The sequence below is a fragment of the Brucella sp. NBRC 12953 genome, from assembly GCF_040369775.1.
Taxonomy (GTDB): Bacteria; Pseudomonadota; Alphaproteobacteria; order Rhizobiales; family Rhizobiaceae; genus Brucella; species Brucella pseudogrignonensis.
Genome location: NZ_BAABSV010000005.1, coordinates 401,733 through 448,167 on the forward strand (window position 1 = coordinate 401,733; position 46,435 = coordinate 448,167).

Below are 46,435 nucleotides of genomic sequence, written 5' to 3' on the forward strand. Positions count from 1 at the left end.
CGCATTCTTCAAACAGACGACCAAAACTGCGCGCCGTACTGTTTGCGGTCAAACGCGCTTGAATAACCTCTGTCGCAGTCAAGCCATCGCCGTAAGCGGCCAATCCCAGATTCGAAGGCTCAAAATAGAGATCATTGGCAGGCTTTGCCATTGTCGCGGCAACATCTGCCACTTCAATTGCGGTGTAAACGGCGATCAGTTTTTGTACGGCATCTGCAAGCTCAACGCCGTCAAAATCAGGCCTCACCCTAACAACGTTATGTCCGAGCCGTTCGCACAACGCAATCGTCGCCTCAAGTGCTGCGACTGTCTCTTCATCCAGATCATGACGCAGATCAGACTCCTGCCAGACACCAATACGAAGTTTCCGCGGCGCCATTCTGACACTGTTGACGAACAAGTCCGTCTTGGCCGGGGCTGCGTAAAGCGAACCCGGTTCAAGCGCATCTGTCAGATCAAGCATCATTGCGGAATCGCGAACCGAGCGCGTCAACACATGATGGCTGACCATTCCGCCCCAGTTTTCTGTCGAAACCGGACCGCATGGGACACGCCCGCGCGACGGACGCAGCCCGAAAAGCCCGCCACAAGATGCGGGGATACGGATCGAGCCTGCTCCGTCATTGCCATAGGCCACAGGCACCATACGCGCGGCAACGGCCGCTGCCGCACCGCCGGAAGAACCGCCAATGCTGCGTGTCACATCCCAGGGATTGAGTGCCGAACCATGAAGCGAGGATTCCGTTGCGATATTGCAGGAAAACTCCGGCAAATTGGTTTTACCCACCACCACCAGACCAGCGGACTTATAGCGTTTGACGAGTTCATGATCACGCTGCGAGATATTTCCCTCTGCCGCACGACATCCAAAGGACATTGCTGCACCGGCATAGGAAGGGCAATCATCCTTCAACAAAACCGGAACACCGCTAAGCGGACCCTCTGGCAGCGATTTAAGCTGTTCTTCCGCCTGATCGCGCATCTCGTAGATCACAGCATTCAGCTTAGGATTGCACCGATCAATCGCTGCAAATGCCTCATGAACAGCCTCACGCGGCGACAGAATTTTTGCGCGAATGGCCTCTCCCAGACCGACAGCGTCGGCCCGGGTGTAGTCAAAGGATGTAGACGTCATGGGGTTATCCCAATGCTAAGCTCGTGAAGCGGAGCGTTTTACTGTGCCTTGCTGATCGTCCAGAAGCGAAGCGTATCACCAGCCCAGCCCTTGAAATCGTTCACTTTTGGACCGGCAGCTGTGATCGATGGCAAGTTTACCAGACCAAGGATCGGAACCTGCTCACCCATCAGCGTGTTGAGTTCGTTGAAGAGCTTCTTGCGTTCTTCGACGTCGCTTTTCGCAGAAACTTGGCTGAGAAGGTCTTCCGCCTTGGCATCGTCCCACTGGCGTGCGGCATCAACCTTCTTGTCACCGATCATCGACTGGAAAGACAACAGCGGATCAAGGCGGGCTGAATAAGCGAAAACAGCAAGTTCATAGGCGCCACGACGATACTGATCGAGCTGGGTCGCCCAGTCGCGCACTTCGAGCTGCGCATTGATGCCTGAGGCTGCAAGGAATGCCTGAACAATCGTGGCAACCTGCACGCGGTTCTGGCGGTTGGCGACCAGAAGGCTGATCGGTTCACCCTTATATCCTGCCTTGGTCAGCAGCTCCTGCGCTTTGGCTGGATCGTATGCAGGCCAGGCAGCCGCCTGATTATCCGAATAGATGGTGTTTGGTGCAATGATCGACGGGTTTGGCGCATAAATGCCCTCACCGATCGCCGTTGCCAGCTGGTTAAGATCGATGGCGTGAGCAATTGCCTGACGCATCTGTGGATCTTTCAGCTTATCGGAAGTGGACTGAATTTGAAGCACCATCCAGGAAGGCGTCTGCTGCACATTGACCTTCATGCCCTTCGCTTCCAGATCCTTGACACCAGTTGGCTCCACTTCATCGATGAAGTCGATCTCACCGGAAAGCAGACCATTCGTGCGCGTGCTGGAATCTGGAACAGTCATGAACTGAATGGTCTTTACATGACCTTTCTTGTTCCCTCCCAGACCGTCGAGATCGCCGGACAGAGCCGAATAATCATCGAAACGGGTCAGGTCCAGATAACGGCCACGCTCCCATTTGGAAAAAGCATAGGGACCTGTACCAATCGGCTTTACAAACTTGCCATCTGCATCAACGGATTCCGGGCTCAATATCCAAGGCGTACACTGGATGGTAGCCATGGTGATGACAAAGTTTGGCGCAGGAGCTGCGAAGCTGAAGCGCACCGTGTTGTCATCAACAGCCTCGACCGTCTTCAACTCGGAATCGACCTTGCCATTATAGCGATTGACGCATTGAAACGCTGTATCCGGCTTGAGATAACGCTCGAAATTCCAGACGACATCCTTGGCAGTCAGGTCTTTGCCATTCTGGAACTTGACGCCTTTGCGCAATTTGAATTCATAGACCGTATGATCGGCATTCGAGGTCCAGCTCTCAGCCAGCATCGGCTTGATTGCGAGATCGTCGCCATAAGCGACCAGACCTTCGGCAATATGGGCAACAACCATATCGGCATTGGCATCGCGATTGACGCCCGGATTGATGCTCGCAACATCAGAGTGAATGGCGACGCGCAAGGTCTCATCGTCAGCAGCATGTGCTTGGAAGGATGTGGCGCTGAGACCAAGAAGCGCAATGCTGAGTGCAGAGCGGATTGAAATTGGATTGAACATTTTGGTTTCCCCTTTTTGTTTTTGATTTAGCGGTATGGTCAGCTTTGTGACCTCAGCACGTCCGCGAAAAATGCTTCGACCGGCTCCAGCACTTTGAAAGGCTCATGAGCCACGCCCGGCACCCTGTCCCTGCGAACCGCGATTCCATGCGCTTCAAACGACTTGGCCAGTGCTTCAATGCGGTCGATCCGGCAATCGCCCTGAAGATCGGTGCCGTCCATCCAGAAGGCGCTGTCACGCGGGATGGCGATTTCCCAAGTCGCGGTATCTTCCTCACCGATCACAGTATGAACCGTAACAGCCTTCATCGCTTCAAGATCAATGCGGCAGCCAAAACGTGCTTCAACATCGCGAACGCCAACCCACCAGTCATAATCAGAATTGAGCAGAGTTACGACACCCGGCGCTCCGATAGAGACAGCCTTCAGCCTATGAGGATGCAGCATGAAAAAGCGCTGGCAGAACTGCCCGCCGCCCGAAAAGCCGTACATGATGGCGCGATTGCTTTTGAGGCGATATTTGGCGGCCACTTCGTCGATCATCGACAGCAGAATATGATCAAAGCGAATGCCGTGAAACTCGATGCGCTTGTAGTTGGCAAGATCGCCCTGCACGACGATGCCCGCAGGAAACAGCGGCGCCAGAACAATGCAGCGGTTCTCTCGCGCAAAATTTGCAAAGTGATCGCGGTACTGTGCCGCTGTCCGCCCCGTCCCGTGAATGATGACGATCAGTTCGTGCGTTTCGGTGCCGTCTTCATCATAGTCCTCGGGGACATAAAGGCAGTAACTGAAACGCTGATCGAACTGACTTGCAAAGAACGTGGTCGCTCCGAAATCGTAGAAGCTGAGTTTTTTGCCATGGCCCTGCCGTTTAGTAACAGGCTTTTCCTCAGTGATGGACATGACCGCCCTCCTCTCCAGATTTCGTATTTGCACTATCGCCGCGCCATTTGAGTTTGACGCCGCCCTCACCCGTCAGTTCGAGCATCGGAATGGCTGACAAAAGACGGCGGGTATAGTCGTTTTGCGGCGCGTCAAAAATCTCGTCGCGCGTTCCCTGCTCTATAATGCGACCGTCATTCATCACGACCACACGATCGGCAATTTGTTCAACCACGCCCAGATCGTGGGTAATGAACAGGCATCCGAAGCCATAGCTCTGCTGCAACTTGGCAAAGAGATCGAGAACCTGCGCACGCACCGTTACGTCAAGCGCCGAGACTGCTTCATCGGCAATGACAAAAGCGGGACGGCGCACGAGCGCACGCGCAATCGCCACACGCTGACGCTGACCACCCGACATTTCATGCGCATAACGATTGGCATAATCTCCACCGAGGCCAACATCCTCCAGTGTTTCGCGAACACGATCCACTTTCTGGCTGGACGAAAGCTCTTTCGAGAAGCGCAGCGCCTCACCGACCAACTCGCCCACTTTCATACGCGGATCGAGTGATGAATAAGGATCCTGAAACACCATCTGCGTGTGATAACGATAATCCTGATAATGGGATGAACGTCTCCCGACAGGCTGTCCCTTGAACAGCAACTTCCCTTCGCTCGGCTTGATTAGTCCAGCCATCACGCGCGCGGCCGTGGTCTTGCCCGAACCCGAGCCGCCTACCACTGCAACAACCTCGTTGGGCAGAACATCAATCGTAACTCCATGCAGAGCTCGCTTGCCGCCAGCTTTCTTGAACCAGCCACCCCGGCCTTCAAAATCGACAACAAGATCGCGCACGCTGATCAGCGGATCAGCCTTTGGAACCACGCGTGCAGGCCCACGAACCGGTAATGTCGAAAGCAGTTTGCGGGTGTAATCATGCCGGGGCTTTGCGAGAACATCCGCGGTATCGCCCGTTTCAACCACTTCACCATGGCGCATCACAACCACACGTTTGGAATAGCGCGCAATCATTGGAAGATCGTGACTGATCAGCAAAACGGTCGTGCCACGTTCCCGTGTGAGATCGACCAGCAACTCCATAACCTCGCGCTGGATAACCGCATCAAGCGCAGTGGTCGGCTCGTCCGCGATCAGCAGATCAGGCTTCATGAGCATCGCGCAGGCGATCATGATGCGCTGGCGCATTCCGCCAGAGAACTCATGTGGGAACGCCTCAACTGCCCGATCAGGATCGGCAATACCAACACGCAACAACATGGCTCTGATCCAGTCGGCATGTTGTGCCTTCTCGGCTGGAAAGTGCAGTTCAAGCCCTTCTTCAAGCTGCCGCCCGATGGTCAGTGACGGGGTTAGCGAAGTCATCGGCTCCTGAAAGATCATGGCAATGCCATCGCCACGCAGCCCGCGCAAAGCGGTCGGCGACATCGTTGACACGTTCTGCCCCTTGAAGCGGATCGCACCATGACTTGTTTTAATGGACGCCGGAACCAGCCCCATGACCGCCCGCGCGAGCATGGTTTTGCCGGAGCCGGATTCACCAACGATGCCAAGAATTTCGCCAGCTTTTATGGAGAAGGAAGCGCGCTTGACGATCTCCAGCGCACTATCGCCAACACGCAGGCTGACATCGTCGATTTCAAGCAAGGGTGCGGAAGTCATGAGCGCTTCCTCATGCGTGGGTCGAGGCGGTCGCGCAACGCGTCACCAAGAAGATTAATACCAAGCAGCGACAGCGAAATTGCAAGGCCGGGGAAGATACCAAGCCAAACGGCCTGCTCAATGAAATTGCGGCTTCCCGCGAGCATATTGCCCCAAGTCGGCGCTGGCGGCGGCACACCCAGACCCAGAAAGCTAAGCGAGCTTTCCGCGAGAATTGCCCAGCCGCACATGGACGTTGCCATGACGAGAACAGGTGCCAGACAGTTGGGCAGAATATGGCGCACCATCGTATAGATTTCCGAGTTTCCCATGACGCGGGAAGCCTCAACAAACTCCCGTTCACGCAGGCTCAAAACCGTGCCACGGACCACGCGGATCACCGAAGACATATAGGCCAGGGCAAGTGCTAAGATGATGCCGTTCTTGTTGGCGCCAAAGACGGCCAGCAAACCAAGCGCCATCAATATGCCGGGGAATGCCAGCAAAGCATCATTGACCATCATCAACAGCCGGTCGAACCAGCCACGTAAGAAGCCACTGATCGCCCCGATAAGCACTCCGCCGAGGGTGGCGAGAAAGACTGTGAACACGCTGATTGAAACACTGGCCGATGCGCCTCTCATAAGACGGCTCAGCTGGTCGCGCCCAAATTCATCCGTACCCAGCCAATGCGCAGCGCTTGGCGGCGCAAGGCGCGCGGCAAAGTCGAGGGCCAGCGGATTGTAAGGCGTCCAGAAGGAACCTACCACCGCTATCGTGAGAAGCGTTGCGGTGAGAGTTCCGCCAATAATCGCGTTGAGAGAGAGATTTTTCATTTTGCCGTCACCTTCGGGTCGAAGAACGGATAGAGAAGGTCCACGATCAGATTGACCAGCACATAAACGCAGGCTGTGAACAGCAAGCAGCCCTGAATGACGGGATAATCGCGAGCAAAGATCGCATCAACCAGAAGCCTGCCAAGTCCGGGAATCGTGAAAACCGTTTCCACAACTGCAATACCACCAAGCAGATTGCCAAGGATCAGCCCCAACAATGTCCAGGTCGGGCCAAACGCATTACGGAAAGCATGACGCCACATCACGGTTGCTTCCGACAGCCCCTTGGCGCGGGCATGGGTGATGTAATCCAGATTCAACACTTCAAGCGTCGAGGCGCGTGCCATCCGCAGAATGACGCCGATTTCATGCAGAAACAGTGTGGTGATCGGCAAAACCAGATAGAGAAACGCTTTCCATGGGTTCTCACCAAAGCTGACATAGCCGACAATCGGCAACCAGCCGAGCTTGAGGCCAAAGGCCAGCAACAGCAGCAAGCCCATCCAGAATGTGGGAACCGAAAGCAGCAAGGTGGCGCAGGTCACAAGCGTCAGATCGGTCAGGCTGTTCTGCTTCCAGGCTGCGATCATTCCAAGCGGAACAGCGACAAGCGTAGAAAGCACCACCGCTGACAAGACGATACGCGCACTGACCGAAAAGCGCTCCAGAACCAGCGAAAGAACCGGCTGCTGGTTGGCGATGGAGACACCGAGATCGCCATGCAGAACATTGCCTCCCCAGATCAGAAACTGGGTAAAGACGCTGTGATTGAGGCCCAGCTGCTCGCGCAGCGCGGCCAGCGTCGCAGCATCCGCAGAATCACCCAGCATCAAGGCCGCAGGATCGCCCGGTATCAACCGGACAATCACAAACACAGCCACTGCCACGATCAGCAATGTTGGAATGGCCATGCCTATTCTGGAAAGCGCAAAGCGCAGCATTTCTTTAGCCTTCGATAAAGAGGGATTTCGCGCGTGGCGCGGCATCAGACGGTAGCGGCGTATAATCCTGCAGACAGTAGGTCGCAAACTGGCGGTTCAAAGCAGGCAGCGGCGCGATTTCCATCATGCCAAGCGCTGCTTCCATCACCACCATCGCAACTGTGGCCGTGATATTGTCGTGATTGCCGGGACGTGGCGGGCGGCAGACTGCATAAGGTGTCAGGAAGTCGTCGAACAGTGCTTCCTTCAGCTCCTTGCGGCCAATTTTTCCACCATGTGATTCAAGAGACTGGCGAACGCGCCAATCACGATAGAAGCTTTCAGGTACGAACGGGATGCCGGTGTCGCGCAGCTTTGTCAGCGCAATTGGGCTGACCCAATGATTGGCATGAACGATCAGATCATTCTCAGGCAGGATCGGGAAGGACTCATCCGGCGCGCATTCAAAATCGATGCCGAAACCGGCGCTCGTCGCAATCATGATATTGTTTGAGCAGGATTTTGGTGTCGAAGCCACAGCCTTGATTGCTTTCGCAAAATGCTCCTGCTCAAGCACCTTGCGGCGCACGAGACCCAAAGGAACGCCAAGCTTCTTATAGTCGCGTTCGCATTCGAGATAATTGGCGGTGATCGAGATTCCCGCTTCATTGAAGCCGCTGCGCGCCAGCCCACCAGCCTCGACAAACGTCACAAAATCGGGACCGTTATTGTTGCGAACACGCAGCACAATGCCGGTTTCCACACACTCAGAACGCCAGTCCCAGTTCTGGCCATGAACCAGATTACCAGAAGCACTTTTCGCAGGCATGATGAGAGCACCGGTGCAGCCGTCATCCTGCTCTTCGGGATCAGGCGACCCCGTTTCCGCACGCGCCATCGCAACGACTTCCGTGCGTGCATTGATCATGACGATCTGCTCAAACGGCACATCCGCACCTTTGGCGATGCCGCGCATTTCCTCGACATAAGACGCGTCGAATTCCTCGATCCGGCCGGCAAATTCTTCGATAAGACCTTGCCTGCGCTCAGGCGAAAGACCAAACGCGTCGAGCGTGCTGGAATAAAGACCAGCGCTGCGCCGGATGCGTTCCGCCGCCAGCACCCCATATTGGCGCCCGCGCTCTTCCGGTACGCCCGAAACTGTAATGAATGGAAATGGGGTAACTGACATACTCAATCCATATTTTGTATTTTGTATCTGCTTAATACAATTCACATTCAATCATTGCGGAGTCAACAGTTTTTTATTAGAATATGGAACAATTTGATTTATACCCTTCCTACAGAGAGTCAGCCTGTCATTCCAATGGGATAGGCTATACGAGAAAGAAATGGCCTATTGCGAAATATCCCGTATTCTTTGAGCATAGGTTCATGGGAGAACGCACATTCAGGGGGCGCTGCGCGTGAATATGGACGTTAAGAGATCAACGGAAGGCGAATCCGGCCTGAGCAGTCTTCAGGCGGAAGTCGCACATAAAATGGTCTCGCTCATATCCGCTGCACGCTGGAATATCGGCGACCGGCTGTCGGATGCTGCCATTGCAAAAGAGCTTCGCGTATCGCGGTCGCCCGTGCGTCAGGTGCTCAATCTTCTTGTGCAGCAGGGTATTGTCAGTCAGACACCCAATCGCGGATATCAGCTGCATCGCATTCCAGAGCCGGACGAACTCAACGACAATCTGCTGCCGCCATCGGAGGCGGAAGAGCTCTACCGGCGTCTGATGAGTGCGCGCGCCTCTGGTGCTGTTGGTGACGAAGTGTCGGAAGCCGAACTTGCCGATCAGCTGGGTGCAACGCGCGGCGCGGTGCGCCGGGTTCTGATGCGTTTTGCCACCGAAGGTCTCGCAGAGCGTCTTCCGGGCCATGGCTGGCGCTTTGCCGAGTCGCTCGATAATGAGCGCGCGGTCAATGAAAGCTACGCCTTCCGCCTGGTGATCGAATGCGGTGCGCTTTCGCAACCCGACTACGCGCCTGATCTCAGCCAGCTCGCAGCTCTGCAACGCGAGCAGAATGAAATATCGGTCCTGCCGATCCAGAGCCTCACACGGGATCTCTGGTTCAACGCCAATGCCAACTTTCACGAGACTATTGTTTCGTGGGCGAATAATCGGTTTTTCACGCAATCAGTTCGCTGGCAGAACCATCTTCGGCGCATGACGGAATATTCCGACTTCGACCGTTTGGGCGAAGAGCGTATCCGCAAGGCTTGCAAAGATCACTTAGGTATTCTCGAAGCCATCGAGAACAGAGACTTTGAATTTGCTGCAGCCCTGCTCAAACGCCATATCAGCCGCTCGGGTGCTGAGGACGTATGACAGTTACGGCTAACGCACCGCACCTGCTCAAGCCTTTTCCAGAGCGATTGCAATCCCTTGCCCTACACCGATACACATTGTCGCCAGCGCATAACGACCGTCGTTCAAAGAAAGTTCGAGCGCTGCTGATCCTGTGATCCGTGCGCCCGACATGCCAAGCGGATGACCCAGCGCAATCGCACCGCCGTTCGGGTTAACCCGGTGATCGTCGTCAGCAATGCCAAGTTCGCGCAAGACAGCAAGCCCCTGAGAGGCGAAAGCCTCATTGAGTTCGATGACGTCCATTGCATCGATGGCAAGCCCGAGCCTTGCCAGAAGTTTCTGTGTTGCGGGCGCTGGGCCTATACCCATAATCCTCGGTGGCACACCGGCAGTGGCACCGCCCATTATTCTCGCCAGAGGTTTCAGGGCATATTTCTTGACTGCCTCTTCAGAAGCAATGATCAGGGCTGCAGCACCATCATTGACCCCAGAAGCGTTGCCCGCCGTAACCGTACCGCCAGCACGAAAAGGCGTACCCATTTTTGAAAGGGCGTCGATGGATGTTGCGCGCGGATGTTCGTCATGCTCGACCACCAGCGCAGCACTTTTGCGTTGCGGGATGGTGACGTTTACGATCTCCTTGGCCAGCCTGCCGTTAGCCTGCGCGGCCGCAGCTTTTTCCTGACTGCGCATCGCAAAGGCGTCCTGATCCTCGCGCGAAATCTGGTAGTCTGCCGCAACGTTCTCGCCGGTTTCAGGCATCGACTCGACACCATATTGCTTCTTCATCAGCGGGTTTATGAAGCGCCAGCCAATTGTCGTATCGTATATTTCAGCCCGACGCGAAAAGGCGGCATCAGCCTTTGGCATAACGAAAGGAGCCCGGCTCATGCTTTCAACGCCACCCGCAACCATCAGATCAGCTTCACCGGCCTTAATCGCCCGCGCTGCACTGATAATGGCGTCCATGCCAGACCCGCATAACCGATTGATAGTCGTTCCCGTTATGCTGACTGGCAGTCCGGCGAGCAACAGCGACATACGTGCAACATTGCGATTGTCCTCGCCTGCCTGATTAGCAGAACCGAAAATAACATCGTCCACCGCTTCCCAATCAACAGCCCCATTACGCTCCATTAACGAGCGAAGCGGAATAGCCCCAAGATCATCCGTTCTCACAGATGAAAGGGAACCACCAAACCGACCGATCGGTGTACGAACATAATCACAGATAAAGGCTTCGCTCATAATGAGGTCTCGTATTTCGGGAATGATGATGGTTGCCGGTGCAGGGCCTATGCCTGCAAATGCGAAACGAATTTCGTATTCTGGTAGGCATCCAGCGCGTCAGCTCCGCCTTCGGTTCCGTAGCCGGAATCGTTGATGCCACCGAAAGGTACTTCCGGCAGTGCCAACCCGTAGTGATTGATAGTGATCATTCCGCTGCGAACAGAAGAAGATATTTTTGCAGCATTGGCCGATGATCCAGTAAAAGCATAAGCAGCAAGACCATAATTGAGCCTGTTGGCTTCCACCAAAGCTTCGTCAAGTGACTGAAACCTATTGAGAAGTGCCACCGGACCAAACGGCTCCTCGTTCATGATTGCCGCATCACGCGGCACATCTGCAAGGATCGTTGGCTCAAAGAAATTGCCACGATTGCCAATGCGTTCGCCGCCCGTAACCACTTTGGCCTTGTGTTCCTTCGCATCACCAATCAAGCGCTCCATGGCGTTGACCCGACGCGCATTGACCAGCGGTCCCATCGTCGTTTCGGCATCGAGCCCATCTCCGACTTTCAACGAACGGGCGTAAGTTGAAAGACCTTCGATCACCTGATCGTAGACTGCTTCTTCAATCAGAAACCGAGTGGGTGCGATGCAAATCTGGCCTGCATTTCTGAACTTGGCCGCAGCTGCCACCTTGATTGCCTGCTCCACATCGGCATCTGCCATGATGACAACCGGCGCATGTCCACCAAGCTCCATCGTGGCCCGCTTCATGTGCAAACCACTCAACGCCGCAAGCTGCTTTCCCACCTGCGTCGAACCCGTGAATGACACTTTCTTAATCACAGGATGAGGGATGAGGTAAGACGAAATCTCCGCCGGATCGCCATAAACGAGGTTGATAACACCATCAGGCAAACCAGCATCAGCAAAGGCGCGCACCAGTTCGGCTGGGGCTGCCGGCGTATCTTCAGCAGCTTTCAAAATGATGGAGCAGCCAGCAGCCAGAGCCGCAGATATTTTGCGAACCGACTGGTTGATTGGAAAGTTCCAAGGAGTAAACGCAGCCACCGGACCGACCGGCTCTTTGACTTCCGATTGCATCACATTTGCAAAGCGTGAGGGAACGATACGCCCATAGCTACGCCGGGCTTCTTCTGCAAACCAGTCGACCAGGTCACCGGCCGCAGCAGCCTCGGCACGCGCTTCCGACAGAGGCTTGCCCTGCTCAATCGTCAGCAAGCGCGCAACGCCCTCGCCGCGAGCCCGAAAAATGTCTGCAGCCTTGCGCAGCATCTTATAACGATCAAAGGCCGATACCTTGCGCCAAATCTCAAAGCCGCGTTCGGCTGCAGCCAAAGCGTCATCAAGATCGGCTGTCGTGGCTTTAGCAATATGTCCGATAACGTCGTTGGTCGCCGGGTTCAGGACGTCAACCGTTTCACCAGAACTGCCATCGCGCCATGTTCCATCAATGAACAGTTTGATATTGGAATATTCCACTTGAGTGTTCGTCATCACTCTCTCCTCAAACAGTTGCCTGATATTGATGGATGACACCGGCGTCGATCAGCTCTGCCAGTCTGGCTTTATCGAATTGAAGAACGTCCTCCAGAATGGAAGTACTATCTTCACCCAACATTGGCGGCGCCTTATAGGAAGCATGTTTCTGTGCCTCTAATCCTTGGGCTGGACGCACAAGAGAGACCGGCCCCAGATGTGGGCTTTCCAATGTTTGCACCACATTCCGTGCCACAACATTGGGACTTTCAAAAGCTTCTGGAACAGTTTTCACCTGCCCCGCAGGAACGCCCATCTTCAGACATTCAGCCATCCAATATTCGCGCGTTTGGGTGCGGAAACGCTCAGCCATCGGCGGTATCAGTTCAGAACGATTAAGCGCTCGCCCGCTCGCCGTTTTGAAACGATCGTCCGCGGCAAGTTCTGGCAGACCAATGATCTTTTCGCAGAGGATTGCAAACTGGCGGTCGTTACCGACAGCGAGGGCAAAGGCACCATCGGAACACTCGAAAATCTGATAGGGCACCACGGTCGGATGAGCATTACCAAAACGTTTGGGAATATGCCCGCCATTCAGATGGGCACTACCAATATTGATAAGCGTATTGAGCGCGCATTCAAAAAGAGAAATATCGACAAACTGTCCGAGACCTGTGGTCTTGCGTTGATAAAGCGCTGCCAGAATGGATTGCGTTCCAACCATACCCGCCACGATATCGGTCATAGCCACCCCGATGCGCATCGGCTCGCCATCGGTTTGTCCGGTGATCGACATCAGGCCGCTTTCAGCCTGAACCACAAAGTCATAGCCGGGGCGCCGTGCTTCCGGGCCGGTTTGGCCATAGCCGGATATCGAGCAATAGATGAGCCCGGGATTGAGCGCCTTCAAAGTCGCGTAATCAATTTTCAGACGTTCGACAGTTCCGGCACGAAAGTTCTCGACCACAACATCCGCCTGCTTGGCCAGTTCATAAATTATATCGAGGCCTTCTGGCGACTTCAGATCGAGCGCCAGGCTTTTCTTGCCGCGGTTAGCACAGAGAAAATAGGTACTGGCTCCTTTATAATTGGGAACCGACCACGCGCGCGTGTCATCACCGCCTTGAATATTCTCGATTTTCCAGACTTCGGCTCCAAGATCAGCAAGGCTCATCGTGGTCCAGGGACCGGCAAGAACGCGCGAAAGATCAAGAACCTTTATTCCAGCCAGCGGAAGGGCAGAGTTGTTATCGCCCATAACAGGAACCTCAAGTTCGTTCATTATTTTCAAGGTCACGTCCTTCTCAAACATCCGCGATAAGCGGCACCTGATAGTCAAAATTAGTCACGGGAATTACTGAGGTGATCGCCATTCCTGCGGGAAGTGACACGCGACCGCGTGTCCGCCTCCCTGAAGCTGCAATTCCGGCCTGACTTCCGCGCAGATCGCTTCCGCCCTGAAACAGCGGGTTCTGAACGGGCAACCGGATGGGGGATTGATCGGGCTCGGCACATCGCCCTTGAGCAGAATTTGCTGCCGCTTTCGCTCAATGACCGGATCGGCCAGCGGAACCGCCGACATCAAAGCCTGCGTGTAAGGGTGCAGCGGTCGGTTATAGAGTTCTCCAGCCGGAGCCTTCTCAACGATCCGCCCAAGATACATCACTGCAACCGTGTGCGAGATATGCCGCACCACTGACAGATCATGCGCAATGAAGATGTAGGACGTGCCGAACTCCGCCTGAATTTCCTGCAAGAGATTCAGCACCCCAGCCTGCACCGAAACGTCGAGCGCCGAGACCGGCTCATCGAGCACCATAACCTGCGGATTAAGCGCCAAGGCGCGTGCGATCACGACACGTTGCCGCTGGCCGCCTGACAGCTCATGCGGATAACGTTTGCCGTGCTCCGGGTTGAGCCGGACAAGTCGCAGCATTTCCTGGACACGCTCTTTACGCTGCTGTTGTGACAGATCACTGATACGAAGCGGCTCGGCGATGCTTTCTTCGATGCGCATACGCGGATGAAGTGAAGCAAACGGATCCTGAAACACGAATTGCAGGTGCTTGCGTGCAGCCCGCATTTCTTTCGGCGAGAACTGCGCCACGTTCTGTCCCTGAAACAGAACCTCTCCGCTCGTTGGCTCGATCAGCCTGAGCAGGCAACGGCCGAGTGTGGATTTTCCGCAGCCGGATTCACCGACCAGACCAAGTGTCTCACCCTTGGCCAGATCAAACGAAATATCGTCGACCGCCTTAACCTCAGCCACATCACGCTGAAAGATCGTGCCGCCTTTGATCGGAAACGATTTGCGAAGATTGCGGACCGAAAGAGCGGCATCCGACACAGAGGATGGAGCTGTTTGCGATGAAAAACTCTGGCTCATAGCGCGGCCTCGTTACTGACCGGTATGTCGGCCTTTCGTTGATATGCAGGCAGACTGTCGGCAAAGTGGCACGCCGATATGTGGCGTCCGAATTGCTGATATCTGGGAGCCGTTGTCTTGCAGATATCCTGTGCATGTGCGCATCGCGGATGAAACGCACATCCTTTGGGGAAAGCACCCAGAACAGGCGGCGCACCATCAATGGAATAGAGTTTGCCGCCGCTATCATTCAGTGTCGGGATCGAAGCGATCAGCCCGCGCGTATATGGATGACGAGGATTGTCGAAAAGTTCGAAGACATCCGCCTCCTCGACCACTTCACCGGCATAGACAACGGCAACACGGTCAGCATGGCCCGCAAGGACACCAAGATCATGCGTGATGAGGATAAGTCCCAGACCAAGTTTATTCTGCAAGTCCCGCAATACTGCCATGATCTGCGCCTGAACCGTGACATCAAGTGCAGTGGTAGGTTCGTCCGCAATCAATAGGTCCGGATCATTAGCGACAGCCATGGCGATCATCACACGCTGCCGCATCCCACCTGAAAACTCATGCGGGTATTGTTTCACACGCTGATCAGGTTGCGGAATGGAGACTAGCTCCAGCAACTCAATCGCCCGCGCCATAGCGGCTTTCCGGTTGAGCTTTTTCTGATGAAGCTGCAAGGCTTCGATCAGCTGATCGCCAACCTTCATCACCGGATTGAGAGAGGACAGCGGGTCCTGAAAAATCATCGCAATTTTCGAGCCGCGAAGGCTTCGCATTTCGCGCCGCGATTTACCAACCAGTTCTTCGCCCTGAAACGTAACCGAGCCTGAAACCTTGGCATTGGGCGGCGTCAGGCCGATTGAGGCCAGCATCCCGATAGACTTGCCGGAACCGGACTCGCCAACGATCCCCAAAACTTCGCGCCGCTTGAGTTCAAGATTGATGCCTCTGACCGCATCAAGCACCACACCATCACGGCCAAAGCCGACACGCAGGTTTTCAATTCGAAAGAGACTGGTGTTCTCATTTGGATTTGTCATTTTGTTCTCCAATCACTTCGAACGCGGGTCGAAATAGTCGCGAAGACCATCGCCGATGAAATTGAAACCAAGAACGATGGTCAGGATAGCAAGGCCCGGCCCCATCGCGATCCACCAGTTGTAGAAATAGACAGCACCCTCGGCGATCATGGAGCCCCATTCCGGCGTGGGCGGCGTTGCGCCAAGACCGATAAAGCTGAGCGATGCCGCAAGCAGAATGACCTGCCCCAAATCCATCGTTGCGCTGATCAATATCGGGGTCCAGCAGAGCGGCAGAATATGCTTGAACAGAACGCGGGAGCTGCTGGCGCCAGATGCTATCGCGGCCTCCACATGCTCACGCTCACGCACTTCCAGCACCTGTGCCCGCATGAGACGCGCATAGACAGGCCACCAAACAATGACCATGGCAATCGCAGCGTTTTCAAGCCCGGGTCCGAGCGATGCGGCAACCGCCATTGCGAGAAGCATCGGAGGAAATGACAGTGTGATATCGACGAGCCGCATAATGGCTGAGCCGATCAATCCACCTTTATAGCCTGAGATAGCACCAGCCAAAGCACCAATGATAACAGCACTTACCACCACCAAGAGGGCAATTGGCAGCGAATGCTTGGCTCCGTAAAGCGTGCGCGTCAACACATCGCGTCCCAGAGCATCGGTTCCAAGCCAGTGCGACCAGCTTGGTGCCTGCAGGCGTCGTCCAACCATGTCGAGCGGGTCGTAGGGCGTCATATATGGCGCAAAGAATGTCGCAATGATCCAGAAGGCGACGACAATAATTCCGATTGCCACCGGCAAGGTAAACCAGCGCGGTATTCTGAATTTAAGCTGACGTGATGAGGTGTTTGCTGCTGCAACCATTTGCTTTCCCCTTAGCCCAGACGCACGCGCGGATTTGCGAGAACATAGGCAACATCGGTGAGCAGGTTCGTAATCAGGAACATCACGCCACCGACGATGGTAACACCAATGATTGCTGGGAAATCCAGTGATCGTGCGGCCTCAACCGCATAAGATCCCATGCCAGGCCAGGCGAAAATTGTTTCGGTCAGCACAGCGCCCGTGATGAGATAAGCAAACGAATAACTGATGACTGTCAGAACCGGCACAAGAATGTTGCGCAGGGCATGGCGGAACACCACACGAAGTTCGCCAGCACCTTTGGCGCGTGCCGTGAGGATGAATTCACGCCCGATTACATCAAGCATATTGGCGCGAACGAGACGCGAAATCGTACCCGCCACGGTCCAGCCAAGCACTGTCGCAGGGAGAATCAGATGTGCGAGGGCATTTTTGAAAGCCGCGAAATTTCCTGCGAGCAGACTGTCGATTGTCATGAGGCCTGTGATGGCAGCAGGCGGCGCCATGCGTGGATCAAGTCGGCCCGGTCCGGGCAGCAACTCAAACTGCACTGAAAAGATGAAGAGAACGGCAAGCCCCAGCCAGAAGACGGGCAAAGATGATCCCAGCAGCGCAAAAAGGCGCGCCACATGATCAATCGCGCTGTCGCGATAATAAGCCGCCAGAATACCAAGCAGGATACCGACAATAGATCCCAGAACCATGGCCGATAAAACCAGCTCCATCGTGGCTGGCAAACGGGCCATCAAGTCTGTGCTGACAGGACGCTTCGTGACGAACGAGGTCCCCATGTCGCCAGACAGAAGGTTTTTGAGATAGATGACATAGCGCTCTGGCAGACTGCGATCGAGCCCCCACTTTGCTTTTGCAGCAGCCACAACTTCCGGGTTGTTCATCTGCTGCTCGGCCACAATGGATGTAAGCGGATCACCCTTTGTGATCGTCGTGAGCGCAAAGGCCATGGTCACGATGCCAAGAATTAGAAATGGCATCGCAATTAGGCGCTTAAAGAGATAATTTGACATGCACGGTTCCCATTTTGGAAATCTGGCGCAGTTTTTGTGCGTCCTTGCACATAGTATTGACAAGCAAATTTGACGCCGTCAATATAAATGAAATTAAATTTCATTTTCTGGAACGGCATTCCTCTAAACTGAAAACGACACACGCCCAGGAGACAACGTGAAGAAGAGAACGAAGCCCAGCTCATTGGACCTCGATAAAGACAGCGCTCAGGTTTCCAGCGCCCTCGTAAGGGGTCTGGAAATTTTGCGAAGCTTCACCCCAAATGATATTTCTCTTGGAAATCAGGATCTTATTGATCGGACAGGCTTGCCGAAAGCCACCGTTTCACGCCTGACACTAACCCTGGTCAATCTGGGTTATCTTAATTACGATGAAAATCTCGGGCGCTATAGCATTGGCCCCGCAACAATTTCGCTGGGCTACTCAGGCCTCAGTGCAAATGCTGTTGTTTATATGGCGATGCCGCTCATGCGGAAACTTGCGGAAAAAACCGGTGTCGCCGTTGCCATGGGACTGCGTGAGCAACGCGAAATGGTCTATGTCGCCAATGCGCGCTCTGAAAACCCTGTTTCCCTGCGCCTCAATGTTGGCTCAAGATTGCCAATCTGGCGCACTGCAATGGGGCTTTCCTATTATGCTGGCATGGAAGAAACGCAGCGTGAGTCTCTGCTTGAGCAAATGCTTGCGGCCGAGCCGGAACAGGCCGAGAAAATTCGTCGCCTGACAAGCAATGCACTCGAAGATTTTGAGAGAGATGGCTTCGTTGCATCATGCGGCGACTGGTACAGCTATATAAATGCGGTAGGCGTTCCATTCCGCCCGACTGATGGCACGCAGCTTGTGGCAATTACCTGTGGCGGCATTACCGACATTGCGCCACGCGATGTCTGTTATGGCGAAATTGGCCCGGCACTCAAACAGTTGACCATCGAGCTGCAGGAGCGGCTTGTCGGCAAGCTGGAAGCACCTTCACACACCTTACCCTAATCATCGCCAACGCGACGTAGCAGATTGTTGCAGGAAATCTCATGGCCACCGATATTCTATATCCAAAAGTCAGTCTGGAAACCAATTCCGGCACAATCTCTCGTTGGCACGCGAAAGACGGTGATACAGTCAGCCAAGGACAGCTCCTTTTTGAAATAGACAACGATAAAACCGTTGTTGAGGTGGACGCGCCTCACAGTGGAATACTTAAAATTCTAAAGCCTTCGACATCAGATGAAATCGACGTCGGCCAGAGTGTGGCAAGCCTTTTTCTTGAAGGCGAAGCTATTTCCTCGGCCATTTCAAAACCCGCATCGGAACCCGCTGCCGTTTCGTCACCTGAAGCCACAAAGTCTTCGGAAGCCCCGGCGTTGGATATCCGTTCACACACCACACAAGCCGGCAGGACTGTAGCAACACCACTTGCAAAACGTCTGGCCGGAAACGCTGGAATTGATCTTTCGCAGATCAACGGTAGCGGGCCGAGCGGGCGCATACAGAAGAAAGATGTTGTTGCTGCCATCGAAACGCAGCAGCCTGCGGCAAGCATCTCGTCCCAACCTATCAACGGTACTGAGCTGAACGCGGTATGGCTGCGCAAGGGAGAAGGAACACCGATTGTCCTTCTGCATGGCTTTGCCTCGGATCATAATAACTGGCGTGGCTTGTTTGCCGGCACCCAATGGCAGCAACCCTTGCTTGCCATTGATCTGCCATCGCATGGTGCCTCATCTCTTGACGTTGTTGACGACCTCGACGCAATTGCAGAACGCGTCGAAGCAACAATTCAACGGCTCAACCTCTCGCAAACGATTGTTGTCGGGCATTCTTTTGGCGCGGCAGTGAGCGCCCGACTGGCAGTCCGAGGGAATATCGATATCCGTGCGCTGGGATTGTTCTCACCAGCGGGTCTGGGGCCGGAAATCAATAATGGCTTTGTCGAGAACTTCGTTAAAGCCAAATCCAAAGAAAGCATCATACCTTGGCTGCATGAACTTGTTCATGCAAGGGACGCAATTTCAGACGCCTTCATTTCAGCCGTGGTGCAACAGCGACAGAACCAGCCGCTGAGTGACGCGATGAGCGCTTTTGCAAAACAGTTCTTTGCGGATGGAACACAAACCATATCAATCACGAACGACCTTGCATCGCTCGAAATACCGGTTCGTGTTGTCTTTGGAAAACAGGATCGCATCCTGCCTTTCAAACATAGCCGCAATCTACCAGACAATGTAGCGCTCCACGCTTTTGACGCCTGTGGACACATGCCTCATTTGGAAAAACGCGGCCTGTCGCTCCGTATCCTGCAGGAGCTTGCAAACTCTGTTCGTAACTAAAAAATCATGGCAATAAAAAAAGGCCGGAGATTTCTCTCCGGCCTTATTTGTTTCATCTGCGATAGCTTATTTGGCGACTGAAATCTCAGCCAATGGCAGGTTGCAGCAAGCCGAATAGCGCACGCCGTTCACCTTGCTATTATATGCCAGAATGACGTCTGGGCTCAGCATCGGAATGATGACATTGGCAGCGGCCATTTTCTCACCAGCCTGGAACCAGACTTTATCAGCCTGATCGGCAGGTGCTTTAAGAGCATCGGCCATAACCTGCTGAATATCGCCGATCACGAATGACGGGTCACGCGCTTCACCGGCACGCTTGGCCCAGAGGCTGCCCTTTGCCAGACCGAATGCATCGACATATTGCGATGTGCCATAGAAGTCAGGTGCATAATAGACAACGGTCAGCGGCGTGCCGTCACCATTCACCTTCTCACGCCACGTTGCAAAAGAAACAGGCTGCAGCTCAACCTTGATATTCACCTTGGACAGATCCTGCTGGATCTTCTGCATCATCTGTGTGAAATCAACACCGTAGACGTTGAGGTTTGGATAGATTGCCTCCAGCTTGAAACCATCCGGGTGCCCTGCCTTTGCAAGCAGTTCCTTTGCCTTGTCGGGGTTGTATTCAGGTATCTTGTGATCAGAGCCACCCGGGAAGCCGATTGGAATAGCGGCACCAATCAACTGGCCTTTGTCACCCAACATGAAATCAAGCAGTGTTTCACGATCAATTGCCGTGGAAATGGCTTCACGAACTTCAGGTGTCAGAGGCACTTCATTCGATTTGGCACCCGGTGAGAGCGCGATATAAATGAAGTTATAAGAATGAATGGAGTCAATCTTCACGTCGGGATTGCGGATAGTCTTGGCCGTTTCCGGATCGATCTGCATGGCAATATCTGCAGAGCCATTTTCAAGCATTTGCGCCTGAGCAACGGCATCCTTAACCTGACGGATAACAACTTCCCCTACTTTCGCAGCCTCGCCCCAGTATTTTTCATTACGCTTCAGGCGAAGTTCGGAATTGGGTTCGTAAGCGGCCAGAACAAACGGCCCACTACCTGCCGAATTGGCGAGAAACCAGGCTTCAGCATTGTCCTTTTCTGCAGCATCTTCACCATTGACGGCCTTGGCTTCAGACGTAGCAACTTCACTATTGACGATGCCGAAATATGGCGAAGCCACAACATTGAAGAACTCCGAATTGGGCGCCTTGGTCTTTACGACCACGGTTGCCTCATCAGGCGTATCGATGGAAGCAATCGTATCTGCCAGAAATGAAGGGCTTGCCTTCACATTCTTGAGGCGCTCCCAGGACCACTTAACGTCCTTGGCTTCAACCTTCGAGCCATCCGAGAACACAGCTTTCGGATTTATCTTGAAGGTAAATTCGGTCTGATCGCCATTTGCGGTATAGCTCTCGGCGAGCACCGGCACGACCTTGTTATCTTTGTCGAGCGACAAAAGACCTTCATAAACTGCCGAGTCATAAATCTGGCAGGTGTCGCAGAAGGTGCGATGCGGATCGAGCGAGTTGATGTCCATGTTGCGCGCGATCACAAGAGAATCTGCATTTTGCGCATAGGCTGCGGGAACCGCAGTCAGCAACGTCGCAGCCATCATCAGGCTTTTGAAATTCGTCATCAAAAGGCGGTTCAGCCCTGTTTTCCCATTTTTCATTTCGTTCCTCGTTTTTCTCTTCTTATGTTCAAACTCATCAGGCATTGCGCGTGATTTTTTCCAGCGCCGCCCGAACCTTTTCCGACGACCCGAGAGCCGCCTTATTCAAGACCAGTGAAACCACAGGCGACGACAAACTGCCGGTCACATGGAGAATTTCATGGTCAAGATCGTTGAAGAAACGCCGCTGAATTTCAGCAGCCCAATGGCGTCCGAGCGAAAGCCCGCTCGCGACCTGCTCGGCAATCACCACACGATTGGTCTTGGCTATAGACTGGCCGATAAGCTCCCAATCAATGCCCGTCATATCGAGGCTGCGCATGTCGATAATCTCAGCATCTATGCCGGATTCTTCCGCGGCTTTAACCGAGGCCTGTACCATCACAGATGTTGCAAGCACCGTACATGCCGAGCCTGATCTCACGATACGGGCCTTCCCGAGAGGAATACAATAATCACGGTCTTCCTTGGGCACGAGGCTTTCACGCTGATAAAACTCAACATGTTCGATAATGGCCACCGGATCATTTGACTTGAGCGCGCTGTTCATCAACCCGACATAGTCAAAGGCATTCGTGGGGGATACGACACGCCATCCCGGAAACATGGCAAACAATGCCGATGGATCACCCGAATGCTGAGAGCCGTAGCCAGTGTGCGGCGACACGCGAACGCGCATCACGATCGGCACGGGAAAACCATCGCCGAACATATGACGGACTTTGGAAATACCATTGGCGATCTGATCAGCCGCAACAAAGCAGAAGTCGCCAAACATGATTTCCACAACCGGGCGCAGACCCCGCAAGGCCGCTCCCAGCGCAACGCCCGTAAAACCATTTTCGGCAATCGGCATGGCGAGCACTCTTCCCGGGAACAGCTCAAGTGCGTTCTTGGTGAACCCGCTGACGCCACCGGCAAAACGGTGAACATCCTCACCCATAACGGTGATTGTCGGGTCTTTCTCCATTGCCCGACCAAGAACATCGGATGCAGCCGCCGCAAAACGCACCTTCACAAGCTCGTCGGCGGAATAGTCCTCAATCTCGCTAAAGCGAGCATCAGAGAACTCCTGCCCGTCGCCAAGTATGCCTTCATCGACGCTTTCTGCTGAAGGCCACAGAGCATCAGGTATCCGCAGCACATTGCTACCGGGTGCTGTTTCAGTCAGGCGAGATCCTGCAGCCTGCACTGCAGCGCTGACTTTCACGTCGATCTCGGCAAGCTCTGCGTCGCTGGCAATGCCAAGTTCCTTCAAACGCCGCTCTGCCTGAGCGATTGGATCACGGCGCTTCCACTCTTCCTCTTCTTCGCCTGTACGATAGCCGAAATCGCTCCCGGCCTTGCTCCCGCTTTGATGAAGGTAGCGATAGCATTGCGCTTCAATAACGACCGGGCCACCTTCTTCTTCAATGATCTGACAGGCATCACGCATTGCCTGATGCACAGCGACAACATCCATTCCGTCGCACTCAATGCCAGCGAAGCCCAGCATTGGGCCGCGCGACGCAATACGTGTTTCGCGCGTGGCATCCTGAATGTGTGTCGATACCGCGTAGAGATTGTTTTCGACGTAGAAAATCACCGGCAAACGATAGAGTGCGGCGATGTTCATCGCTTCATAGGTCGCTCCCTGTAAGGAAGCTCCATCGCCAAAAAATGCGACCGATATGCCTTTTCTGCCAAGCAGTTTATCGGCGAGCGCATAACCGGCGGCATGAGGAATATTGCCACCAACGATAGCACTTGTGCCCGCAATGCCGGATGCGGCATCGCGCATATGCATGGAGCCGCCACGACCACCGCAATAGCCGGGGTTAAGCCCCATAATCTCTGCCATCAAACGATAGACGGCATCATTCATGTCGTCGGTAAAGTCGGATTGAAGAATATCGAAATCCGATGGTGTCTGTGCATTAATCAGCTTCGTCAGCACCTGGTGATGCGCACGATGTGTACCATTGATCTGGTCATTGGAACCGAGCATCGACATGGCGCCCACTGCCGCAGCTTCCTGCCCAATACTGGCATGAGCCGGACCATGAACCAGCCCTGCTTTCTCAAAGTCGAGTATTTTTTCCTCAAAGCGCCGGATGAGCTTCATCTGGCTATACCATTTCAGCAGATCACCGGCATTTGCAGCGCGCCAGTCATCTTCCGTCACATTGAGCCGATACCAGGGCGCAGAAGGTTTCAGTTCAATTTTCTCGGCCATGATAAAGGTTCCCTAATTGCATTCTGCCAATGGCAGTTTCAGTTCTGCCCTGCGGCGCAGCCACAGGCTGGCGCGATATCGCGGATCACCAGTTCTCCCAAACATGCGATCCAGAATATGGACGACGATATCGGCTCCGATCCGGTCGCCCCATTCAAGCGGGCCATATGGATAGCCGAGTCCCAAACGCACGGCAGCATCGAGGTCATCGACTGATGCTATGTTTTGATGAACGATATCGGCTGCGATATTCACAATCATAGCCAAAACACGCTGGCAAACAGTTCCGCATGTATCTTCAACCAGCGACGCTTTGACTCCATCGGACTGCGCCAAAGCGAGAGCCTCTTGCCGCGTAAGGTCCGTTGCTCCCGGTGAAGCGACCAGCGTTCGGTGTCTGTAGATGCCAAATAGCGGATCAAAGCCGATGGTGTTGGCAGAGTTCAGACCTTCCCGCACGATTGCCGAGGTTAGATCATCGCCAATCAAACCGATCAGAACCAGCGCGCTCGCGCTTACATCATTGATGACTGGAACGCCTGCCTGCTTCGCGAGCTTATGCAGCGCCTTGTCAGGTGTATCGCCGATAATCGTCACCGATTTGGGCAGGCTCCGCGCGCCATCGCTTGCTACAGCTGTGGTGGCATCGTCTGAATAATCATAAAAGCCGCGGCCGCTTTTGCGTCCAAACAGACCTGCATCAAGGCGCTGCCGTGTGATAACCGACGGACGATAACGGGGTTCGTGATAATATTGCCCGTAGATCGCTTCCATGACGGGATGCGACACATCAAGTCCCGTCAGATCAAGAAGCTCGAAAGGCCCCATGCGGAACCCAGCAGCATCCCGCAGAATTGCATCAATCGTAGTGAAATCAGCGATATTTTCCCGGATCATCGCAAGCGCTTCCGTGCCATAAGCACGACCAGCGTGGTTGACAATGAAACCCGGTGTATCGGAAGCCATCACGGGTCGATGACCAACCCGTACCGCAAGCTCCTTCAGAACATCAAGAACCCTGGCATCCGTCAGCGCAGCTTTGATTACTTCCACAACGCGCATTAGCGGAACGGGATTGAAAAAGTGAAACCCGGCTATGCGCTGCGGATTTTGAGCTTTACCGGCAATTGCAGTTACCGACAAAGACGATGTGTTCGTTGCGATGATCGCTTCAGGCGGAAGACATTTTTCAAGCGCAGCAATCAGCTCTCGCTTCACGCCAATGTCTTCAACAACAGCTTCTATGACAAGATTGGCCTCAGCCAAATCGCCAAGAGCATCAACAGGTGTGATCCGATCAAGAACACCTGCAGCCGTATCCGAGTCCAGTTTCCCGCGCGAAACCCGGCTATCCAGGCGCTTTGCAAGCTCCTGTTTTGAAGCCTCGGCTTTTCCGGGAAATTGGTCGAACATATGAACAGTCAGGCCAGCCGCAGCCATCGTTTCGGCTATGCCGATCCCCATAATCCCGGCACCAACGATACCAACTTTATTGATAAGACGATATTGCTCCGACATCGCAGCCATACTAGCGCCCCTTGAACTGAGGCTTGCGTTTGGACAGGAAGGCGTCAATGCCTTCCCGTTTATCTTCCGTGTCGAAGAGAAGCTGGAACGCTTTACGCTCCAATCTCAGAGCTGTTTCAAGAGGTGCATCTTCGCCGTGAGTGACAGCCTCTTTGATTTGTTCCGCTGCAAGCGGTGGCATCAGGGCAACTTTTCCAGCAAGCTTTAGCGCTTCTTCCAACGCCTGCCCTTCGTCCGTCAACCGGCTGACGAGACCGTATCTTTCCGCATCCACCGCCGAGAGCATTTCTCCCGTCAGAGCAAGCAGCATGGTCTTATATTTGCCTATCGCGCGTAAAAGCCGCTGCGTGCCTCCTGCGCCAGGCATCAATCCGAGCTTGATTTCCGGCTGACCGAAATTTGCTGTTTTTGATGCAACGATAATATCGGCGTGCATTGCAAGCTCACAACCACCGCCCAACGCATAGCCTTCCACGGCAGCGATCACAGGCTTGGGGCAACGAGCGAGGCTCTCCCAGTAACGATGAAGCCGCTGGGCGAGAATTTCTCCCGCGCCAGTCTGTGCGAACACTTTAACATCTGAACCAGCGGCGAAATTTCCACCTTTGCCCGCAATGACGATAACCCGCGTTTCCGCATCACGCGCAAGCCGATCAACTGCTCCTGACAGTTTCTGGCGGATATCCATATTCAATGCATTGAGTGCTTCTGGACGATTGATTTCCAGTAAGGCCACACCTGCCGCCGGACGGCTTTCGATCACCACATCGGTAAGCTCGGTCATCCTCTCCCCAACTTCCCCTGAACCCATTCCAATCATAGCGAAACCACAAATGGAATTTAATTTCATTTTATATTGTCTCGAACTTTAATCTATGAAACATTCCCTTAGCAATAGGATATTTCTGCAAAACGCGACGTGTTTCATCTTTGTTGAAATCACCCGCGAAGGGGCACTTCATGATCCGCGACCCGGAGACCTTTCAATCACTGTTAGATACGATCAGACGCTTTGTCAGAGAGCGGTTGATGCCCGTCGAAAGACAGGTGGAAGAAACAAACAGCATCCCCACCGATGTCATAGACGACATGCGTGCCATGGGCCTGTTCGGCCTCTCAATTCCTGAACAATATGATGGACTTGGGTTGACGATGGAGGAAGAGGTCCTCGTCGGTTTTGAGCTCGGCTACACCTCTCCGGCATTTCGTTCTGTCATCGGCACAAACAACGGTATCGGGTCGCAGGGGATTATCGCTGACGGCACCGACGCCCAGAAAACCTATTGGTTGCCGAGACTTGCCAGTGGAGAAATCATTGGTTCCTTCGCCCTGACAGAACCCGATGTGGGGTCCGATGCAGGTGCGGTCAAAACTACGGCAGTAAAAGACGGCGATGCTTACATTCTCAATGGCGTAAAACGCTTCATAACCAATGCGCCAATTGCTGGCGTATTCACGCTCATGGCACGAACAGGCGAAGCCGGACCTTCCGGCGTCACAGCATTTCTGGTTGACCGCAATTCACCCGGCCTCACCCTTGGTAAGGCGGACCATAAGATGGGACAACGCGGCACGCAGACCTGTGATGTCTATCTGGAGAATGTTCGTGTCCCTGCGGAAAACATCATTGGTGGTGTGGAAGGCCGTGGCTTCAAGACAGCAATGAAAGTTCTCAACCGCGGTCGGCTGCATATATCCTCCGTCTGCACAGGCATGGCAGAGCGATTAATTGATGAAGCCGTCGGCTTTGCCAAAACCCGTGTTCAATTCGGCAAGCCCATTGCAGAACACCAGATGATACAGGCAATGCTGGCGGATATGAGCACCGAAGCCTATGCCGCACGATGCATGGTGCTCGATTCAGCGCGTGCTTTCGATGATGGGGACCCCGCAATTATTCGCAAGGCGGCAAGCTGCAAACTCTATTGTTCTGAAATGGTGGGGCGCGTCGCCGATCACGCCGTGCAGATACATGGTGGCTCCGGCTATATGCAGGACTATGCTGTCGAGCATTTCTATCGCGATGTGCGCCTGTTCCGTCTTTATGAAGGCACGTCACAAATTCAGCGGATCATCATCGCACGCGAAATGACGAGGGCTTAACCCATGGAAGTTACCGGCAAGAGCAAAATCCTTTTCGTTCTGGCACATCCAATCGGTCATGTGCGGGCAAGCCACGTCTTCAATACCCATTTCGATAAGACAGGGAAGAACGCAGCCGCGGTTCCCTTGCACGTTCATCCTGATGATCTTGCGCAAGTCACGCAATCCATTCGCAAAATGGGCAATGTAAGCGGATTTGGTGTGACTATCCCACACAAGATCGCAATCATTCCGCTTCTCGATGCTGTGACAGATGCAGCGCAAGAAATTGGTGCCGTCAACTTCGTGCGCCGGGAGGAAAGTGGTCGCCTTGTTGGTGACAATTTGGATGGCCCCGGCTTTATCGAAGGATTGCGCAGCAATGGTATCGAACCTAAAGGCATGTCTGTTTTGATGCTGGGAGCAGGCGGCGCCGGGCGTGCTGTGGGCTTTGGGCTGGCAAAAGCGGGCGCGCGTTCCTTGTGGATCGCCAATCGCGATACTGCAAAAGCTGCAGCGCTCGCCACGGATATACAATCTGCTTATAAAGACTGCTCCCTCCAAAGTGGACCCGATCACGGCAACCACTTCGACCTCATCGTCAATACGACATCGCTTGGCATGGCCGAGCAAGACGAGCTTCCGCTGGATCTGACAGGGATTTCCTCCGACACCATAATATCCGACATCATCGTCAATCCACCGATGACGCGCTGGCTGGAATTGGCCCAAGCCAAAGGATGCAGGATCATCAATGGTGTCCCGATGCTTGATGCACAGATGGTTCTGGCATGCAAACATATGGGCATTTGAGTCGTGATGATGAATTGATATATTCGACCGCTCGACAAGGATGCGTCCGGCAATTGGAGCCTATTGATGAATTTTGTAAATGAACCGGACAACAGCTTGACTGAAGCTGATGATGTTATCGCTGAAGAAGCGCAGACGGAATCTGGCGAGGTGTTGTCCAACACCGTTTACAATACGCTCAAATCACAGCTGATGCAGGCACAGCTCCTTCCGCTTCAGCGGCTCAAGGTCCGCGATCTTGCGCGCTCGTTAGGAACATCTGAGACCCCTGTGCGTGAAGCTCTGATTCAGCTTTCGCGCGAAGGTGCCATCGAGATCAAGCCGCGCTATTACATCCGCGTGCGCAAGCTTTCGGCCGATGAATACGAAGAAATTCGTGCGATGCGTCTGGAACTTGAACCCATGGCGGCGGAACGCGCATTACCGCATATCACTGAAGAAGACATTCTTCAGCTTGAAGATCTGCATAATCGGCTGGTTGCTGCAGAAAAAAGCGGCGACTGGCCGGAAGCATTGCAGACCAACTTTGATTTCCATTTTATCATCTATCGTCATTCAGGCATGAAACATCTGATTGATGTACTTGAAGCGCTCTGGATGCGTATCGGGCCGATCCTTTCGGAACTTTATCCCAACGCAATGCCAACCTATGCCGGCCCTCACCAGCACGAACAGGTTCTGGCTGCCTTGCGCGATCGGGACTCCTATGCTCTGCGCATGGCTATTCGCATGGACCTGATTGAAGGTGGAGCGGCTCTCGTCAGGCATCTGAAATCGTCAGCCTATACAGATTGATCCAAACAAAAAGGCCGACACCACGAGGGCGTCGGCCTGACATCCCTTTGCGACCTTTGCTTATTCAGCAAGCCAGTTTTGCCAGCGTTCACGCAGCATGTTGCGGTTCTCGCCGATCCATTTGAAATCCGGAACAAGCAGCAGTTTGTAGTTATCCGGCGACGTTGCGTAGTTCTTCTGCTCAGCTTCAGGCAGCAAAGCCACGCCTTCTTTTGAATGGGTCGCGTAGTTTGCTGTCTTGATGAAGGCCGGATGGCCTTCTGCATGACCATAGAAGTAATTGATAAACTTCAAGGCGCCTTCCGGATTAGGGGCATCTTTCAGGATAGCGAAATAGCCTGTGTCCATCACGGCATCATTCCAGCTTACATTGAATGGCGCACCATCATTCATAGCGCTCAATGCTCTGCCGGAATAGGACATCGTCATGGCGACTTCCTGATCGCGCATGATCTGTGCCACCTGATTGCCCGTCTTCCACCACACGCTGATATGCGGCTTGATCTCGTCGAGCTTTTTATAGGCCCGGTCCAGATCCATCGGGAAAATCTTATCGCGCGGCACGCCATCGGCGATCAGTGCGATAGCCGGCAACCACCAGTCACGATCGCCCGTATCCGGCAATCCACGCGGGCCGGGAAACGTGTTCACGTCCCAGAAATCAGCCCAGGTCTGAGGCACCTTGTCCTTGTAAACGGATGTGTCATAGGCGAGCAGCATACCGCCCGTCGTTCTTGCAACGCCCTTTTCCTTGCAGGAGCCTTCGACGCCTTTCGCTTCGACATTCGGTAGTTTCGAGCAATCAATCGTCAAAAGAAGATCGGCTTTGTCGACCAGATCGGGACCCGTTGCCGTAACAATATCAAACTCAAATTTGTTGGCGCGCTTCATGGCTTCGACACGCGCCCATTGATCCGGCACCTCAATATCAAACGGCACGACATCCGTGCCGCTTTCTTCCTTGAAAGGCCCGTAGAACTCTTTCTCAAGCGTCTGGCGCATCTGTCCGCCAGTCGTCGCATAAACAACGCTGTCAGCTTTGGCCACTATCGATCCGGCTGCAAGCAGCAACCCGGCGCACATCAGTAATCTGGTAGTTTTCTTGAACATGTTTCCCTCACTTCTATGGTTTTCTTATTCTTCAGACACAGCCTGCTGTGAACGCGTAGCAAGCGCGCGCAGCCCTGCGGCCCCCACCAGAACAATGATGGAAAGCAGCGTGAGCATCACGGCAATCGCTGGGATAATCGGTGTCAGGTTCTGCTCGATATCATCGAACATCATGCGCGGCAGGGTCTTGTCGCGCACACCTGCGAGAAAGAACGAAATTACCGGTTCATCAAACGATATGACGAAGGCAAACAACGCGCCCGATAAGACATTCGGCCATATCAGCGGCAAGGTCACGGCGCGAAAAGCCAAAAAGCGATTGGCCCCACAACACATTGCCGCATCTTCCAAAGCGGGATCGACCTGCGAGAGCGCCGCTACGATCGTAAACACGCTGAAAGGCAATGCTATAATTGTGTGCGCAAAAACGTAACCGGCCGTTGTCTCTGTCAGTCCGACACTTTGAAACATCAGATAGAGCGCAATCGCCAGGGCGATATGCGGCACAACGATGGGGCCAATGAGCAAAGTCTGGAAAATGGTCGCGAGCGCACCCTTGCCGCGAACTATCGCATAGCTTGCACATAACCCAATAATTGCACTCGAAATCGCCGTGAAAAATGCAATCTTCGCGCTGAATGCCGTTGCACTCATCCATTGTGCAGACTGAAAGAAGGCACCAAACCACTGCCACGTAAACCCGCGTGGCGGAAAGGTGATGTAATCGGTCTCACTAAACGCCATTGGCAGAATGATAAGGATCGGCACAACGAGAAAACACAGCACCAGATAGACATAGGCATTGAGGAGCAAATTGCGGCTGTTCATGCATTGCCTCCCATCATCCGGTTGAACTTGAACACACGACCGAGGACCAGCGAAACAGCCATCACCAGAAGTGTAAGAATACCCACCAGTGCTGCTGCGAATGGCCAATCCAGTGTTTCACGCAGCTGCTGGGAAATCAGCGTTGCAATCATCATTTCTTTTGGCGAACCAAGCAGCGAAGGCGTGATGAAATAACCAAGTGCGGTGAGAAAGGTTAGGATCATCCCGCCCATAACTCCCGGCAGGGTGAGCGGAAAAATGACCTCAAAAAAGGTTCGTATTGGGCCAGCGCCGAGAATGGCAGCAGCTCTCGCATAATCCCGCGGCACGTTGCGAATAGCGCCATAGATCGGCAGAACCACAAACGGCAGGAGAACATGCGTCATAGCAATGAGAACTGCGGTTTGGGTATAAAGCAGCTTCAGCGGCTGATCTATGAGGCCAAGTTGAAGCAAACCTTGATTGACCAGTCCATTACGCTGCAAAAGCACTGCCCAGGCAGCGGTTCGCACCAGCACAGACGACCAGAACGGCAACAGAATGCAGGCGGTTATGAAGATCAGTTTTGGTCCGCTCGAATGCGCCATCAGCCATGCGATGGGGTAGGCCATCAGCAGCGCGATCACGCTGACCAGCGCGGCAATCAAGACCGTGCGTCCCAGCACATTGAGATAAACCGGATTTGAGAAAACCCGCTGATAATTGTCCAACGAAACCGATGGCTCTGTCACGGACAAAGCGAGCAGACTGACCAACGGATAGATAAAGAATAGCAATAGCAGCGAGAAGAATGGCAAAAGCAGAAGAAGCATTCCGCCTTTCGATAGCTTGCGCCCGTCTGGCTCAAAGAACATTTTCAACATCGGCTCAGCTCGCACGGGAATAGACGAGACTTGCTTCGGGAGCAAAGCCCAATCGCAGTTTTTGACCTGCGCCAATGTCAGGAACCGCTGCACTCGCCAGTCTTGCGCGCAGTTCTGTTCCGTCGGCCATTGCCCCTAGAATAGCAGTGTCCGGACCGGCATAGATCACATCACGAACGGTGATTTCCAATCCCTGCTCCGCAGGAATTAAGCGTTCCGGACGAACTGCCATCAACGCATTGCCGGATTTTGCTCCCATGACATTTTCAGAGGGTATCGAAACCACGGTGCCGTCAGCGGCTTGCGCCTTGGTCCCATCCCAAACGATCGGGATGAGGTTCATTTCACCGATGAAGCTTGCAGAAAACAGATTGGCGGGACGGTTATAGAGTTCGCGCGCGCTGGCGACTTGCTGAATATGTCCGCCTTGCAGGATCGCAACGCGATCCGCCATTGTCAGCGCTTCACCCTGATCATGGGTGACGAATACGATGGTCATGCCCAATTCGGAATGAAGGCGTTTGATCTCGATCTGCATTTCTTCACGCAGATTCTTGTCCAGCGCCGACAAGGGCTCATCCATCAAAAGAACGCGCGGCGAATAGACAATAGCGCGAGCCAGCGCAACACGCTGCTGCTGCCCTCCCGACAATTGCTTCGGACTACGATTGGCGAAATCGGCAAGTCGCACGCGGGCGAGTGCCTCGCGGGCAATACGGTGCCGTTCTTCTTTTGGCACACCCCTTGTTTTAAGTGGGAAAGCCACATTATCGAGCACCGTCATATTGGGAAACAGCGTGTAGTGCTGAAACACCATGCCGATATTGCGTTTATGCGGCGGTACGCGGGTGTAATCGTTGCTGCCAAACAGAATACGCCCTTTGTCGGGACGCTCGAAACCGGCCAGCATCATCAGGATAGTTGATTTGCCGGAACCCGAAGGCCCCAGCAGGGCAAGGAATTCACCCGGCGCGATCTCCATGTCGAGACCGTCTACCGCTGTGAAGCTCCCATAATTTTTAGTCACTCCCTGAATGCTAATACCCAGCCCGGAATCGGGCGTGCTCTTCTGGCTAGCCATGCTTTCCCCTGATCTTTTTGTTGTTGGCAGAGCTTAACCCGCATTTCGCGTCCATGTCTATAATGATATATCAAATTTATTGATCAAAATGGCTGAGTACTAACTTCAACGCTGTTTTGCCTGGTGTTTTTGCCAGATCGCGCAGTAAAATACCTAAATTCTCATACAGAAACCGATAGAATGCCTCGCAGGGGGAATATTTATCTCACTTTTTGGAATCTCTCTTGACATATCATCACGACAAGGATCATTTTTGATATATCATAATTTGAGGTGATGAACGTAAAAGCGTCATCAAATGGGAGACTACCAATGCCTGCGCATTCCACTTCAGCCCAAACCCTGAGCGAGCACAATCCAGACGCAGAGCTTCGTGCACGCGCCGAACGCGTGATCCCGAACGGCATGTGGGGCCATCAGCGCGCAGCGTCGCTTCCAGAGGGATATCCGCAGTATTTTGCATCGGGCGAAGGTGCTCATGTTACGGATGTAAACGGCAACAGCTATATTGATTTCATGTGTGCTTGGGGACCGATCATTCTGGGCCACCGTCATGAACTCGTGGACGCTGCAGCACTCAGCCAGATAAAGGCAGGCGATTGCCTCAACGGTCCAACAGCGCACGCTGTTGAACTAGCAGAGCTGCTCGTTGAAACGGTACCCCATGCCGACTGGGCATTGCTGCAGAAGAACGGCACCGACGCCACGACCAGCTGCGTAACAATCGCACGCGGCGCAACCAAACGCCGCAAGGTTCTGGTCGCTAAGGGTGCCTATCACGGTGCTGTGCCATGGTGTACGCCATCACTGGTCGGCGTAACAGCCGAAGATCGTGCTCACCTCGTCCACTATGTTTACAACGATGTTGAAAGCCTCACTGCCGCCGCAAAACAAGCCGGTGACGATCTGGCTGCAATCATTGTCTCCGCCTTCAAGCACGACCTTGCCATCCCGCAGGAACTTCCCACCACAGAATTCGCCAAGACGGCACGCGCCCTCTGCGATGCGGCGGGTGCGGCGCTTATTCTTGATGACGTGCGTGGCGGCTTCCGCATTGATCTGGGTGGAAGCTGGCGCGGAACCGGCGTTGAGCCTGACCTTGCTGCTTATTCCAAGGCAATCGCCAATGGTTATTCGCTTGCAGCGGTCACCGGAACCAACCGTTTCCGTGAATCTGCAGGACAAGCTTACATGACTGGTTCGTTTTGGTATGCCGGTGCATCCATGGCAGCAGCGGTTGCCACCATCAAGGAACTGAAGCGTATTGATGGTCCTGCACGCATGAAACATGCGGGCGAACGCCTGCGCACCGGTCTTGATGCTCAGGCACGCGCACATGGTTTTGAGCTACTGCAAACCGGACCTGCCGCAATGCCGCTGGTGCAATTTGTCGGCGATACGGATGCACAGCTTGGCGCACGTTTCTGTCGCGAAGCGCTGAACCGCGGCGTTTACCTGCACCACAAGCACAACATGTTTATCTCCTGCGCACACACGGATGCGGTGATCGACGACGCTCTTTCCCGGACGGAAGACGCTTTCAAGGCAATCTCCACCCGGTAAGGAAAAAGCGTGAGCGAACAGCCGGTCGACGAAAGGGATAACCTTTCAGACATTGTGTACCAGCAGCTCAAATCAGGGCTGCTGCGGGCACAGTTCAAACCGCATCAGCGGTTCAAAGTTCGTCAGCTGGCTCAGGATCTGGGCACATCGGAGACACCTGTTCGCGAAGCGCTCATGCAGTTGTCACGCGAAGGCGCGATTGAAATCAAACCGCGCTTTTACATTCGCGTACGGCGTTTAACGCTGGCTGAGTACAAGGAAATCCGCGCGATGAGGCTCGTTCTGGAGCCTCTCGCAGCCGAACATGCGCTGACAAACATATCCGATGAAACCATCACCAGACTGGAAACCATTCATCAGCATCTGACCGAAGCGGAACGCACGGAAGATTGGCGCGCGGCCCTACAGATAAATTCGGATTTCCATTTCGCGCTCTACAAACAAAGCCGGATGGCACATCTGATAGACGTGCTTGAAAGTCTCTGGATCAGGGTTGGTCCGCTCGTTTCGGAGCTCTATCCAACGGCAAAACCGAGCTATCCCGGACGCCACCAGCACGAGAACATTTTAACGGCGCTCAGCAACCGCGACAGCTATGCGTTACGCCTCGCCGTCCAACTCGACCTCATAGAAGGAGGCGCTGCCCTTCTGAAGCGCCTTCAGCAATACGAACAAGACAATCCCGGCGATGCCGATCGTTCAGCATTGAACAGCAATCAGAATTTTTGATTCAAGGAGGAAGCTCACAATGTCCCGCGACAAGTTCAATTTTCCCGAAATGGGGCCACATGCGATCAAGCCATGGGCGGTTCGCAAAGGCTTTGCGGACGAGCACTTTCTTTCAGACTATCGCTATCAGTTTCCGCGCGAAGACCCTGCCCTGCCCGAAGTTTTCGTCTACACCGAGAAGATGTCTTACGACCCCGGTGAAACGGTCGAGTTTCATGGCTCCACCACAGCCAAAACATGGTCGATCCAGATATATCGCGACGGCCACGAACCTCAAATGATGGACGAGGCTTTCGACCTTCCTGGCAGCTTCACCAAAACATCAGAAACGGCCTATATGGATGGCTGCGACTGGCCAGTTCTCTATAGCTGGAAAATTCCCGACGATGCCCGCTCGGGCTTCTATCGCGTTGTCTCGACATGTATGCGCCCCGATGGCGAGCGCTTCGTTCAACATCATTTCGTTGTGGTCCGCCCGACGAAGAAGACCCGTTCGGGCCGCATTCTCCTCATGTTCGCAACTGGCACCTGGACTGCCTATAATGATTGGGGCGGTGCGAACCACTATTTTGGAACATGGGGTCCAAATAAGAACGAAGGTTCGCCGATCTTGAGCCTGCGCCGCCCATGGTCGAAAGGCATGATCTGGTTGCCGCAGGGAGCTGCGCGCGTTTGTAACCCGGTCTGGCAGGACATGGGGGATGCGACCCGATACCCATCCAAGGAATGGGGCTATACGATGGGGTTCTCGCAATATTATTCGTCTGCTGGCTATGCTCAATACGAACGTTATTTCGTAACCTGGGCCGAGGCAGCAGGCTATCAGATCGACTATATAACCCAGACTGATCTCCACTATAATCCCGGCATTCTCGACGATTATAATTGTCTGGTCACCGTTGGCCATGATGAATATTGGTCATGGGACATGCGCAAAACCGTCGAGGATTTCGTCGCTCGCGGCGGGCATCTCGCGCGCTTTGGCGGCAACTTCCTCTGGCAGATCCGTCTTGAGAATGATGGCCAGACACAGGTTTGCTGGAAAACCAAAGCGCCTACACAAGACCCCATCATGCAAACCGATCAGAAACACCTATGCACGGCGAACTGGGCAAGTGGCGCGGTTAACTGGCCGGGAGCTTCGACTGTCGGTGTTAACGGTGAAAACGGAATGTATGGCAGCTGGGGCGGTTTCTCTCCCCGTGGCTCTCGCGGGCTCACCGTCTACCAACCAGAGCATTGGATCTTCGAAGGCACGCATCTGCGCTATGCGGATATCTTTGGCCACGAAGCCCAGATCTTCGGTTATGAGGTCGACGGGCTCAACTATTCATTCAAGAACGGCTTCCCCTATGCCGTTGAAGAGCACGGCGTACCGACCGAAAAGATCGAAATTCTCGCCATGACACCAGCATCGATCTACGAATATGAACTCGACGGTCAGGGACATCGTTACTATGTTCGCGATAGCGATCTGCAGGGCATCTGCGAAATGGCACCTGATGGCTATGAAGCGGCGCGCAAGCGCCTGGCACATGGTGCGGGTATGCTCGTTTCCATGAAGCAAGGTGACGGTGAAGTGGTAACTGCCGGGCTTTGTGAATGGGTAATGGGCCTCAAGCGCAACTGCGCCTATACCACTACCATTACCCGCAATGTGCTGGACCGGTTTCAGGAAACGAGACCTTCCCGCGCCTGATCCATAATGCAAATCAGGCCCGAATTTTCATTCGGGCCTGTTCCTATCGGCGATCAGCGCGGCATCGGTTTGCTGCCGTAATATCCATAACGCGCGCGAACTTCATCTAGCTCAGTCTCACTCAAAAGAACCGGTTCGCCAATCTGACAAGCCAATATGTACTGACGTGCCAGCGTTTCAAGTTTCTCTGCCAGCAATGTTGCGTGGGCCATATCCCGGCCCCACACCACCATCCCATGGCTTGCCATCAGACAGGCGCGATGGTTGCCCATAGCGCGCACGATTTCATAGGCCAAAGCATCAGAACCAAATACGCGGTAATCAGCACAGGGAACTTCGTTCCCGCCAAATGAAGCAATCATATAATGGAAAGCGGGCAATGGCTTACGCAGACACGACAATGCAACACAGCTATCCGCATGCGAATGGATGACCGCGCCTGCTTCGGGATGATTGCGCATGATTTCTGTGTGTATGCGCCATTCGCTGGAAGGCACCTTGCCCGCAAGATGCTCGCCTTCCACAGAAACGAGACTCATGTCTTCAGGCTTCATAAGCGATGTGGCGCCAGTCGGCGTAACCCAGATATGTTCGCCTTCCCGAATACTGATATTACCGCTGCTGCCGTGATTGAAGCCCTTCTGTTCCATGTGACGCATCGCATCCACGATGGCGCGACGTGCTGTAAGGCTCTGATCATAATCGGTTGGCATCGTCTGTTCCCCGTTGTTGGCAGCCAAGAGTTTGTGATGATGCCTAACTTCATAATCCCGGCAATTGACGCGGTCCATCAAAATGATACTTAATTGGAATTAAATTTCATTATCTATGACGCGCAATTACGCATGGCATGATACGAGGATAAAAATGGGGAATAACGGCACTCTTGGGATCATCGCCGACGATATGACAGGCGCGTTGATGGTCGCTGCTTATTATGAAACAGCAGGCATTAGAACCGCTGTCGTGACAGATATCGAAGCTATCCGCGAATGTGCAGGGGAAGCTGTCGTCATATGGGCCGGCAGAACGCGTCTTGCTGAGCCGGACGAAGCAAAACGACAGATCGCACGCGCAGCTGATGCATTTGATGCAATCGGTTGCGATCAGGTCATTTACAAAGTCTGTGCCAGTTTCGATTCAACAGAACAGGGCAATGTTGGGCCTGCTGCCGATCTGTTGCGCGCACGCTATAACCCCAGCAGTCTTCTATTCTGCCCCGGCTTTCCCAAGTTCAACGCCACGGTTCATCAAGGCTATCTCTTCTATCGAAGCCGCCTCATCTCTGAATCCGTGAAGCGCTACGACCCCGCCACTCCAATGAGCGATCCCGACATGGTGCGTTTCATCGGAAAACAGACGAACGAGCCGATCGGGCTTTTGCCCCACTCCGTACTGCTTAAAGGCAAAGACGCAGCGCAAGCACATCTTGATGAACTCGCAAATGCAGGCAAATGCTATTGCGTTGTCGATGCGAGCGATGACGGTGACGTCAGGATAGCCGCCGAACTGGCACGGGCACAGCCAACAATGGTCAGCTCCGACGCTGTTCTCATTCAGCTTGGAATTGATCGCTTTGCGCCCAAGCCAGCTATCACCGTTGCGCCACCACTACCGAGCCACGGCACTGCCGCGGTTCTGGTGGGAACAGTTGGTCCCATTGCGGATGGACAGATTGCGGTTTTTGCCAAGCAGCACCCGGTTTTGACTCTGGACCTTACCAAAGATGGCGATATCGACGCCATGGTGTCAAAAGCAATGGAATGGGCAAAAGATCATCACGGCAAACAGCCTTACCTCATTTCAACGGCGGTCAGTGATACTCGTGTCAAAGAAATCCAGACAGAGCTGGGCGTTCGCGGCGCAAGCGAAAAGGGTGAAAAGCTTATATCTGAGCTTGCTGCAGCAATTTTCGAACTCGGCGTCGACAAGCTTATCGTGGTTGGTGGTGAAACATCAGGTGGTGTCATCAAGCGCCTTGGTTTGCAGCGACTACGCGCCCTCCCTGATAACGGGATTGGAACCGGTTTCTGTCGAAGCGAGGGCAATGACCAGATCATTTTCTTCTTCAAATCCGGCAAAACAGGAACAGAGACGGTCTTTCTCGATTCCCTGGCCGCGATGTGATGCGAAGGTCTTGTAAGTGGTGAACGTAATTACCAATTAAGGAACACTTCCCGTCAAGACGCTTCCTGCCGCACTAGTCAATGCGGTGTTTGAGGCTGTCCGGGGTAAAAAAGGGCGCTCCCCCTCATGGGTTGAGCGCCCTTTTATTTATCGGCCTAAGCCTTCGGATCAATCACCAGCTTATCTTGAGGCCGCCAGAGGCTTTGCCTGCAACATTCGTGGAACCGCCAAATTCGACAGCAGCCCGAGCATAGAGGCTCATATTTTCCGAAACGCGCGCAACGACACCAACACCAACATCATAGGCTGTACCGCTCATGTCGTTACCGGCTTCAATGACGACATCAACATGCCTGCTGCGCGAAACTCGGCGAACTAAGCAGTGATAAGACCGCTGTCGATAGCCAAAGTCGTTTTATCGAGCTGCGAACGGTATTGCGCTGAGCGAGGCCATTATTGGCGGACATGATCCTGTTCCTTTCGAAGGGGCGTCTCTTCGGGTGAGTTTGGCGCGCACTTCTCCATCCCAAGCCGTCGGGTCGATGCGCTGAACTCTGCTGCTTTGAAACTTCGAACTGGAAGAACCGAGAACCGGCGGGTATTCGGTCCTTCCAGTCGCTATCCGTCACCTTGCGCGCGACGGAAGCTTTGAATTCGCCGGTCACAGCGTAAATGGCTGCGAAAAGCACAAACTTCACGTCGAGATGATTTCAGAATGAAAGGGAACAGGGCGAAACCCGCAAAAGGATCGCTTATCTAATTGATAATAAAAACATTTTTTTGATTCAAAATGAAAAGGAAAGCCGCTTTGCTATGGCTATGGCTATGGCTTTCCCTGCATCTGCTGATCAAGCGCACAGAGATAGGATGTCATCAGTTCTATCGAATGATCGGAAAGCGCTACAAACTGGCGCCGTCCATCATCAGGATCGAGCCAGCGTCGAACCAGGCCAACACCCTCCATTTCGTCTAGCCGCCGCGACGCGGTCGCAGCCGAAACGCCTGACACGATGTAGAGAGAGGAGACAGAAACCTGCTTGTCTTGAAGATGGTTTTCCATCAGATCGAGAAGCATGTGCCAGGCGGGATCAACAAACAACTTGTCAGAAAAATAGCGCGTCTTGATATCGCGTATGCGCAGAAGCTCAAGCATCCGTTCTTTAGATGGGGCGTTGGCAAGAGCGTTCGGCTCATCATTATGAGATAAACCTTGAGCACTTTGCCGCTCCGAGCCGCTTGATGTCACTGGCTGCAATGTTTCCAGCATCGAGCCCAATTGCTGCGCTTCCTGCATCAAACGGGAGAGCCGTTCGTGGCCTTGAGACCATTGCGCCGCTTTCGCGCGCAGCTCATAGGCTTTGGTCGCTGCCTTTGCGACGGATTCCAGAAACGGCACTCGACGAACCGGCTTGTGAAGAAAATCCACTGCGTTCAGTCGTAGCGCTTCAACAGAATTATCAAGCGTCGCATGGCCGGTTACAAAAATAACCTGCAACCAGTTTCGATCCGTGTATCGTTCGCGGATTGCCCTGAGCAGCTCGATACCATCCATCCCCGGCATCCGAATATCACTGACCACCACGTCTATCTCTGGTGTTCTATCGAGCAATTTCAACGCTGCCATAGCGGCAGAGGCACGCAGGCAATTATAGCCCGCGTCGGTGAGCGCCGTTCCCAGAACATCGAGCAATGCCTCTTCATCGTCGATCAGAAGGACCGTTGTATTGGCTGGCGAATTATCCATTTTCTGCCCCCTCCTTTTCGTCTTTTGCCGCACGCAGGATCAGTCGAAACTCTGCGCCCTTTGTACCGTTTTTGACTTCCAGCCGACCGCCCATATCGCGGGCCATACCATAGCTTAGCGATAATCCCAGCCCCGTGCCTTTACCGACGGACTTGGTCGTGAAAAACGGCTCGAACACGCGATCAAGATTAGCTAGCGGTATGCCCGGGCCGGAATCCTCGACAACGACGGCAATCATGTCATCGTCCGTTTGTTCAAAGCGGATTGCGATAAACTCGTCCTCGCCCCGCACCTCACGCCCATCGTCCTGTGGTCGGCTTTCCACGATAGCATCTCGCGCATTCAGCAGCAGGTTAAGAACAATCTGCTCAATCAGCACAAGATCCGCAATCATTTTGTAATCACCGGCGCGGTAATCTTTGCGGATTGAAATGCCCTGAATTTCAATCTGTGTTCCAGCAATGGCAAGCACGCCTTCTACCGCTTCTGCCGGATCAACCGGGCGCAATGAGCCATCACTGCGATGGCCGTAAATGCGCATATGCCGGACGATATTGGCAGCGCGATCAATCTGCCGACTGGCAAGATCGAGGCCATCGACAATCATCGCCTGATCGAGATTGCCACCAGAAACCCGCGCATGAAGATTGTCGACTGCCATCGCAAGCGTTGCGAGCGGCTGGTTGATCTCATGCGCGATCCCGGTTGCAACCTCTCCCAGCGTCACAAGCTTGCCTGCCTGATAGATTGACAGCTCCGCCTCGCGCCGCTCAGTAATGTCGAGACCGACGGCCACCAGGTTCTTTATCTCACCGTCATTGGTTTTGATGGGCGAGACAGACCAGGAAAGCGCACGTTTTCGCCCGTCTGCCAAAGTGATATTGTTCACGGCTTGCCATGGGAGATTATCGACAACCGCTGAAAGCTGTTCGCCAAGTGGCCCGGCAATAGCACCAACCTCCGATTTCAGGGTTTCCATCTCGGGAAATAACTCGTGCATGGCCTGATTGGCAACAATCAAACGCCCCTCAGCATCCGTTACGGCCATCAAAACACCGCCCGTATTGACGATTGTTTCCAGGAACTCTTTTTCGCGTCGTTGGTTTGCAGCCTCAATCATGACATGCACGAGCGAACTTCTATTTTGCATATATTTGCCAAGAATGACGCCAAGAACACCAAGCGCTGCAAACAAAGCCAAAAGTGCAGCGACAATCAACGAGGATGCGGTAAGCCAAGCCTTATAGATCGGTTGCGTTGGCAGTCCCACATAGGCAACGAGAGGCGCAGCGGACGAACGATAATAGGCAAAGATCCGCTCCGTCCCTGTTTTGACGGACGGGTTAATTCTGATGCCTTTACCAGCAGCCAATTGCTCTGGAATGTAAGCTGCAACATTCTGTCCAACGACAGCGGGTGAGCTCGAAGCACGGATGGTGCCATCCGTTCCCATCAATCCGAAAACCATGCCTGGCTGTTCGTCGAGCTGACTGTAAAAGCCATTGAGATAGGCCTCATCAACAACAATCAGGACATAGCCATCGAAGTTGCCACTGCCGTCACTGATGCGACGCGCATAGCTCATAGCCCATCCGCTAAAGTCGCCCGGCACACTCAGTTCAGATTTATAGGGCTTGCTGATGTAGAAATCAGCGGCATCCGGTCGGCTCAACGCCTTGAAATCGACGGCATGGCTAAGATCGCGCCCGACCGGATAATCATCCATGCCGCTGGCATAGACTTTGCCGCTTCTGTCTATAATGGCAATTCCCATGGCAGCAGGCTCTGCGGCTGCGCGGCGACGCATGACTTCGGACAGAAGACCTTCATAGACAATTCGGTCAGCACGATCTTCCATCACTGCTCGGCTTAGCGCATCGAGCTTTGTGAAAACCTGTGTCGTATATTCCGCAAGCGCCTGGGCCAGAGACATGACTTGCTGGCCCGCACTATCAACACGGTTTGTATAGTCGCGGTAGATGATCGTCGTTGCGCCAAGTGATGCGATCAGGATGACAAAGGTCGCAGCAAACCAATAGGTTCGCATGGTCCGGCGGTCGATTTTAGTCAGACGTTCCATCTGTCTCCCAAAGTATGGCATCTCAGACTAAGCAATAAATAGCAGAATTACTAATAAACAGACCGCAATTGCTTTGACGCGCTATCTTACATTGCCGGGCAACCCATGCTGCCATCGCAACTGCAGGCGGATATCAGTTGCACGTTGATGAAGCATCGAATGTTTGCATTCTTCTATTGATGTCCACATCGGGAAATTGACCTGTCTGAATCCACATTCCGCATCCCGATATTTTCGCCATGCGGTTCTCGCTTCAATAAATTGTCTTTGACGCGAGGCAGGCAGACCAAACAGCAGCATCTCTTCCAGCTTCTGCAGATCGGGCGACACGGCCGCCACATTCAACGGCTCGACAGGACTTGCCCAGAGCAGCGATGACAAGAGGTACAGTGAAACAATATTGATCATCTGGCATGCTCCCCACCCAACTCCCTTTGAGCGCAACGCGTTGAATCAGAAAGGCAGCGCTCTTCGCGCTGCCTTTACTTTGTGACTTATTACTTCAGCTTGTCTTTGAACAAATCCAGCGCTTCAACCGCGCAAGCTTCGTCAAGATTGCCACCTGGTGCGCCACCAATGCCGATTGCGCCGATGGTGTCATCACCAATCTTGATCGGAACGCCACCAGCCAGCACGAGGAAGCCCGGGATAGATACAAGCTGTGCCGCACCAGGATTTTTCTGCACATTCTCAGCCATCATGCTGGTTGGGGTGCGGGCGGATGCGGATGTGAACGCCTTTGCCTGCGCAGCATCAATCGTGTGCGGGCCAGCTTTGTCTGCACGCATCAGGGAACGGAGCAAACCGGCACGGTCAACAACAGCAACCGATACATTGTAGCCCTTGGCCGTGCAGATCTTGACGGCTTCGCTGGCGATTTCATTGGCAGTTGCCAGGGAAATGTTTTTCTCTTCAAGTTCGGCAGCCGAGACAGTGGCAGTACCAAGAACCAGAGCTGCGATTGCAGATACGATCAAGTTTTTCATTTTGACTTCCATCCGTTTGAGTTGTCATCACGAGAGTAGGGTCGAACAAATCGACGGTTTAACTGTCTCCCGACCGACGGCTGTTGCGGGGGCGTTGCCAATGCCGATCGGGAGCGCCTGACCTCAACCATACGAGGGTATCCGAGGCCTTGCCTGCTTCGCTACCAGGGTAGCGTTTTAAACTGTTCAACTTTCAGAGCAGTCAACAGCGTATTCCTTTAGACGCCGGAAATCATGAAGCTTAACGCCGCGATCCAGAATGTCAGGCATCCAGTGACCATGGTCAGCCATATCGGCACCAGAATGCGTTGGGGCAGCTTTTCCTCATACTCGAATGCCAATTCCGTTATGTCTGCAAACTCATTGCGCGAGGAATTTTTGAATTCAATTACAGACATTGGCTTCACCTTTCCGTGCTCTCAGCCTGCATCATTGCGGCGGGCTACGAAGCTAAAATGGAGCCATTGCCAATAAATTTCATCCAAGAGTGAATTCAGGATGAAAGCATTCAGCCTTAAACAGCCGCATACACCAGTATCTAATTGAAATATTTTCATAATTTCAGGTTCAGATTGAACCTTCTTAGCTCGAACAAGCGCTCAAGCCTTATCGAGTGGCTCAATTGTCGCCACTCGATTTCACTGTTATCGAAGCAGGATAGCGGGATTGCCGACTATTGCTGAGCAAGCTGCTGCTTCAACATATCGGCTACGACCTTATCAAAAGAAACGTCACCATTTTTCGCGTTCTTCTGCATTTCACTTTCAACATACTCGTCCCGCTTCTGGACAAGATCCGTCATCTGGCGCTCAAGCTCGGTTCTCACATTCAGGGTTTCATCGATAATCTTCTTCTGCTCCGCATGGGATTTGTCCTTCAACAAGGCTGGCAGCTCGCTTTCTTTGACTTCGTCCCATTTCAGGTTCTTGTTGCGGATATCGTCAAGAAGATCGCCGCCACCCGTAACAACCTCCTTCATTGATGATCGCTTGGAATAGAACTTGGAGTTCTCGACCTGCGCCTCCATCGGTGCTGCGGCTTTCGCGGCTAGTTTGCTGTTGAGCTCTTGCCTGATCGCGGCATTACCGTATGGCATGATTGTGTTATCGATGTTCTGCTGAACCGTAATGATCTCCTGATCATAGGGTGTTTTGACTTCATCAATACGTCCACCATCCTGCGCAATCTGGATATAGCGACCTGATCCACGCTCCGCGATATCCTTCCAGAAGTTGCGGGTTTCTTCAGAGTTACCCGCTTGGACGGCATTCACGCGAATATTTCGGCTTTTTGCTTCGGCCAAAATCTCAGGATATTTGCGCTCACCCTTATAATCCATGTGAGGTGGGGCATCGCCGACCAGGAACACAATTCTCTGGGTTGCGGAGCCTTCGCTCCATGTCAGTCGCCCAATCGCATTATCAAGCGCCTCATTGACGGATTCAGGATCATCACCGCCGCCATCAGCCTCAAAGCGCCTCAGATTTGCGTAAAGTGACTGCAAATCTTTGCTCATGTCAAAGGATTTGACCACATAATCGTCACCACGATCACGATATCCGATAAGTGCCATTCTTATATCTGCATCAGGCTGCACATCGACGATTGTATTCGCAATCGACCAGATTTTGCGCTTCGCTCCCTCAAGCAAATCTACCATTGACCCTGTGGTATCGAGTACGAAGGCCACTTCAATGCGTTTGGGTTGGGTTTATACCTGCTGGGAGGTTGGCTCGGCAAAGGATGCCGTGGCAAACAGGAGCGATGCAAATGCCGCTAATGCCGATGCTGTAGAAGCGCTTTTCATGAGTTCTCCGCCAATCGTTAGGGAGAATATAATGAGCCGCGACATTATGTCTTAAGTAAGCCTGCGAAGCCGCAATTAATAGGCAGACTTCAAGTGATGAGTGGTCGAGACCTAGCGAAGTAATATTACTCGATAGCATCCACGTTGCAGGTCAGCGTTGCACCCTGAGATGTAACAAATATTTTTTCCATAGTGGTGAACGATATCTCGTACCCCTCACCTACGAAAGTCTTATGAGGAGCATCCGTTGTTTTCTCAAGCGAACGTTCACGTCCAAAAGCATTTAGAATGATCTGTTCGGGCTTGTCTTGCGAAGTAATAATCTCAATCGCATTTTCATGATCGCATATATACGAGATATGATCCTGATCGGCTTCAGCCAAAGCAATACTCGGCGACAATGCAAGGGCAGCGATCAGGCAGAAGCGCATTCGAAACACACCTTCAATAATGATATAAGCCCATTCATAATCAAAAATTCGAAACCGCCCAAGAGGAGATTGAGCGATTCTGAACAAGAATAACCATATGCACTGCGCGCTTCACTGGCAGTAGTGACGTCAACGACCCGTTACAAGCTTATTACTTGGCTTAGTATAGAGTTTCAAAGCCACTTTTTCATAAGCGCCGCGTTGTTTTTTAGGATAGCTGGGCTTGCATTGTTCTGTGAGGCTATCCGGCGTCAGCATATAAGCAGCATGGCTTATGTTGGCCAGCCCTTTAGCCTTCTTCATCATCTATCAGGAACGGCAAAAGCCCGGCTGTTATGGACCGGGCTTTTTGATTTTATTGATGTTTTTGGGGGGTGGTTTCGTGTGATGCTTTTTGCCGTTCGTCGGGTAATCGATACTCAATCGATTACTATGCTCCTCACGGTTCAGGTTATAATGTTGAAGAGTTGAGAGCGCTCAAAAATCGATTGATTATCGATTTTAGCTCAAACGGGCTGCTCCATGGAGCTTGCACAAGCCGTACAGCTACCA

General features: G+C 53.4%; 42 protein-coding genes (1 of these 42 running past the window's edge). 10 read left to right on the forward strand and 32 right to left on the reverse strand.

The window, feature by feature from the left end:
- The 7 genes in view from ABWV94_RS14855 to ABWV94_RS14885 are tightly spaced (at most 38 nt apart) and all read right to left on the reverse strand, a layout consistent with a single transcriptional unit that may run on beyond the window.
- A protein-coding gene (locus ABWV94_RS14855) for an amidase (protein ID WP_353414048.1) crosses the window boundary here: on the reverse strand, positions 1–1,135 show its 5' portion. It extends 299 nt beyond the left edge of the window; only the first 1,135 of its 1,434 coding nucleotides appear in the window; the start codon lies at positions 1,133–1,135; the stop codon falls past the left edge of the window.
- 38 nt (positions 1,136–1,173) lie between these two features.
- The gene (locus tag ABWV94_RS14860; RefSeq protein WP_113498951.1) at positions 1,174–2,736 is read right to left on the reverse strand and encodes an ABC transporter substrate-binding protein; all 1,563 of its coding nucleotides are present in this window, start codon (positions 2,734–2,736) and stop codon (positions 1,174–1,176) included.
- 38 nt (positions 2,737–2,774) lie between these two features.
- The gene (locus tag ABWV94_RS14865) at positions 2,775–3,641 is read right to left on the reverse strand and encodes an alpha/beta hydrolase (protein WP_200637561.1); all 867 of its coding nucleotides are present in this window, start codon (positions 3,639–3,641) and stop codon (positions 2,775–2,777) included.
- Positions 3,628–5,304, reverse strand: a complete 1,677-nt coding sequence (locus tag ABWV94_RS14870) for an ABC transporter ATP-binding protein (protein ID WP_353414051.1) — start codon at positions 5,302–5,304, stop codon at positions 3,628–3,630. Before ABWV94_RS14870 ends, ABWV94_RS14865 begins: the two co-directional genes overlap by 14 nt.
- Positions 5,301–6,119 (reverse strand): ABC transporter permease, encoded by an 819-nt coding sequence (locus ABWV94_RS14875; RefSeq protein ID WP_007878271.1) that lies wholly within the window; start codon positions 6,117–6,119, stop codon positions 5,301–5,303. Before ABWV94_RS14875 ends, ABWV94_RS14870 begins: the two co-directional genes overlap by 4 nt.
- Positions 6,116–7,060: an ABC transporter permease gene (locus tag ABWV94_RS14880; protein ID WP_064321474.1), complete on the reverse strand. Its 945-nt coding sequence runs from the start codon at positions 7,058–7,060 to the stop codon at positions 6,116–6,118. Before ABWV94_RS14880 ends, ABWV94_RS14875 begins: the two co-directional genes overlap by 4 nt.
- 4 nt (positions 7,061–7,064) lie before the next feature.
- The gene (locus ABWV94_RS14885; protein WP_171379632.1) at positions 7,065–8,231 is read right to left on the reverse strand and encodes a C45 family autoproteolytic acyltransferase/hydrolase; all 1,167 of its coding nucleotides are present in this window, start codon (positions 8,229–8,231) and stop codon (positions 7,065–7,067) included.
- A 241-nt stretch (positions 8,232–8,472) separates the two neighbouring features.
- Between ABWV94_RS14885 and ABWV94_RS14890 the strand changes: the two genes are divergently transcribed.
- Entirely contained in the window at positions 8,473–9,378 is a 906-nt protein-coding gene (locus tag ABWV94_RS14890; protein WP_007878258.1) for a GntR family transcriptional regulator, read from the forward strand.
- Between the two features lie 27 nt (positions 9,379–9,405).
- On the opposite strand, the gene pcaF is transcribed toward ABWV94_RS14890, so the two are convergent.
- From pcaF to ABWV94_RS14925, 7 genes are all read right to left on the reverse strand, one after another.
- Positions 9,406–10,608: a 3-oxoadipyl-CoA thiolase gene (gene pcaF, locus ABWV94_RS14895; RefSeq protein ID WP_353414053.1), complete on the reverse strand. Its 1,203-nt coding sequence runs from the start codon at positions 10,606–10,608 to the stop codon at positions 9,406–9,408.
- Between the two features lie 47 nt (positions 10,609–10,655).
- Entirely contained in the window at positions 10,656–12,107 is a 1,452-nt protein-coding gene (locus ABWV94_RS14900) for an NAD-dependent succinate-semialdehyde dehydrogenase (protein WP_353414055.1), read from the reverse strand.
- A gap of 10 nt (positions 12,108–12,117) precedes the next feature.
- Positions 12,118–13,371, reverse strand: coding sequence for a CaiB/BaiF CoA transferase family protein (locus ABWV94_RS14905; RefSeq protein WP_064321470.1), 1,254 nt, complete (start codon positions 13,369–13,371; stop codon positions 12,118–12,120).
- Positions 13,372–13,443: 72 nt separating this feature from the next.
- Positions 13,444–14,475, reverse strand: a complete 1,032-nt coding sequence (locus tag ABWV94_RS14910) for an ABC transporter ATP-binding protein (protein WP_353414057.1) — start codon at positions 14,473–14,475, stop codon at positions 13,444–13,446.
- The gene (locus ABWV94_RS14915; RefSeq protein WP_353414059.1) at positions 14,472–15,506 is read right to left on the reverse strand and encodes an ABC transporter ATP-binding protein; all 1,035 of its coding nucleotides are present in this window, start codon (positions 15,504–15,506) and stop codon (positions 14,472–14,474) included. The genes ABWV94_RS14910 and ABWV94_RS14915 overlap by 4 nt, the downstream gene beginning before the upstream one ends.
- Positions 15,507–15,518: 12 nt before the next feature.
- Complete coding sequence (locus ABWV94_RS14920; protein WP_064321469.1) at positions 15,519–16,370, reverse strand: ABC transporter permease; 852 nt, start codon at positions 16,368–16,370, stop codon at positions 15,519–15,521.
- An 11-nt stretch (positions 16,371–16,381) separates the two neighbouring features.
- On the reverse strand, positions 16,382–17,395 hold the full coding sequence (locus ABWV94_RS14925) for an ABC transporter permease (protein ID WP_007878243.1): 1,014 nt from the start codon (positions 17,393–17,395) through the stop codon (positions 16,382–16,384).
- A 157-nt stretch (positions 17,396–17,552) separates the two neighbouring features.
- On the opposite strand from ABWV94_RS14925, the gene ABWV94_RS14930 reads away from it, so the two are divergent.
- On the forward strand, positions 17,553–18,383 hold the full coding sequence (locus ABWV94_RS14930) for an IclR family transcriptional regulator (protein ID WP_079213135.1): 831 nt from the start codon (positions 17,553–17,555) through the stop codon (positions 18,381–18,383).
- 41 nt (positions 18,384–18,424) lie between these two features.
- Positions 18,425–19,720, forward strand: coding sequence for an acetoin dehydrogenase dihydrolipoyllysine-residue acetyltransferase subunit (locus tag ABWV94_RS14935; RefSeq protein ID WP_200637546.1), 1,296 nt, complete (start codon positions 18,425–18,427; stop codon positions 19,718–19,720).
- A 66-nt stretch (positions 19,721–19,786) separates the two neighbouring features.
- Here the strand turns inward: ABWV94_RS14935 and ABWV94_RS14940 are convergent, their stop codons facing one another.
- From ABWV94_RS14940 to ABWV94_RS14955, 4 genes are all read right to left on the reverse strand, one after another.
- Complete coding sequence (locus ABWV94_RS14940) at positions 19,787–21,346, reverse strand: ABC transporter substrate-binding protein (RefSeq protein WP_353414107.1); 1,560 nt, start codon at positions 21,344–21,346, stop codon at positions 19,787–19,789.
- A 94-nt stretch (positions 21,347–21,440) separates the two neighbouring features.
- Positions 21,441–23,618 (reverse strand): dehydrogenase E1 component subunit alpha/beta, encoded by a 2,178-nt coding sequence (locus ABWV94_RS14945; protein WP_353414062.1) that lies wholly within the window; start codon positions 23,616–23,618, stop codon positions 21,441–21,443.
- A gap of 12 nt (positions 23,619–23,630) precedes the next feature.
- A complete protein-coding gene (locus tag ABWV94_RS14950; RefSeq protein ID WP_353414064.1) occupies positions 23,631–25,145 on the reverse strand; it encodes a 3-hydroxyacyl-CoA dehydrogenase in 1,515 nt (504 codons plus the stop codon).
- Between the two features lies 1 nt (position 25,146).
- The gene (locus ABWV94_RS14955; RefSeq protein WP_353414066.1) at positions 25,147–25,995 is read right to left on the reverse strand and encodes an enoyl-CoA hydratase-related protein; all 849 of its coding nucleotides are present in this window, start codon (positions 25,993–25,995) and stop codon (positions 25,147–25,149) included.
- Positions 25,996–26,105: 110 nt separating this feature from the next.
- Here ABWV94_RS14955 and ABWV94_RS14960 point away from each other — a divergent pair, with 110 nt between their 5' ends.
- The 3 genes from ABWV94_RS14960 (at position 26,106) to ABWV94_RS14970 (ending at position 28,835) form a co-directional block, all read left to right on the forward strand.
- Positions 26,106–27,248, forward strand: coding sequence for an acyl-CoA dehydrogenase family protein (locus ABWV94_RS14960; RefSeq protein WP_353414068.1), 1,143 nt, complete (start codon positions 26,106–26,108; stop codon positions 27,246–27,248).
- A gap of 3 nt (positions 27,249–27,251) precedes the next feature.
- A complete protein-coding gene (locus ABWV94_RS14965) occupies positions 27,252–28,040 on the forward strand; it encodes a shikimate dehydrogenase family protein (protein ID WP_353414070.1) in 789 nt (262 codons plus the stop codon).
- Between the two features lie 66 nt (positions 28,041–28,106).
- A complete protein-coding gene (locus ABWV94_RS14970; RefSeq protein WP_112813001.1) occupies positions 28,107–28,835 on the forward strand; it encodes a GntR family transcriptional regulator in 729 nt (242 codons plus the stop codon).
- Positions 28,836–28,895: 60 nt separating this feature from the next.
- Here ABWV94_RS14970 and ABWV94_RS14975 read toward each other — a convergent pair whose 3' ends face one another.
- The 4 genes from ABWV94_RS14975 to ABWV94_RS14990 are packed head-to-tail and all read right to left on the reverse strand — an operon-like array spanning position 28,896 to position 32,717.
- Complete coding sequence (locus ABWV94_RS14975) at positions 28,896–29,945, reverse strand: extracellular solute-binding protein (protein WP_039860548.1); 1,050 nt, start codon at positions 29,943–29,945, stop codon at positions 28,896–28,898.
- 24 nt (positions 29,946–29,969) lie between these two features.
- Positions 29,970–30,773: an ABC transporter permease gene (locus ABWV94_RS14980; RefSeq protein WP_007878229.1), complete on the reverse strand. Its 804-nt coding sequence runs from the start codon at positions 30,771–30,773 to the stop codon at positions 29,970–29,972.
- Positions 30,770–31,636, reverse strand: a complete 867-nt coding sequence (locus tag ABWV94_RS14985) for an ABC transporter permease (RefSeq protein ID WP_353414072.1) — start codon at positions 31,634–31,636, stop codon at positions 30,770–30,772. Before ABWV94_RS14985 ends, ABWV94_RS14980 begins: the two co-directional genes overlap by 4 nt.
- 4 nt (positions 31,637–31,640) lie before the next feature.
- Positions 31,641–32,717 (reverse strand): ABC transporter ATP-binding protein, encoded by a 1,077-nt coding sequence (locus ABWV94_RS14990; protein WP_064321461.1) that lies wholly within the window; start codon positions 32,715–32,717, stop codon positions 31,641–31,643.
- 312 nt (positions 32,718–33,029) lie between these two features.
- Here ABWV94_RS14990 and ABWV94_RS14995 point away from each other — a divergent pair, with 312 nt between their 5' ends.
- From ABWV94_RS14995 to ABWV94_RS15005, 3 genes are read left to right on the forward strand one after another with little or no spacing between them, the layout of a single operon-like run.
- Entirely contained in the window at positions 33,030–34,280 is a 1,251-nt protein-coding gene (locus ABWV94_RS14995) for an aminotransferase class III-fold pyridoxal phosphate-dependent enzyme (protein ID WP_007878225.1), read from the forward strand.
- Between the two features lie 9 nt (positions 34,281–34,289).
- A complete protein-coding gene (locus ABWV94_RS15000) occupies positions 34,290–35,009 on the forward strand; it encodes a GntR family transcriptional regulator (RefSeq protein WP_353414075.1) in 720 nt (239 codons plus the stop codon).
- A 19-nt stretch (positions 35,010–35,028) separates the two neighbouring features.
- Complete coding sequence (locus ABWV94_RS15005; protein ID WP_353414077.1) at positions 35,029–36,708, forward strand: N,N-dimethylformamidase beta subunit family domain-containing protein; 1,680 nt, start codon at positions 35,029–35,031, stop codon at positions 36,706–36,708.
- Between the two features lie 53 nt (positions 36,709–36,761).
- Here the strand turns inward: ABWV94_RS15005 and ABWV94_RS15010 are convergent, their stop codons facing one another.
- Entirely contained in the window at positions 36,762–37,421 is a 660-nt protein-coding gene (locus ABWV94_RS15010) for a class II aldolase/adducin family protein (RefSeq protein WP_064321459.1), read from the reverse strand.
- A gap of 193 nt (positions 37,422–37,614) precedes the next feature.
- Here ABWV94_RS15010 and ABWV94_RS15015 point away from each other — a divergent pair, with 193 nt between their 5' ends.
- On the forward strand, positions 37,615–38,835 hold the full coding sequence (locus ABWV94_RS15015; protein WP_502905180.1) for a four-carbon acid sugar kinase family protein: 1,221 nt from the start codon (positions 37,615–37,617) through the stop codon (positions 38,833–38,835).
- Positions 38,836–39,007: 172 nt separating this feature from the next.
- On the opposite strand, the gene ABWV94_RS15020 is transcribed toward ABWV94_RS15015, so the two are convergent.
- The 9 genes from ABWV94_RS15020 to ABWV94_RS15060 form a co-directional block, all read right to left on the reverse strand.
- Positions 39,008–39,172 (reverse strand): autotransporter outer membrane beta-barrel domain-containing protein, encoded by a 165-nt coding sequence (locus ABWV94_RS15020; RefSeq protein ID WP_353414109.1) that lies wholly within the window; start codon positions 39,170–39,172, stop codon positions 39,008–39,010.
- A 486-nt stretch (positions 39,173–39,658) separates the two neighbouring features.
- Positions 39,659–40,579: a response regulator gene (locus ABWV94_RS15025; protein WP_113158467.1), complete on the reverse strand. Its 921-nt coding sequence runs from the start codon at positions 40,577–40,579 to the stop codon at positions 39,659–39,661.
- Complete coding sequence (locus ABWV94_RS15030) at positions 40,572–42,659, reverse strand: ATP-binding protein (protein ID WP_353414082.1); 2,088 nt, start codon at positions 42,657–42,659, stop codon at positions 40,572–40,574. Before ABWV94_RS15030 ends, ABWV94_RS15025 begins: the two co-directional genes overlap by 8 nt.
- Before the next feature lie 81 nt (positions 42,660–42,740).
- Complete coding sequence (locus ABWV94_RS15035; RefSeq protein ID WP_079213148.1) at positions 42,741–43,067, reverse strand: lysozyme inhibitor LprI family protein; 327 nt, start codon at positions 43,065–43,067, stop codon at positions 42,741–42,743.
- Between the two features lie 89 nt (positions 43,068–43,156).
- Positions 43,157–43,645: a GlcG/HbpS family heme-binding protein gene (locus ABWV94_RS15040; RefSeq protein ID WP_079213150.1), complete on the reverse strand. Its 489-nt coding sequence runs from the start codon at positions 43,643–43,645 to the stop codon at positions 43,157–43,159.
- Between the two features lie 218 nt (positions 43,646–43,863).
- Positions 43,864–44,043, reverse strand: a complete 180-nt coding sequence (locus ABWV94_RS15045; protein ID WP_064321455.1) for a hypothetical protein — start codon at positions 44,041–44,043, stop codon at positions 43,864–43,866.
- Between the two features lie 275 nt (positions 44,044–44,318).
- Positions 44,319–45,335 carry a vWA domain-containing protein gene (locus ABWV94_RS15050; protein ID WP_502905176.1) on the reverse strand — a complete coding sequence of 339 codons (1,017 nt, stop codon included), beginning with the start codon at positions 45,333–45,335 and terminating at the stop codon, positions 44,319–44,321.
- Positions 45,336–45,577: 242 nt separating this feature from the next.
- Positions 45,578–45,970, reverse strand: a complete 393-nt coding sequence (locus tag ABWV94_RS15055; protein ID WP_152027393.1) for a hypothetical protein — start codon at positions 45,968–45,970, stop codon at positions 45,578–45,580.
- A gap of 42 nt (positions 45,971–46,012) precedes the next feature.
- On the reverse strand, positions 46,013–46,186 hold the full coding sequence (locus tag ABWV94_RS15060; RefSeq protein ID WP_353414087.1) for a hypothetical protein: 174 nt from the start codon (positions 46,184–46,186) through the stop codon (positions 46,013–46,015).
- Between the last annotated feature and the right edge of the window lie 249 nt (positions 46,187–46,435).

Excerpts from the sequence above, each read along its gene's own strand:
- ABWV94_RS14860 (WP_113498951.1), bottom strand. The coding sequence starts at position 2,736 with ATGTTCAATCCAATTTCAATCCGCTCTGCACTCAGCATTGCGCTTCTT.
- ABWV94_RS14865 (WP_200637561.1), bottom strand. The coding sequence starts at position 3,641 with ATGTCCATCACTGAGGAAAAGCCTGTTACTAAACGGCAGGGCCATGGC.
- ABWV94_RS14870 (WP_353414051.1), bottom strand. The coding sequence starts at position 5,304 with ATGACTTCCGCACCCTTGCTTGAAATCGACGATGTCAGCCTGCGTGTT.
- ABWV94_RS14875 (WP_007878271.1), bottom strand. The coding sequence starts at position 6,119 with ATGAAAAATCTCTCTCTCAACGCGATTATTGGCGGAACTCTCACCGCA.
- ABWV94_RS14880 (WP_064321474.1), bottom strand. The coding sequence starts at position 7,060 with ATGCTGCGCTTTGCGCTTTCCAGAATAGGCATGGCCATTCCAACATTG.
- ABWV94_RS14885 (WP_171379632.1), bottom strand. The coding sequence starts at position 8,231 with ATGTCAGTTACCCCATTTCCATTCATTACAGTTTCGGGCGTACCGGAA.
- ABWV94_RS14890 (WP_007878258.1), top strand. The coding sequence starts at position 8,473 with ATGGACGTTAAGAGATCAACGGAAGGCGAATCCGGCCTGAGCAGTCTT.
- pcaF (WP_353414053.1), bottom strand. The coding sequence starts at position 10,608 with ATGAGCGAAGCCTTTATCTGTGATTATGTTCGTACACCGATCGGTCGG.
- ABWV94_RS14900 (WP_353414055.1), bottom strand. The coding sequence starts at position 12,107 with ATGACGAACACTCAAGTGGAATATTCCAATATCAAACTGTTCATTGAT.
- ABWV94_RS14905 (WP_064321470.1), bottom strand. The coding sequence starts at position 13,371 with ATGAACGAACTTGAGGTTCCTGTTATGGGCGATAACAACTCTGCCCTT.
- ABWV94_RS14910 (WP_353414057.1), bottom strand. The coding sequence starts at position 14,475 with ATGAGCCAGAGTTTTTCATCGCAAACAGCTCCATCCTCTGTGTCGGAT.
- ABWV94_RS14915 (WP_353414059.1), bottom strand. The coding sequence starts at position 15,506 with ATGACAAATCCAAATGAGAACACCAGTCTCTTTCGAATTGAAAACCTG.
- ABWV94_RS14920 (WP_064321469.1), bottom strand. The coding sequence starts at position 16,370 with ATGGTTGCAGCAGCAAACACCTCATCACGTCAGCTTAAATTCAGAATA.
- ABWV94_RS14925 (WP_007878243.1), bottom strand. The coding sequence starts at position 17,395 with ATGTCAAATTATCTCTTTAAGCGCCTAATTGCGATGCCATTTCTAATT.
- ABWV94_RS14935 (WP_200637546.1), top strand. The coding sequence starts at position 18,425 with ATGGCCACCGATATTCTATATCCAAAAGTCAGTCTGGAAACCAATTCC.
- ABWV94_RS14940 (WP_353414107.1), bottom strand. The coding sequence starts at position 21,346 with ATGATGGCTGCGACGTTGCTGACTGCGGTTCCCGCAGCCTATGCGCAA.
- ABWV94_RS14945 (WP_353414062.1), bottom strand. The coding sequence starts at position 23,618 with ATGGCCGAGAAAATTGAACTGAAACCTTCTGCGCCCTGGTATCGGCTC.
- ABWV94_RS14950 (WP_353414064.1), bottom strand. The coding sequence starts at position 25,145 with ATGGCTGCGATGTCGGAGCAATATCGTCTTATCAATAAAGTTGGTATC.
- ABWV94_RS14955 (WP_353414066.1), bottom strand. The coding sequence starts at position 25,995 with ATGAAATTAAATTCCATTTGTGGTTTCGCTATGATTGGAATGGGTTCA.
- ABWV94_RS14960 (WP_353414068.1), top strand. The coding sequence starts at position 26,106 with ATGATCCGCGACCCGGAGACCTTTCAATCACTGTTAGATACGATCAGA.
- ABWV94_RS14965 (WP_353414070.1), top strand. The coding sequence starts at position 27,252 with ATGGAAGTTACCGGCAAGAGCAAAATCCTTTTCGTTCTGGCACATCCA.
- ABWV94_RS14970 (WP_112813001.1), top strand. The coding sequence starts at position 28,107 with ATGAATTTTGTAAATGAACCGGACAACAGCTTGACTGAAGCTGATGAT.
- ABWV94_RS14975 (WP_039860548.1), bottom strand. The coding sequence starts at position 29,945 with ATGTTCAAGAAAACTACCAGATTACTGATGTGCGCCGGGTTGCTGCTT.
- ABWV94_RS14980 (WP_007878229.1), bottom strand. The coding sequence starts at position 30,773 with ATGAACAGCCGCAATTTGCTCCTCAATGCCTATGTCTATCTGGTGCTG.
- ABWV94_RS14985 (WP_353414072.1), bottom strand. The coding sequence starts at position 31,636 with ATGTTGAAAATGTTCTTTGAGCCAGACGGGCGCAAGCTATCGAAAGGC.
- ABWV94_RS14990 (WP_064321461.1), bottom strand. The coding sequence starts at position 32,717 with ATGGCTAGCCAGAAGAGCACGCCCGATTCCGGGCTGGGTATTAGCATT.
- ABWV94_RS14995 (WP_007878225.1), top strand. The coding sequence starts at position 33,030 with ATGCCTGCGCATTCCACTTCAGCCCAAACCCTGAGCGAGCACAATCCA.
- ABWV94_RS15005 (WP_353414077.1), top strand. The coding sequence starts at position 35,029 with ATGTCCCGCGACAAGTTCAATTTTCCCGAAATGGGGCCACATGCGATC.
- ABWV94_RS15010 (WP_064321459.1), bottom strand. The coding sequence starts at position 37,421 with ATGCCAACCGATTATGATCAGAGCCTTACAGCACGTCGCGCCATCGTG.
- ABWV94_RS15015 (WP_502905180.1), top strand. The coding sequence starts at position 37,615 with ATGACAGGCGCGTTGATGGTCGCTGCTTATTATGAAACAGCAGGCATT.
- ABWV94_RS15025 (WP_113158467.1), bottom strand. The coding sequence starts at position 40,579 with ATGGATAATTCGCCAGCCAATACAACGGTCCTTCTGATCGACGATGAA.
- ABWV94_RS15030 (WP_353414082.1), bottom strand. The coding sequence starts at position 42,659 with ATGGAACGTCTGACTAAAATCGACCGCCGGACCATGCGAACCTATTGG.
- ABWV94_RS15035 (WP_079213148.1), bottom strand. The coding sequence starts at position 43,067 with ATGATCAATATTGTTTCACTGTACCTCTTGTCATCGCTGCTCTGGGCA.
- ABWV94_RS15040 (WP_079213150.1), bottom strand. The coding sequence starts at position 43,645 with ATGAAAAACTTGATCGTATCTGCAATCGCAGCTCTGGTTCTTGGTACT.
- ABWV94_RS15045 (WP_064321455.1), bottom strand. The coding sequence starts at position 44,043 with ATGTCTGTAATTGAATTCAAAAATTCCTCGCGCAATGAGTTTGCAGAC.
- ABWV94_RS15060 (WP_353414087.1), bottom strand. The coding sequence starts at position 46,186 with ATGAAGAAGGCTAAAGGGCTGGCCAACATAAGCCATGCTGCTTATATG.